50 protein-coding genes (2 of these 50 running past the window's edge) are annotated in these 56,950 nt (G+C 71.3%); 37 read left to right on the top strand and 13 right to left on the bottom strand.

All coding sequences use genetic code 11. The annotated features are described in order from the left end of the window. The 4 genes in view from ACFYZR_RS12570 to ACFYZR_RS12585 are tightly spaced (at most 56 nt apart) and all read left to right on the top strand, a layout consistent with a single transcriptional unit that may run on beyond the window. Positions 1 to 460, top strand: partial view of an SDR family oxidoreductase gene (locus ACFYZR_RS12570; protein ID WP_391908949.1) — the 3' portion only. The gene continues 302 nt to the left of window position 1, outside the view; the window shows 460 of its 762 coding nt (coding positions 303-762); the start codon falls outside the window, past its left edge; its stop codon occupies positions 458 to 460. 56 nt (positions 461 to 516) lie between these two features. Beyond that, positions 517 to 1,161, top strand: coding sequence for a TetR/AcrR family transcriptional regulator (locus ACFYZR_RS12575; RefSeq protein ID WP_391908952.1), 645 nt, complete (start codon positions 517 to 519; stop codon positions 1,159 to 1,161). 22 nt (positions 1,162 to 1,183) lie between these two features. Beyond that, a complete protein-coding gene (locus ACFYZR_RS12580) occupies positions 1,184 to 1,876 on the top strand; it encodes a VC0807 family protein (RefSeq protein ID WP_391908955.1) in 693 nt (230 codons plus the stop codon). A gap of 9 nt (positions 1,877 to 1,885) precedes the next feature. Next, positions 1,886 to 3,310 (top strand): FAD-dependent monooxygenase, encoded by a 1,425-nt coding sequence (locus ACFYZR_RS12585; RefSeq protein ID WP_391908958.1) that lies wholly within the window; start codon positions 1,886 to 1,888, stop codon positions 3,308 to 3,310. Positions 3,311 to 3,329: 19 nt separating this feature from the next. On the opposite strand, the gene ACFYZR_RS12590 is transcribed toward ACFYZR_RS12585, so the two are convergent. Further along, positions 3,330 to 4,454, bottom strand: a complete 1,125-nt coding sequence (locus ACFYZR_RS12590; protein WP_391908960.1) for an alpha/beta hydrolase family protein — start codon at positions 4,452 to 4,454, stop codon at positions 3,330 to 3,332. A gap of 100 nt (positions 4,455 to 4,554) precedes the next feature. Further along, positions 4,555 to 8,061, bottom strand: a complete 3,507-nt coding sequence (metH, locus tag ACFYZR_RS12595; protein WP_391908963.1) for a methionine synthase — start codon at positions 8,059 to 8,061, stop codon at positions 4,555 to 4,557. A gap of 302 nt (positions 8,062 to 8,363) precedes the next feature. Between metH and ACFYZR_RS12600 the strand changes: the two genes are divergently transcribed. The 9 genes from ACFYZR_RS12600 (at position 8,364) to ACFYZR_RS12640 (ending at position 20,499) form a co-directional block, all read left to right on the top strand. Next, the gene (locus ACFYZR_RS12600; protein WP_126913448.1) at positions 8,364 to 9,128 is read left to right on the top strand and encodes an IclR family transcriptional regulator; all 765 of its coding nucleotides are present in this window, start codon (positions 8,364 to 8,366) and stop codon (positions 9,126 to 9,128) included. Between the two features lie 358 nt (positions 9,129 to 9,486). Beyond that, positions 9,487 to 10,269 (top strand): MIP/aquaporin family protein, encoded by a 783-nt coding sequence (locus tag ACFYZR_RS12605; RefSeq protein WP_311612628.1) that lies wholly within the window; start codon positions 9,487 to 9,489, stop codon positions 10,267 to 10,269. A gap of 44 nt (positions 10,270 to 10,313) precedes the next feature. Then, a complete protein-coding gene (gene glpK, locus ACFYZR_RS12610; RefSeq protein WP_391908967.1) occupies positions 10,314 to 11,849 on the top strand; it encodes a glycerol kinase GlpK in 1,536 nt (511 codons plus the stop codon). Positions 11,850 to 11,851: 2 nt separating this feature from the next. Beyond that, positions 11,852 to 13,459, top strand: coding sequence for an FAD-dependent oxidoreductase (locus ACFYZR_RS12615; protein ID WP_391908970.1), 1,608 nt, complete (start codon positions 11,852 to 11,854; stop codon positions 13,457 to 13,459). Positions 13,460 to 13,595: 136 nt separating this feature from the next. Continuing rightward, positions 13,596 to 14,672: a glycosyl hydrolase family 18 protein gene (locus ACFYZR_RS12620; RefSeq protein WP_391908973.1), complete on the top strand. Its 1,077-nt coding sequence runs from the start codon at positions 13,596 to 13,598 to the stop codon at positions 14,670 to 14,672. A gap of 144 nt (positions 14,673 to 14,816) precedes the next feature. Continuing rightward, entirely contained in the window at positions 14,817 to 15,896 is a 1,080-nt protein-coding gene (locus ACFYZR_RS12625; RefSeq protein WP_391908976.1) for a PAC2 family protein, read from the top strand. A gap of 189 nt (positions 15,897 to 16,085) precedes the next feature. Next, positions 16,086 to 16,778, top strand: coding sequence for an HAD family hydrolase (locus ACFYZR_RS12630; RefSeq protein ID WP_391908979.1), 693 nt, complete (start codon positions 16,086 to 16,088; stop codon positions 16,776 to 16,778). A gap of 388 nt (positions 16,779 to 17,166) precedes the next feature. Further along, positions 17,167 to 18,759, top strand: a complete 1,593-nt coding sequence (locus tag ACFYZR_RS12635; RefSeq protein ID WP_391908981.1) for an ABC transporter substrate-binding protein — start codon at positions 17,167 to 17,169, stop codon at positions 18,757 to 18,759. Positions 18,760 to 18,906: 147 nt separating this feature from the next. Continuing rightward, positions 18,907 to 20,499 carry an ABC transporter substrate-binding protein gene (locus ACFYZR_RS12640; protein WP_391908984.1) on the top strand — a complete coding sequence of 531 codons (1,593 nt, stop codon included), beginning with the start codon at positions 18,907 to 18,909 and terminating at the stop codon, positions 20,497 to 20,499. 124 nt (positions 20,500 to 20,623) lie between these two features. Here the strand turns inward: ACFYZR_RS12640 and ACFYZR_RS12645 are convergent, their stop codons facing one another. Together ACFYZR_RS12645 and ACFYZR_RS12650 are read right to left on the bottom strand one after the other, a co-directional pair. Beyond that, positions 20,624 to 21,295, bottom strand: coding sequence for a response regulator transcription factor (locus ACFYZR_RS12645; protein WP_126913439.1), 672 nt, complete (start codon positions 21,293 to 21,295; stop codon positions 20,624 to 20,626). A 15-nt stretch (positions 21,296 to 21,310) separates the two neighbouring features. Then, on the bottom strand, positions 21,311 to 22,252 hold the full coding sequence (locus ACFYZR_RS12650; protein WP_391908987.1) for a RecB family exonuclease: 942 nt from the start codon (positions 22,250 to 22,252) through the stop codon (positions 21,311 to 21,313). 125 nt (positions 22,253 to 22,377) lie between these two features. On the opposite strand from ACFYZR_RS12650, the gene ACFYZR_RS12655 reads away from it, so the two are divergent. From ACFYZR_RS12655 to ACFYZR_RS12665, 3 genes are all read left to right on the top strand, one after another. Further along, positions 22,378 to 23,607, top strand: coding sequence for a site-2 protease family protein (locus tag ACFYZR_RS12655; protein ID WP_391908990.1), 1,230 nt, complete (start codon positions 22,378 to 22,380; stop codon positions 23,605 to 23,607). A gap of 66 nt (positions 23,608 to 23,673) precedes the next feature. Then, the gene (locus ACFYZR_RS12660) at positions 23,674 to 24,561 is read left to right on the top strand and encodes a tRNA (adenine-N1)-methyltransferase (RefSeq protein ID WP_189453755.1); all 888 of its coding nucleotides are present in this window, start codon (positions 23,674 to 23,676) and stop codon (positions 24,559 to 24,561) included. Between the two features lie 198 nt (positions 24,562 to 24,759). Continuing rightward, the gene (locus ACFYZR_RS12665) at positions 24,760 to 25,365 is read left to right on the top strand and encodes a hypothetical protein (RefSeq protein ID WP_391908993.1); all 606 of its coding nucleotides are present in this window, start codon (positions 24,760 to 24,762) and stop codon (positions 25,363 to 25,365) included. A 36-nt stretch (positions 25,366 to 25,401) separates the two neighbouring features. On the opposite strand, the gene ACFYZR_RS12670 is transcribed toward ACFYZR_RS12665, so the two are convergent. Then, entirely contained in the window at positions 25,402 to 25,689 is a 288-nt protein-coding gene (locus tag ACFYZR_RS12670) for a ferredoxin (RefSeq protein WP_391908996.1), read from the bottom strand. A 242-nt stretch (positions 25,690 to 25,931) separates the two neighbouring features. On the opposite strand from ACFYZR_RS12670, the gene arc reads away from it, so the two are divergent. The 5 genes from arc to prcA all read left to right on the top strand — a co-directional run bounded on the left by arc (position 25,932) and on the right by prcA (position 31,671). Beyond that, on the top strand, positions 25,932 to 27,698 hold the full coding sequence (gene arc / locus ACFYZR_RS12675) for a proteasome ATPase (protein WP_361708529.1): 1,767 nt from the start codon (positions 25,932 to 25,934) through the stop codon (positions 27,696 to 27,698). A gap of 319 nt (positions 27,699 to 28,017) precedes the next feature. Then, on the top strand, positions 28,018 to 29,529 hold the full coding sequence (gene dop / locus ACFYZR_RS12680; protein WP_391909000.1) for a depupylase/deamidase Dop: 1,512 nt from the start codon (positions 28,018 to 28,020) through the stop codon (positions 29,527 to 29,529). Positions 29,530 to 29,690: 161 nt separating this feature from the next. Then, positions 29,691 to 29,909, top strand: a complete 219-nt coding sequence (locus ACFYZR_RS12685; protein ID WP_126913432.1) for a ubiquitin-like protein Pup — start codon at positions 29,691 to 29,693, stop codon at positions 29,907 to 29,909. 104 nt (positions 29,910 to 30,013) lie between these two features. Beyond that, positions 30,014 to 30,856 carry a proteasome subunit beta gene (prcB, locus tag ACFYZR_RS12690; protein WP_391909004.1) on the top strand — a complete coding sequence of 281 codons (843 nt, stop codon included), beginning with the start codon at positions 30,014 to 30,016 and terminating at the stop codon, positions 30,854 to 30,856. Positions 30,857 to 30,918: 62 nt separating this feature from the next. Beyond that, complete coding sequence (gene prcA, locus ACFYZR_RS12695; protein ID WP_391909007.1) at positions 30,919 to 31,671, top strand: proteasome subunit alpha; 753 nt, start codon at positions 30,919 to 30,921, stop codon at positions 31,669 to 31,671. 65 nt (positions 31,672 to 31,736) lie between these two features. Here the strand turns inward: prcA and ACFYZR_RS12700 are convergent, their stop codons facing one another. Next, positions 31,737 to 32,726 carry a LacI family DNA-binding transcriptional regulator gene (locus ACFYZR_RS12700; RefSeq protein ID WP_391909786.1) on the bottom strand — a complete coding sequence of 330 codons (990 nt, stop codon included), beginning with the start codon at positions 32,724 to 32,726 and terminating at the stop codon, positions 31,737 to 31,739. A gap of 276 nt (positions 32,727 to 33,002) precedes the next feature. On the opposite strand from ACFYZR_RS12700, the gene ACFYZR_RS12705 reads away from it, so the two are divergent. The 12 genes from ACFYZR_RS12705 to ACFYZR_RS12760 all read left to right on the top strand — a co-directional run bounded on the left by ACFYZR_RS12705 (position 33,003) and on the right by ACFYZR_RS12760 (position 45,213). Beyond that, positions 33,003 to 34,241 (top strand): MFS transporter, encoded by a 1,239-nt coding sequence (locus ACFYZR_RS12705; protein WP_391909010.1) that lies wholly within the window; start codon positions 33,003 to 33,005, stop codon positions 34,239 to 34,241. A 9-nt stretch (positions 34,242 to 34,250) separates the two neighbouring features. Next, positions 34,251 to 35,612 (top strand): Pup--protein ligase, encoded by a 1,362-nt coding sequence (gene pafA, locus ACFYZR_RS12710; protein ID WP_391909012.1) that lies wholly within the window; start codon positions 34,251 to 34,253, stop codon positions 35,610 to 35,612. A 147-nt stretch (positions 35,613 to 35,759) separates the two neighbouring features. Beyond that, positions 35,760 to 36,740, top strand: coding sequence for an FKBP-type peptidyl-prolyl cis-trans isomerase (locus ACFYZR_RS12715; RefSeq protein WP_391909015.1), 981 nt, complete (start codon positions 35,760 to 35,762; stop codon positions 36,738 to 36,740). 63 nt (positions 36,741 to 36,803) lie between these two features. Then, positions 36,804 to 37,178 (top strand): FKBP-type peptidyl-prolyl cis-trans isomerase, encoded by a 375-nt coding sequence (locus ACFYZR_RS12720; protein ID WP_391909017.1) that lies wholly within the window; start codon positions 36,804 to 36,806, stop codon positions 37,176 to 37,178. Positions 37,179 to 37,294: 116 nt separating this feature from the next. After that, positions 37,295 to 38,296, top strand: a complete 1,002-nt coding sequence (locus ACFYZR_RS12725) for a helix-turn-helix transcriptional regulator (RefSeq protein WP_391909020.1) — start codon at positions 37,295 to 37,297, stop codon at positions 38,294 to 38,296. A 21-nt stretch (positions 38,297 to 38,317) separates the two neighbouring features. After that, positions 38,318 to 39,280 carry a helix-turn-helix transcriptional regulator gene (locus ACFYZR_RS12730; RefSeq protein ID WP_391909022.1) on the top strand — a complete coding sequence of 321 codons (963 nt, stop codon included), beginning with the start codon at positions 38,318 to 38,320 and terminating at the stop codon, positions 39,278 to 39,280. Between the two features lie 67 nt (positions 39,281 to 39,347). Beyond that, positions 39,348 to 39,590: a hypothetical protein gene (locus tag ACFYZR_RS12735; protein ID WP_391909026.1), complete on the top strand. Its 243-nt coding sequence runs from the start codon at positions 39,348 to 39,350 to the stop codon at positions 39,588 to 39,590. A gap of 81 nt (positions 39,591 to 39,671) precedes the next feature. Then, on the top strand, positions 39,672 to 39,878 hold the full coding sequence (locus tag ACFYZR_RS12740) for a hypothetical protein (protein WP_391909029.1): 207 nt from the start codon (positions 39,672 to 39,674) through the stop codon (positions 39,876 to 39,878). 214 nt (positions 39,879 to 40,092) lie between these two features. Then, positions 40,093 to 40,377, top strand: coding sequence for a Sec-independent protein translocase subunit TatA (gene tatA / locus ACFYZR_RS12745; RefSeq protein WP_391909032.1), 285 nt, complete (start codon positions 40,093 to 40,095; stop codon positions 40,375 to 40,377). A 107-nt stretch (positions 40,378 to 40,484) separates the two neighbouring features. Continuing rightward, a complete protein-coding gene (gene tatC, locus ACFYZR_RS12750) occupies positions 40,485 to 41,357 on the top strand; it encodes a twin-arginine translocase subunit TatC (protein ID WP_391909789.1) in 873 nt (290 codons plus the stop codon). 92 nt (positions 41,358 to 41,449) lie between these two features. After that, complete coding sequence (locus ACFYZR_RS12755; RefSeq protein WP_391909034.1) at positions 41,450 to 42,343, top strand: diacylglycerol kinase; 894 nt, start codon at positions 41,450 to 41,452, stop codon at positions 42,341 to 42,343. A gap of 44 nt (positions 42,344 to 42,387) precedes the next feature. After that, positions 42,388 to 45,213 (top strand): DEAD/DEAH box helicase, encoded by a 2,826-nt coding sequence (locus ACFYZR_RS12760; RefSeq protein WP_391909037.1) that lies wholly within the window; start codon positions 42,388 to 42,390, stop codon positions 45,211 to 45,213. A gap of 63 nt (positions 45,214 to 45,276) precedes the next feature. On the opposite strand, the gene ACFYZR_RS12765 is transcribed toward ACFYZR_RS12760, so the two are convergent. Next, entirely contained in the window at positions 45,277 to 46,248 is a 972-nt protein-coding gene (locus tag ACFYZR_RS12765; RefSeq protein ID WP_391909040.1) for a LysR family transcriptional regulator, read from the bottom strand. A gap of 70 nt (positions 46,249 to 46,318) precedes the next feature. On the opposite strand from ACFYZR_RS12765, the gene ACFYZR_RS12770 reads away from it, so the two are divergent. Next, positions 46,319 to 47,434 carry a TDT family transporter gene (locus ACFYZR_RS12770; protein ID WP_391909043.1) on the top strand — a complete coding sequence of 372 codons (1,116 nt, stop codon included), beginning with the start codon at positions 46,319 to 46,321 and terminating at the stop codon, positions 47,432 to 47,434. On the opposite strand, the gene ACFYZR_RS12775 is transcribed toward ACFYZR_RS12770, so the two are convergent. The 3 genes from ACFYZR_RS12775 to ACFYZR_RS12785 form a co-directional block, all read right to left on the bottom strand. Continuing rightward, positions 47,361 to 48,101 carry a helical backbone metal receptor gene (locus ACFYZR_RS12775; RefSeq protein ID WP_391909792.1) on the bottom strand — a complete coding sequence of 247 codons (741 nt, stop codon included), beginning with the start codon at positions 48,099 to 48,101 and terminating at the stop codon, positions 47,361 to 47,363. The two genes, ACFYZR_RS12770 and ACFYZR_RS12775, sit on opposite strands and share 74 nt — an antisense overlap. Positions 48,102 to 48,165: 64 nt before the next feature. Next, positions 48,166 to 49,977 carry an ABC transporter permease/substrate binding protein gene (locus ACFYZR_RS12780; RefSeq protein ID WP_391909045.1) on the bottom strand — a complete coding sequence of 604 codons (1,812 nt, stop codon included), beginning with the start codon at positions 49,975 to 49,977 and terminating at the stop codon, positions 48,166 to 48,168. Continuing rightward, positions 49,970 to 51,088, bottom strand: a complete 1,119-nt coding sequence (locus ACFYZR_RS12785) for a glycine betaine/L-proline ABC transporter ATP-binding protein (protein WP_391909048.1) — start codon at positions 51,086 to 51,088, stop codon at positions 49,970 to 49,972. Before ACFYZR_RS12785 ends, ACFYZR_RS12780 begins: the two co-directional genes overlap by 8 nt. A gap of 208 nt (positions 51,089 to 51,296) precedes the next feature. Here ACFYZR_RS12785 and ACFYZR_RS12790 point away from each other — a divergent pair, with 208 nt between their 5' ends. The 3 genes from ACFYZR_RS12790 (at position 51,297) to ACFYZR_RS12800 (ending at position 53,863) form a co-directional block, all read left to right on the top strand. After that, complete coding sequence (locus ACFYZR_RS12790; RefSeq protein WP_391909795.1) at positions 51,297 to 52,202, top strand: 5'-3' exonuclease H3TH domain-containing protein; 906 nt, start codon at positions 51,297 to 51,299, stop codon at positions 52,200 to 52,202. Between the two features lie 66 nt (positions 52,203 to 52,268). After that, the gene (locus ACFYZR_RS12795) at positions 52,269 to 53,129 is read left to right on the top strand and encodes a siderophore-interacting protein (protein WP_391909051.1); all 861 of its coding nucleotides are present in this window, start codon (positions 52,269 to 52,271) and stop codon (positions 53,127 to 53,129) included. A gap of 50 nt (positions 53,130 to 53,179) precedes the next feature. Continuing rightward, positions 53,180 to 53,863: a hypothetical protein gene (locus tag ACFYZR_RS12800; RefSeq protein WP_391909054.1), complete on the top strand. Its 684-nt coding sequence runs from the start codon at positions 53,180 to 53,182 to the stop codon at positions 53,861 to 53,863. Between the two features lie 122 nt (positions 53,864 to 53,985). Here the strand turns inward: ACFYZR_RS12800 and ACFYZR_RS12805 are convergent, their stop codons facing one another. The 3 genes from ACFYZR_RS12805 to ACFYZR_RS12815 all read right to left on the bottom strand — a co-directional run. Then, entirely contained in the window at positions 53,986 to 54,702 is a 717-nt protein-coding gene (locus tag ACFYZR_RS12805) for a gamma-glutamyl-gamma-aminobutyrate hydrolase family protein (protein ID WP_391909056.1), read from the bottom strand. 29 nt (positions 54,703 to 54,731) lie between these two features. Next, the gene (eat, locus tag ACFYZR_RS12810) at positions 54,732 to 56,192 is read right to left on the bottom strand and encodes an ethanolamine permease (protein ID WP_391909059.1); all 1,461 of its coding nucleotides are present in this window, start codon (positions 56,190 to 56,192) and stop codon (positions 54,732 to 54,734) included. 113 nt (positions 56,193 to 56,305) lie between these two features. Further along, positions 56,306 to 56,950 carry the 3' portion of a FadR/GntR family transcriptional regulator gene (locus ACFYZR_RS12815; RefSeq protein ID WP_391909062.1) on the bottom strand. 102 nt of this gene lie beyond the right edge of the window, so only the last 645 of its 747 coding nucleotides appear in the window; its start codon lies beyond the right edge, outside the window; it ends in the stop codon at positions 56,306 to 56,308.

Genomic DNA, 56,950 nt, shown 5'->3' on the forward strand with positions numbered 1-56,950 from the left:
GCCCATCGCGGAGTTCACCGAGGACGAGTGGGAGCGGATGTTCGCGATCAACGCGAAGATCCCGTTCTTCCTGATGAAGGAGGCGGCCACGAAGATGGCCGACCACGGCCGCGTCCTCAACCTCATCACGACGATCGTGGGCGTCACCGCCCCCACCTACGGCGGCTACGCCGGCAGCAAGAGCCCCGTGGAGCACTACACCAAGTCGCTCGCGAAGGAGATCGGCGGGCGCGGGATCACCGTCAACTGCGTGGCGCCCGGGCCGCTCAAGACCAGTTTCTTCTATCCGGCGGAGACCGACGAGAACATCGCCTGGCTCAAGAGCATGAGCGTCAACGGCGACATCGGCGACCCCGACGACGTCGTGCCCGTCGTCCGGTTCCTGGTCTCGCCCGAGGCCAAATGGGTGACGGCGCAGACCCTCTTCGTCAACGGAGGGCTGGTCGGGACGGCCAGTTGACCCGGATGTGCGAGCCGACTCTTGCTCGGCCGAGCAAACGCGCGCTCCTTTTGCTCATGCGAGCAAGAAACAGTGCGGCCAAGCAGGAGGCGGAGGGGACGTCGTCCCGTACGTTCACCGAGGCGGCCCGGCGGGCCCAGATCGTGGGGGCCGCCATCGAGGTCATCGCCGAAGTGGGCTACGCCAAGGCGACGTTCACCCGGATCGCCGAGCGGGCCGGGCTGAGCAGCACGGGGATGATCTCGTACCACTTCGCCGGCAAGGACGACCTCATGCGGGAGGTCGTCGCCGAGGTGTTCCGGGTGGCGGACGGGTACATGATCCCGAGGATCGAGGCACAGACGACGGCCTCCGGGCGGCTCCGCGCCTTCATCGAGTCGAACATCGAGCTCATCGGCGAGTTCCCGAAGCATCTCCCCGCCGTGGTCGAGGTGATGGGGAACGTCCGCGGTGAGGACTCCTCGATGCGGGAGTTCTGCGCCGCGATGGACTCGCTCGTGGACACGCACACGCACTTGTTCCGTGAGGCCCAGAAGGCCGGCGAATTCGGGGAGTTCGACCCGCGCGTGATGGCCGTCGCACTCCGGGGGGCCATCGACGGCGTGGTGAGCCGCGCCGCCAAGGACCCGGACTTCGACGCCGTCGCCTGCGGCCGCGAGCTCGCCGACCTCTTCGACCGCGCCACCAGGAAAGAACTGTAGGAAAGACAAACGGGGGGAATGCATGATGGGAACGCAGGAACAGACGAGCCGGTCCGTCGAGAGGGAGGCGGCGCCGGCGCGGACACAGGCGCAGAAGACCGCCGCCCTCCGCAAGCTCCTCGTCCTCCAGCTCGTCTTCGAGCTCGCCCTGCCGCTCGGCGGCTACTACGGGCTGCGCGCCGCCGGTGTGAGCCAGTGGGCGGCGCTGGCGGTCGGCAGTCTCCTGGCCGTGCCGTGGCTCGTGTACGGGATGGTCAAGCGCCGCCGCGTGGAGGTCATGGCGGTCTTCACGCTGACCCTGATGGTCCTCGGGGCGCTGATGTCGATGGTGACCGGCGATCCGCGCACGCTGCTCGTCCGGGACAGCTGGATCGCCGCCCTCGCCGGGTTCTGGGTGCTCGGAACGCTCCTGACCCGGCGGCCGTTCATGATGACGATGGCCCAGGCGATCGTGGTGGCGAAGGTCGGCGAGACCGGCTGGCGCGAGTGGGAGGCCCGCTGGGAGACGGAGGCCCCGTTCCGCCGGGCCATCCGGGTGCTCACCGCCGTCTGGGGCACCGTGCTCACCCTGGACGCGGGGGTCCGCGTCGTGCTGGCGCTCACCGCGCCGGTCGACCTGGTGCCGACGCTGAGCACCGTCCAGTGGCTGGTCGTCCTGGCCGGGCTGCTCGTCTTCCACAACCGGTACATCACCCGGCACGGGCTGAAGGCCTAGGGGGAACACATGGATACGGACGTCATCATTGTCGGCGCCGGGCCCACCGGCCTGACCGTCGCCAACGAACTGGGCCTCGCCGGCGTCCGCGCCGTCGTCCTGGAACGGCTGCCTGAGCGCACCGGACAGTCCAAGGCGCTCAACCTCCAGCCCCGCACCGCCGAGATGCTGGACATGCGCGGCTGGCTGGACCCCGTCCTCGACCGGGCCGTCACCACCCTGCCCGGCGGCCACTTCGCCGGGCTGCCCCTGGACTACACGGCCCTGGGCACCGCCTTCCCGTACCAGGTGGGCATCCCGCAGGCCCGGGTCGAGGAGTTCCTGGAGGAGCACCTCGTCACGTACGGCATCCCCGTACTGCGCGGCCACGAGCTCGCCGGGTTCAGCCAGGACGCCGACGGCGTCACCGCGACCGTCACCGCACCGGACGGGACCGAGCGGCGGCTGCGCGCCGCGCATCTCGTCGGCGCGGACGGCGGCCGCAGCCGGGTCCGCAAGGAGCTCGGCGTCGGCTTCCCCGGCCGGGACGGCCGTTACTCCCTCGTCGTTGCCGACGTGCTGCTCGCCGAGGACGACGCGCTGCCCACCGAATGGCGGGTGCCCAATCCCGACGAGCGCTTCGGCGACGACGTGTTCCTGATCCCGCTCGGCGACGGCGTCCACCGTTTCCTCTTCGCGGGCGAGGAGCAGCAGAAGCACGACCGGGACGACCCGGTCCCCGACGACGAGGTCCGGGCGGCGCTGGCGATGGCGAAGCGCTTCCGGCCCCGGCTCCTCGAGGTGCGCTGGGCGTCGCGGTTCACCGACGCCGCCCGGCAGGCCGAGCGCTACGTCACCGGCCGGGTGACGCTGGCCGGCGACGCCGCGCACGTCCACCTTCCGGCGGGCGGCCAGGGCATGAACCTGGGCGTGCAGGACGCCTTCAACCTCGGCTGGAAGCTCGCCGCGGTCGTCCGGGGGCGGATGCCCGAACGGCTCCTGGACACCTATCACTCCGAGCGGCACCCCGTGGGCGCGGGCGTCCTGGCGAACACCCGGGCCCAGGGCGCCCTGATGTGGCCGGACGACGACGTGCGCGCCCTGCGCGGCATCCTCGGCGACGTCCTCGCGATGCCCGAGGCCAACCGGCGGATCGCCGGCATGATCTCCGGCATCGACATCCGCTACGACATGCCGGACGCGCCCGGCCACTCCCTGCTGGGCGCGCGGCTGCCCGTCCGGCTGGCGACGGGGCGAGGCGCCCTGCTCGGCCCCGACGCCGGGGCGGCGCGGGCCTGGGCCGGGCGCGTCGACGCGGGGCCCGCGCCCGAGGGCGTCGACGGCGCGGACGTGGTGCTGGTCCGGCCCGACGGGTACGTGTGCTGGGCCGGACCGGCGGGGGACGACGCGTCGCTCCGGGCGGCGCTGGAGCGGTGGTTCGGGCCGGGGGACTGAACCCCTGCTCGCCGAGCCCCTACTTCAGGAACGCCACCTCGGGGTACGCCGCCGACGGCCGCTCCAGCAGCGGGCTCGGCACACCGCGCAGGTGCCGGTCGAAGAACGCGCTCACATACGCCCGCGTGAGGGCCGTCGCCCGGTCGGCCTTCAGGGTGCCGAAGGCCACGGGCACGTCCTTCGCCGGGAGGGCCGGCGGCATGCCGAACCGCTGCACCAGCCACGGGCCGTCGGTGAAGGTGAGGTGGCCGCCCTCGGCGACGTCGAGCCAGCGCTTCCAGCCGGTCAGGTGCCGCCAGGTCTTCTCCCAGTCGGGCCGGTTCTCCTTGTCGTCGGCCCGCTGCGCGCCCAGGAGCAGGACCGGGCGGTTCAGGTCCGTGGACGGCTCGTTGAAGAAGTTGCCGTCCATGTTCACGGCCGCCTTCACCCGCCGGTCGGTGCGCGCGGCCTCCACCGCGCTCGCCCCGCCGATCGAGTGCCCGGCCACGCCGATGCGGTCGCGGTCGACGCGCAGGCCGCTGCCGGGGGCCGTCAGCCGGTCGAGGACGAAGGAGATGTCCTCGGCCCGGTTGGATATCACGGGGAGCCCCGGCTTGTCGCAGATCAGGCAGTCCTCCATGCGGCCGCCGGGGAACTCCACCGGAGCCTCATAGGTGTGGTCGATCGCGGCCACGGCGTATCCGCGCGAGGCCAGGTCCTCGCCCAGCGCGGTCAGCGTGAGGCGGCTCATGCCGAAACCGGGCGACAGGACGACGAGGGGCCGCGCCTTCGGGGCGGCCGGCGCGTTGAGGGTCGCGTGGGTCCGTACCGTGGCGGCGACCTCGCTGCCCAGGATCTTCTTCGACAACTCCTTCGACACGTACGGGGCCTTGGGCCCGGTGGAGGGCAGCGCCGGGTACCACAGCGACACCATGAGCTCGCGGTGGCCCGCCTCCGGCTTCCACGGGTCGGGGCGCGAAGTGTCCACCAGATGCAGCGTCTTCGTACCGATCGGCGCCCGCGTCGCCGGCGCGGGCACCTCGGCCGTGGAGCCGGTGATGGCGGGCCGGGGTGCCGCGACGGCGGCGGACGGTATCTGCGGGGCGGCGAAGGCGGTCAGCAGCGCGGCCGCCAGGAGCGACCTGCGTGTAGTGATCATCGACATGATCGTCACGCTAGCCGTGTACGGTCGCTCCCGGCGTCCTCCTCAGGATCCAGACGGCTCCCCCATAAGGGGGTAACCCCCGGGAAAGCACAGCACCGCGCTACCGCGCGTTGAAGTACTTCGCCTCCGGGTGGTGGATCACGATCGCGTCCGTCGACTGCTCCGGGTGCAGCTGGAACTCCTCCGACAGGTGCACCCCGATCCGCTCCGGCTCCAGCAAGGCCGCGATCTTCGCTCGGTCCTCCAGGTCGGGGCACGCCCCGTAGCCCAGGGAGAAGCGGGCGCCCCGGTACTTCAGGGCGAACATGCCCTCCACGTCGTCCGGGTCCTCGCCCCCGAAGCCCAGCTCCGCCCGGACGCGTGCGTGCCAGTACTCGGCCAGGGCCTCCGCCAGCTGCACCGACAGGCCGTGCAGCTCCAGGTAGTCGCGGTAGGAGTCCGCCGCGAACAGCTCCGCCGTCGCCTCGCCGATCCGCGAGCCGACCGTGACGACCTGGAGGCCGACCACGTCCCGCTCGCCGCTCTCCTCCGGGCGGAAGTAGTCCGCCAGACACAGCCGCCGGCCGCGGCGCTGGCGCGGGAAGGTGAAGCGGGTGCGCTCGGTGCCGTCCTCGTGGAGGAGGACGAGGTCGTCGCCCTTGCTCACGCACGGGAAGTAGCCGTAGACGACGGCCGCCTCCAGCAGGTTCTCCGTGTGGAGCTTGTCCAGCCAGCCGCGCAGCCGGGGGCGGCCCTCGGTCTCCACCAGCTCCTCGTAGGTCGGGCCGCCCGTGCGGGCCTGCTTCAGGCCCCACTGGCCCTTGAACAGCGCGCCCTCGTCCAGCCAGGACGCGTAGTCCTTCAGCGGGATGCCCTTGACGACGCGCGTGCCCCAAAACGGCGGCTCCGGGATGCGATTGTCCACCGCCACGTCCGAGCGGACGGCGCCCTCGGGCTCGTCCACCTCCAGCACCGCCACGTTCCGCTTGGGTACGCGCCGCTGCTTGAGGTCCGGCAGCGTCGCGCCCGGCACTCCGCGCTTGACGGCGATGAGCGCGTCCATCAGGCGCAGGCCCTCGAAGGCGTCCCGGGCGTAGCGGACCTCGCCCTCGTAGATCTCGTGGAGGTCCTGCTCGACATAGGCGCGCGTCAGGGCCGCCCCGCCGAGGATCACCGGGTAGGTGGCCGCCAGCTTGCGCTGGTTGAGCTCCTCCAGGTTCTCCTTCATGATCACGGTGGATTTCACCAGCAGGCCGGACATCCCGATGACGTCGGCGCGGTGCTCCTCGGCGGCCTCGACGATGGCCGAGACCGGCTGCTTGATGCCCAGGTTGACGACGTTGTAGCCGTTGTTGGACAGGATGATGTCGACGAGGTTCTTGCCGATGTCGTGGACGTCGCCGCGCACCGTGGCCAGGACGATCGTGCCCTTGCCGTCGGCATCGGACTTCTCCATGTGCGGTTCGAGGTGGGCCACCGCCGACTTCATCACCTCGGCCGACTGGAGCACGAACGGCAGCTGCATCTGGCCGGAGCCGAAGAGCTCGCCGACGACCTTCATGCCGGCCAGCAGCGTCTCGTTGACGATGTCGAGGGCCTTGCGGGCCTGCAGGGCCTCGTCGAGGTCGGCCTCCAGGCCGTTCTTCTCGCCGTCGATGATGCGGCGCTGGAGCCGCTCCTCCAGCGGCAGGGCGGCCAGCTCCTCGGCCTTGCCCGCCTTGAGGGACTTGGCGGTGGCGCCCTCGAACAGCGCCATCAGCTTCTGCAGCGGGTCGTAGCCCTCGGCGCGGCGGTCGTAGATCAGGTCGAGGGCGGTGGTGACCTGCTCCTCGTCGAAGCGGGCGATGGGCAGGATCTTGCTCGCGTGGACGATCGCCGAGTCCAGGCCCGCCTTCACGCACTCGTCCAGGAAGACGGAGTTCAGCAGGATGCGGGCGGCCGGGTTGAGGCCGAAGGAGATGTTCGACAGGCCCAGCGTGGTCTGTACGTCCGGGTGACGGCGCTTGAGCTCGCGGATGGCCTCGATGGTGGCGATGCCGTCCTTGCGGGACTCCTCCTGGCCGGTGCAGATGGTGAAGGTCAGGCAGTCGATGAGGATGTCGTCCTCGAGGATGCCCCAGGTGCCGGTGAGGTCGGTGATGAGCCGTTCGGCGATCTCGACCTTCTTCTCCGGGGTGCGGGCCTGGCCCTCCTCGTCGATGGTGAGCGCGATGAGGGCGGCTCCGTGCTCCCGTGCGAGCCGGGTGACCTTGGCGAAGCGGGAATCGGGGCCGTCGCCGTCCTCGTAGTTGACGGAGTTGATCACAGCGCGGCCGCCGAGCTTCTCCAGGCCCGCCTCGATGACCTCGACCTCGGTGGAGTCCAGCACGATCGGCAGGGTGGAGGCGGTGGCGAAGCGGCCGGCCAGCTCCACCATGTCGGCGACGCCGTCGCGGCCGACGTAGTCCACGCACAGGTCGAGCATGTGCGCGCCCTCGCGGATCTGCTCGCGGGCCATCTCCACGCAGTCGTCCCAGCGGCCGTCCAGCATGGCCTCGCGGAACTTCTTCGAACCGTTGGCGTTGGTGCGCTCGCCGATGGCCAGGTACGAGGTGTCCTGGCGGAAGGGGACCGTCTGGTAGAGGGACGCGGCACCGGGCTCGGGCCGGGGGCTGCGCCCGGGCGGGGTGAGGCCGCGGACGCGTTCGACGACCTGGCGCAGGTGCTCGGGGGTGGTGCCGCAGCAGCCGCCCACGAGGGACAGGCCGTAGTCGCGGACGAAGTTCTCCTGGGCGTCGGCCAGGCCCTCCGGGCCGAGCGGGAAGTGGGCGCCGTCCTTGGTGAGGATGGGCAGGCCCGCGTTCGGCATGCACAGCAGCGGGATGCGGGAGTGGCGGGTGAGATAGCGCAGGTGTTCGCTCATCTCGGCGGGGCCGGTCGAGCAGTTCAGGCCGATCATGTCGATGCCGAGCGGCTCCAGCGCGGTCAGCGCGGCGCCGATCTCGGAACCGAGGAGCATGGTGCCGGTCGTCTCGAAGGCCATCGAGCACAGCAGCGGCACGTCGAGGCCGGTGGCCGCCATGGCGCGCCGGGCGCCCAGGATCGAGGCCTTCGTCTGCAGCAGGTCCTGGGTGGTCTCGACGATCAGGGCGTCGGCGCCGCCGGCGAGGAGGCCCTCCGCGTTGGCCTGGAAGCCGTCGCGGAGCGTGGTGTAGCCGATGTGGCCGAGGGTGGGCAGCTTGGTGCCGGGGCCGATCGAGCCCAGCACCCAGCGCTGCCGGCCGTCGTCGGCGGTGAATCCGTCCGCCACCTCGCGGGCGATGAGGGCGCCCGCCTCGGACAGCTCGTGGACGCGGTCGGCGACGTCGTACTCGGCCATGGCCGTGTGGTTGGCGCCGAAGGTGTTGGTCTCCACGCAGTCCACGCCGACGGCGAAATACGCCTCGTGCACCGAGCGCACGATGTCCGGCCGGGTGACGTTGAGGATCTCGTTGCAGCCTTCGAGCTGCTGGAAGTCCTCGAGGCTGGGGTCCTGCGCCTGGAGCATCGTGCCCATCGCCCCGTCGGCCACCACCACTCGGGTGGCGAGGGCCTCGCGCAGTTGCGCGATTCGGGCGGAACGGACGGTCGATGGCGTAAGCGAGGCCATGGATGTGCTCCCGGGTGTGCGACGGCTGTCGGCTTTGCGCCCTCGCTGAAGAGGGCGCACGCCGCCAGCCTAGCCTTCGGGGGGCCGGGAGGCCGAGGGGCGTCCACGGTCTGGACCACTCGGTGGACCGGGGCCCGATCCTTCTCCCTCGGCCGGATTCGGCCGTACGACCCCTGTCGGTGATCATGGTCTGGCCTGCTGTCGGGTATCCCCTGGTCGGCATCGGCCGATAGTGTTCAGCATTGCCGAACGGATACAAACGGATACAGCCGGGCGGCGCGGGTGTTCAAGGAGGGTGCTCGATGGCACGGACCATCCAGTCACTGGAACGGGCGGCGGCGATGCTGCGGCTGCTCGCGGGCGGTGAACGACGGCTCGGTCTGTCCGACGTGGCCTCCGCGCTGGGTCTGGCGAAGGGCACCGCCCACGGCATCCTGCGCACGCTGCAGCAGGAGGGGTTCGTCGAGCAGGACCCCGCCTCGGGGCGCTATCAGCTCGGCGCCGAACTGCTGCGGCTGGGCAACAGCTACCTGGACGTCCACGAGCTGCGGGCGCGCGCCCTGGTCTGGGCGGACGACCTGGCCCGCTCCAGCGGCGAGAGCGTCTATCTCGGCGTGCTCCACCAGCAGGGCGTCCTGATCATCCACCATGTCTTCCGGCCCGACGACAGCCGCCAGGTGCTGGAGGTCGGCGCGATGCAGCCGCTGCACAGCACGGCGCTGGGCAAGGTGCTGTGCGCCTACGACCCGGTGGCGCACGCCGAGGTCGCCGACGCCGAGCGCGAGGCGTTCACCCCTTCGACAGTGACGGCCATGCCCGATCTGGAGGGCGTGCTGGACCTGACCCGGGCCCGCGGCTGGGCGTCGGACGTCGAGGAGACCTGGGCGGGCGTGGCCTCGCTCGCGGCCCCCATCCACGACCGGCGCCGGATGCCGGTCGGCGCGGTGGGCATCACGGGCGCCGTCGAGCGCGTCTGTGAGGCGGGCGAGCTCCAGGCCCGGCTGGTCGCGGCGGTACGCGACTGCGCCCGCGCCGTCTCCCGCGACCTCGGTGCCGGGCGCTTCTGAAGATCGCTTTCCTAAAGGGGGTCGCACCCGTGTTCGCGGCCCCCGGAAAACGGTCCGTCCGGTTCGCAAAAGCGTTTAGGAGCGTCCCCTTCGGGGCCGCTGAGACCGGGCCGTTACCGGTCGGTATCCGAACGTAAATTTACGGCCAGTTGGCCGAGAGTTTCCGGTCACAGAACCCTTGACGTGCTCTTAACCGTGCAGAAAACTGCCGTGCATCGGTCGGCATTGTCGAACACCTACCGACAATATTCGCTATGGTGTGCAGTGCCACGGGACCGATCGCCGCCCTCACGGAGGGCTCGGACCGCCGGAAACCCGCGGTTCGTCTTCCCCTGGACGAAGGACAAAGGAGTCGCGGGTGTCCAGCTCCGACATCTTCACCGGTGAGTTCATCGGTACCGCAGTGTTGATTCTGCTCGGCGGCGGCGTGTGCGCCGCCGTCACCCTGAAGCGTTCAAAGGCGCAGAACGCGGGCTGGCTGGCCATCACGTTCGGCTGGGGCTTCGCCGTACTGGCGGGCGCGTACATCGGCGCCAAGTCCGGTGCGCACCTCAACCCGGCCGTCACCCTCGGCCTCGCCTTCGACGGCGCGGTCGACTGGAGCGACGTACCGCTGTACATCGGCTCCCAGCTGCTCGGCGCCATGACCGGCGCCACGCTGGTGTGGCTCGCCTACTACGGCCAGTTCCAGGCCCACCTGACCGACCCGGAGATCGTCAAGTCCCTCAACCCCCACGAGGGCATGGTCGACCAGACCGCCGAGCCGCAGGCCGGCCCGGTGCTGGGCATCTTCTCCACCGGTCCCGAGGTCCGCAACGCGGTGCAGAACCTGCTGACCGAGATCATCGCCACGATGGTGCTGGTGCTCTTCATCCTCACGATGGGCCTGACCAAGGGCCTGGCGGTCAGCGGCACGGGCACCCTGATGGTGGCCCTGGTCGTCGTCGGCATCGGCCTCTCGCTCGGCGGCCCGACCGGCTACGCCATCAACCCCGCCCGCGACCTCGGCCCGCGCATCGTGCACGCCCTGCTCCCGCTGCCCAACAAGGGCGGTTCGGACTGGAGCTACGCCTGGGTCCCGGTGGTCGGCCCGATCATCGGCGCCGCCCTCGCCGCCGGCATCCACAAGATCGCGTTCTGAGCAGCACCCGCCGAGACCCTTCCGACTTCAGGAGCACACCCCCAATGACCGAGACCACCGGCACCCACGCCCAGGGCCCGTTCATCGCCGCGATCGACCAGGGCACCACCTCGTCCCGCTGCATCGTCTTCGACCGCGACGGCCGCATCGTGTCCGTCGACCAGAAGGAGCACGAGCAGATCTTCCCCAAGCCGGGCTGGGTCGAGCACGACGCCAAGGAGATCTGGGCCAACGTCCAGGAGGTCGTCGCCGGCGCCGTCGAGAAGGCGGGCATCACCGCCGCCGACGTCAAGGCCATCGGCATCACCAACCAGCGTGAGACCACGCTGATGTGGGACAAGAACACCGGCGAGCCGGTCTACAACGCCATCGTCTGGCAGGACACCCGCACCGACGCCCTCTGCAAGGAGCTCGGCCGCAACGTCGGCCAGGACCGCTTCCGCCGTGAGACGGGCCTCCCGCTGGCCTCCTACTTCTCCGGCCCCAAGGTCCGCTGGCTGCTGGACAACGTCGAGGGCCTGCGCGAGCGCGCGGAAGCCGGCGACATCCTCTTCGGCACCATGGACTCCTGGGTCATCTGGAACCTCACCGGCGGTGCCGAGGGCGGCGTCCACGTCACGGACGTCACCAACGCCTCCCGCACCATGCTGATGAACCTCCGCTCCCTGGAGTGGGACGAGCGCATCCTCTCCTCCATGGAGATCCCGGCCGCCGTGCTGCCGGAGATCCGCTCCTCCGCCGAGGTCTACGGCATCGCCAAGGGCGGCGCCCTCGCCGGCGTCCCCGTCGCCTCCGCGCTCGGCGACCAGCAGGCGGCCCTCTTCGGCCAGACCTGCTTCGACCAGGGCGAGGCCAAGTCCACCTACGGCACCGGCACCTTCATGCTGATGAACACCGGTGACGAGCCCGTCCAGTCCTACAACGGCCTGCTGACCACCGTCGGCTACCGCATCGGCGAGCAGAAGCCCGTCTACGCCCTCGAGGGCTCCATCGCCGTCACCGGCTCCCTCGTGCAGTGGATGCGCGACCAGATGGGCCTCATCAAGAGCGCGGCCGAGATCGAGACGCTCGCCAGCTCCGTCGAGGACAACGGCGGCGCCTACTTCGTGCCGGCCTTCTCCGGCCTGTTCGCCCCCTACTGGCGCTCCGACGCGCGCGGTGTCATCGCGGGCCTGACCCGCTACGTCACCAAGGCGCACATCGCCCGCGCCGTGCTCGAGGCCACCGCCTGGCAGACCCGCGAGATCACCGACGCCATGACCAAGGACTCCGGCGTCGAGCTCACCGCGCTCAAGGTCGACGGCGGCATGACCTCCAACAACTTGCTGATGCAGACCCTCTCGGACTTCCTGGACGCCCCCGTGGTGCGCCCGATGGTCGCCGAGACCACCTGCCTCGGCGCGGCCTACGCCGCCGGCCTCGCCGTCGGCTTCTGGCCGGACACCGACGCACTCCGCGCCAACTGGCGCCGGGCCGCCGAGTGGACCCCCCGCATGGACGCGGACACGCGTGACCGCGAGTACAAGAGCTGGCTCAAGGCCGTCGAGCGGACCATGGGCTGGATCGAGGACGAGGAGTAATCATGACAACCCCGCAGAGCGTTCCGACCCTGGGAACGCACCCGGCTGCCGGTGCCAATCCGGGCCGAGCCGAGACCCGGGAGAGACTGTCCAAGGCGACGTACGACCTCCTGGTGATCGGTGGCGGCATCCTGGGCACCTCGGTGGCCTGGCACGCCGCGCAGTCCGGACTGCGGGTCGCGATGGTGGACGCCGGCGACTTCGCCGGCGCCACCTCCTCCGCGTCCTCCAAGCTCGTCCACGGCGGTCTGCGCTACCTCCAGACCGGCGCGGTCAAGCTCGTCGCGGAGAACCACCACGAGCGCCGGGTGCTGGCCAAGGACGTGGCCCCGCACCTGGTCAACCCGCTCACCTTCTACCTGCCCGTCTACAAGGGCGGCCCGGTGGGCGCGGCCAAGCTCGGCGCCGGTGTGTTCGCCTACTCGGCGCTGTCCGCCTTCGGCGACGGCGTCGGCAAGGTCATCACCCCGGCCAAGGCCAAGGCCGACAACCCCGGTCTGCGCACGGACAACCTCAAGGCCGTGGCGGTCTACTACGACCACCAGATGAACGACTCCCGCGTCGCCGTCATGACGGTCCGCGCGGCCGTCGAGTCCGGCGCGGTCGTCCTCAACCACGCCGAGGTCAAGGCCTTGCGCTTCACCCACGGCAAGGTGACCGGCGCTGAGCTCAAGGACCGTGTCGACGGCACGGAGTTCGGCATCGACGCGCGCGTCGTCCTCAACGCCACCGGCCCGTGGGTGGACCACCTGCGGAAGCTGGAAGACAAGGGCGCCGCGCCGTCGATCCGCCTCTCCAAGGGCGCGCACATCGTGATGAAGCGCAAGTCGCCGTGGAAGGCCGCCATGGCCACCCCGATCGACAAGTACCGCATCACCTTCGCCCTGCCGTGGGAGGACCAGCTGCTGCTGGGCACCACCGACACCCAGTACGAGGGCGACCCGGCGGACGTGCGCGCCACCGAGGAGGACATCCAGCAGATCCTCGACGAGGCCGCGTTCTCCATCCAGGACGCCGACCTCGACCGCGACCTGATGACCTACGCCTTCGCCGGCCTGCGCGTGCTGCCCGGCGGCCCGGGCGACGTGGCCCAGGCCAAGCGCGAGACGGTCGTCTCCGAGGGCAAGGGCGGCATGCTCTCCGTCGCCGGCGGCAAGTGGACCACCTACCGCCACATCGGCCGTACGGTCATGGCCAAGCTGGCCAAGGTCCCGGGCAGCCCGCTGACCGAGGACATGGAGCCCGTCTCCAGCCTGGTCCGCCGCACCCCGCTGCCGGGTGTCGCCAACCCCAACGCGGTCGCCCACCGCCTGCTCGTGGACCGCGAGCCCGGCAGCCGCATGGACCCGCTGACCGCCCGTCACCTCGCTACCCACTACGGCTCGCTGTCCTTCGACATCGCCCGCATGGTCAACGAGAACCCCGAGCTCGGCGAGCGGATCCACGAGGACGGCCCGGAGATCTGGGCCCAGGTCGCCTACGCCCGCGACCACGAGTGGGCCGAGACGGTCGACGACGTGCTGCGCCGCCGCACCACCCTGACCATCCGCGGCCTCGACAACGAGGACGTCCGCGCCAAGGTCAAGGACATGCTCAGCGACAAGCGCTGACGCGAACACGCCCCGGAACGGGGAGCGGTGCCCGGCACCGCTCCCCGTTCCCGCGTTTTCCGCACAAACGCGCGGAACCGGGCAACCGATGCCCGCCCCCGGCACGTCCCCCGGAGGGAAGAGGGGGACGAACGCCATGAACAGGGCAACGACGGAACAGGCCGCGCCGGCCACGAAGAAGACCACCGCGCGCCGCGGGCCGCGCTGGCGCCGCGTCGCCGTACGGGTGGCGCTGGGGCTGGCCCTGCTCGTCCTCGTACCGGTCGTCGCGGCCGGCAGCGCGCTGCGCGCCTCGTACGCCGGGGCGCCCGCCGACGACGCCGTCACCCGGGGCAAGGACGCCCTCTGGCTCGGCCACGCCTGGCTCGACGGCCGCAAGGGCGACGCCGACCTCGCCCGGCTCCGCCGGAAGGTCGCCGGCACCGGCATCCACGACCTGTACGTCCACGCCGGACCGCTGGAGCACGACGGCACCCTGCCCGCCTCGGCGTACCGCAACGCCGGCCGGCTGCTGAACGCCGTCCACCGGGAACTGCCCGGCGTCCGCGTCCAGGCGTGGCTGGGGAACAAGCTGGTCCGCAAGGGCGAGGGCGGCGGCCTGTGGCTGGGTTCGCCGGCCGCCCGCGACGCCGTCGTCGCCAGCGCCCGGCAGGTGATGCGGGCCGGATTCCAGGGCGTCCACCTGGACGTCGAACCCGTGCGCACCGGCGACCGCGACTTCCTCAAGCTGCTGGACTCCCTGCGCCCGGCGGTGCGTTCGGAGGGCGGACCGCTGTCCGTCGCCGCCCAGCAGATCGACCCGCTGCCCTCCATGCACTCCGCGTCGGGCGCGTTCGGCAGCCCCAAATGGTGGACACAGAGCTATTTCGGCGATGTCGCCCGCAGGGTGGACCAGATCGCCGTCATGTCCTACGACACCGCGCTGCCCTGGGAGAACCTCTACGGCGGCTATGTCGCCCAGCAGACCAGGCTCGCCCTCCAGGCCACTCCTACCGGCACGGACCTGCTGATGGGCGTGCCCTTCTACCACACGGACAACCTGGGCCATCAGAGCCGGGCCGAGACCGCCGCGGCCGCCGTGCGCGGCGTCCGGCTGGGGCTCGGCCGCGAGGACCTGCACCGGCGGAACTTCGGGCTGGCGCTGTACGTGGACTTCGCGGCCACCGACGCCGACTGGCACGCCTACCGGGCCGGATGGGGCGCACGTGGCTGAAAGTCCCTCCCCCTCGGGGGCTGCGAAGGGGGGCCACCGAAGTCGTAGGCTTGGGGCACACGCAAGACGAACGCAACTGCACGGAACGGCAACCGGTGGTGGCACGGGCGGTGCCCGTGGACCCCGGTCGGAAGGAGGCGCTGGGTGATCGAGCTTGAGGGGGTTCCCGAGCTGATCGACCCGGTCATGATCTGTGCCTTCGAGGGCTGGAACGACGCCGGTGACGCCGCATCCAGCGCGGTGGCGCACCTCGACCGGGAGTGGAAGGGCGAGGTCTTCGCCGCGCTCGACGCCGAGGACTACTACGACTTCCAGGTCAACCGGCCCACGATCTGGCTGGACGGGGGCATCCGCAAGATCACCTGGCCGACCACGCGGCTGTCCGTGGTGCGCGCCTCCGGTGGCGCCCCGCGCGACCTCGTGCTGGTGCGCGGCATCGAGCCCAGCATGCGCTGGCGGTCCTTCTGCAACGAGCTCCTGGGCTTCGCCCACGAACTGGGCGTGGAGATGGTGGTGATCCTGGGCTCGCTGCTCGGCGACACCCCGCACACCCGGCCGGTGCCGGTCAGCGGGGTCACCTCCGACCCGGACCTGGCCCGCACCATGGATCTGGAGGAGTCCCGCTACGAGGGCCCGACCGGGATCGTCGGCGTCCTGCAGGAGGCGTGCGCCCACGCGGGCGTCCCCGCGGTCAGCCTCTGGGCGGCCGTGCCGCACTACGTCTCCCAGCCGCCCAACCCCAAGGCCACCCTGGCGCTCCTCAACCGCCTGGAGGACCTGATCGACCTGCGGGTGCCGCAGGGCGAGCTGCCGGAGGACGCCCGCGCCTGGCAGCTGGGCGTCGACCAGCTGGCGGCCGAGGACAGCGAGGTCGCCGAGTACGTCCAGTCCCTGGAGGAGGCGCGGGACACCGCCGATCTGCCGGAGGCCTCCGGAGAGGCCATCGCCCGGGAGTTCGAGCGCTATCTGCGGCGCCGCGACGGCCAGCCGGGGCCCGGCCAGCCGGGCGGGGTCGCCGCCGAGCCGGGGCTCACCGAGGGCGGCCGGGACGCCTCGTACCTCCGTGACACCGCCAGCGGCCGGACCCGGCCGCCGCGCCCCTCGGCCAAGGACTCCGCCATGGATCCGGCCAAGGACTCCGCCAAGGACTCCGCCAAGGACGAGGAGGGCGGCGCCGCCGGGGCCCCCGAGGAGGGCACCGACGGCGTGGAGGGCGACGGCTGAGGCCCCGGGGCCCGGCGGGGCGCGCCACCCGCTCCCGGGCCCGTGAGGCCCGGCCGACGGAGGAATTCGCGGGTTATTGACGCGACGCGCCGTAATGATCCGCCGTACACTTGTCTGCCCGGTGAAGGCCGGTTCGCCACCCGAGGAGGGTGGGGGGCCGGCCTTCTCGTCCCCCCAGGAGGTGTGCGGATGACCAGCAGCGTTCCCGCGGTCGACACGCGTTCGGCGGCATCGGCCCTGCAGGCGGTCCTGCTCGACATGGACGGCACGCTGGTCGACACCGAGGGCTTCTGGTGGGAGGTGGAGACGGCGGTCTTCGCCGAGCTCGGCCACCAGCTGCTGGAGGAGTGGCGCGAGGTGGTGGTCGGCGGCCCGATGGCGCGCAGCGCCTCCTTCCTGATCAAGGCGACGGGTGCGAAGATCGCCCTCGCCGAGCTCACCGCGCTGCTGAACACCCGCTTCTCCCAGATGATCGGGCAGGGCGTGCCGCTGATGCCGGGCGCCCGGCGGCTGCTCGCCGAGCTGGCCGCCCACCGGGTGCCGACGGCCCTGGTCTCGGCCTCCCACCGGGAGATCATCGACCGGGTGCTCCACAGCCTGGGCCCGGAGCACTTCACCCTGACCGTCGCCGGCGACGAGCTGGCACGCACCAAGCCGCACCCGGACCCGTATCTGCTGGCCGCCGCGCGGCTGGGGGCCGACCCGGCGCGCTGCGCAGTGGTGGAGGACACCATGACGGGCGTGACCGCCGCCGAGGCGGCGGGCTGCCGGGTGGTGGCGGTGCCCTCGGTGGCGCCGATCCCGGCCGCCGCGGGCCGTACGGTCGTGGGCTCCCTGGAAGAAGTGGATCTCTCTTTTCTGCGCGGATTGATCAAGCTCTGAAACTCTGGGCGCTTGAACGATTGTTTTCCGTGACGAATGCGCTGGCCGAATTCCCCCGGCCGCCGAAGTCGATCCGGAAGTGACGTTGGTCACCGGACCGGGACCCTCCGAGGGGTTCCGTATGCCCCGGGAAGGGCTTCCGTGCGGGCTGAAGCGCACCCTTGTGTCCGGATAGATCATCCCGTGCCGGAATCGTTCCGGCGTCCGGATATCGGACATCCGTCTTTCGTTATCGCGGTGTGATATCGCCTCGAGTTCATCCTGTTCCGGCGGCACCGGCCATGCGCACTAATCTCTTCGCGAGAACTTCACGGCTGCCCGTATGACCGCCCATCCGGTATCGGTAGGGTCCGGGCAACCGAACGCACCACAGGGAGAACCCCAGACAATGAACCGCAAGACGTTGGTCCTGCCCACCGTGGCAGGCCTGCTGGCACCCGTACTCGTCGCCTGCGGCGGGAGCGCGGGATCCGGCGGGAACAAGGCCATCGTCATCGGCACCACCGACCGGTTCGAGCAGACCACCGACGCGCCCGCGCCCTTCGACCCGGCCGCCGCGTACGACGTCGGCGTGTGGAACGTCCTCCACAGCGGCTTCCAGACGCTGCTGCGCCTGCCGCGCTCCGGCGCCGGGCCGGTCGCCGACGCGGCCGAGAAGTGCTCCTTCGGGGACCGCAACAACGAGCAGTTCCGCTGCACGCTGCGCAAGGGCCTGAAGTTCACCAACGGGCACGCGCTCACCGCCGAGGACGTCAAGTTCTCCGTCGACCGCGCCCGGGCGATCAACTTCGAGAACGGCCCGGTCTCCCTGCTGAGCAACATCGACAAGGTCGAGACCCCCAGCGAGCTCGAGGTCGTCTTCCACCTCAAGACGCCGGACGCCACCTTCCCGCAGAAGATCGCCACCCCCGCCGCGGCCATCGTCGACAGCGAGTCCTACGCCAAGGACAAGCTGGACGACGGCTTCAAGGTGGTCGGCTCGGGCCCGTACGCCATCAAGACCGAGGTCAAGGACGACCGCGTCACCAAGGTCACCTTCACGCGGAACAACGACTACCAGGGTCCGCTGCAGCTGCAGAACGACAAGGTCGAGATGCGCTTCTTCGACGACTCCGCGTCGATGGAGAAGGCGCTCAAGAACGGCGACATCGATGTGATCAACCGGGCCCTGCTGCCCGAGCAGATCGACCGGCTGCGCGGCGCCACCGACAAGGGTGTCCGGCTGCACGAGTCCCCCGGCGCCGAGACCAGCTTCCTGGCCTTCAACACCGAGGACTCGACGGTCAAGAACAAGGCCGTCCGCCAGGCCGTGGCCCAGCTCGTCGACCGCCAGGCGCTGACCCGCGACGACTACCGCCGCACGAACGAGCCGCTGTACTCGATCGTGCCCACCGGCGTCGCCGGCCACCAGAACTCCTTCTCCAACAAGTACGGCGAGCCCAGCGTGGAGAAGGCCAAGGCCATCCTGCGCGGCGCCAACGTCACCTCGGCGGTGCCGCTCGTCCTGACCTACGCCACGGACCACTACGGCGAGGCCACCGAGAAGTCCTTCAAGTCGCTCCAGAAGCAGCTCAACAACAGCGGCCTGTTCGACGTCAAGCTCCAGGGCGTGAAGTGGGCGGACTTCCGCCCCGAGGCCGCCAAGGGCAAGTACGCCGTCTACGGCATCGGCTGGTTCCCCGACTTCCCGGACCCGGACAACTTCGTCGACCCGTTCGTGGGCAAGGACAACTTCCTCGGGTCTCCCTACAAGAACCCGAAGATCATCAACGAGCTGATCCCGCAGTCCCGGCTGTCCTCGCAGCGTGACGCGGCCGCGCGGTTCTTCCAGCAGGCCCAGGACATCGTCGCCGACGACGTCCCGGTGCTCCCGCTGTGGCAGGGCAAGCAGTACGTCGCGGCCGGGGACAAGATCACCGGCGCGGAGTGGGCCCTCAACGCGGCGGCCGAACTCCAGCCGTGGGAGCTCGGGCGCGTGTAACGCCGGGCACCGGACGGCCTCACCGGATCACCGACAGCTCCATCGCACCACCTGTTTCACCAGCTCCACCTGCTTCATCTGCTCCACAGAACGCGTTACAGCTCAAGACATCCCGTCAGCGAACCAAGAACTGTGAGGAATGCGCACGTGAGGAAACGTGACCAGTGGCTCGCCGCCCCGCTTGGCGCGGGGCTTGCCGCCGCCCTGCTCAGCGGGTGCGGTTCGGACGACGGCAAGGCGGCCGGCACCGGGGAGTCGGTGGTCATGGGGATGTCGGACGAGGTGACCACCACCGACCCGGCCTCCGGTTACGACCCCGGTACCTGGCTGCTCTTCAACAACGTCTTCCAGTCGCTGATGAGCTTCCCCAAGGGCGGCACCACGCCCGAGCCGGACGCCGCCAAGAGCTGCAAGTTCAAGGACGAGAACAGCACCGTCTACCAGTGCGATCTCCAGGACGGGCTGAAGTTCAGCAACGGTGACGACCTCACCTCCGAGGACGTCGCCTTCTCCTTCCGCCGCACGCTGAAGATCAACGACAAGGACGGTCCGGCGGCCTCGATGCTCTCCTCCATCAAGGAGATCAAGACGCCGGACAAATCGACCGTGGTCTTCCAGCTCAAGCGCCCCGACGCCACCTTCCCGCTGAAGATAGCCTCCGGCGCCGGCTCGATCGTCGACCACAAGGAGTACCCGGCGGACAAGCTCCGCACCGACGGCAAGGCCGTGGGCTCCGGTGTCTACAAGCTGGACTCCTACGACAAGTCCAAGGCCGTCTTCAAGGTCAACAGCTCCTACAAGGGCCCCGCCGTCGTCCAGAACAGCGGCATGACCCTCAAGTTCTTCCACGGTGAGCAGGACGAGCTGAAGACCGCCGTCCAGAAGGGCGACGTCGACCTCGCCTACCGAGGCCTCGCCATGAAGGACCTCGCCGACCTCGAGGCCACCTCCGGCGAGAAGGGCGCGGTCAAGGTCGTCGAGGGCAACAGCGCCGAGGTCCAGCACCTCGTCTTCAACACCAAGGACCCGGTGGTCGGCAAGGTCGGCGTGCGCAAGGCCATCGCCTACCTCATCGACCGCAGCGCCCTCGTCCGCGACGTCTACAAGCGCACCGCCGAGCCGCTGTACTCGGTCGTCCCCAGCGGCATCACCGGCCACAAGACGCCGTTCTTCGACGTCTACGGCGACCGCCCGCAGCCCGAGAAGGCCAAGGTGGCCCTGGCCTCCGCGGGCGTCAGCGGCAAGGTGAAGATCACCCTGTGGGCCACCCCGGTCCGTTACGGCCCGGGCACCGTGGCCGAGTTCAAGGAGATCGCCAACCAGCTGAACGCCAGCGGAATGTTCGAGGCGGACGTCCAGAGCGTGCCCTTCGAGCAGTACGAGAAGGACATCGCGGCCGGCAAGTACGGCGTCTACGTCAAGGGCTGGATCCCCGACTACCCGGACCCCGACAACTTCACCGCGCCGTTCTTCGGCGAGGACAACGTCCTCGCCAACAACTACCAGTCGAAGGACATCGCCGGCATCCTGCCGGCCACCGCCGCCCAGGGCAGCCGCGCGGCGACCGTCAGCGACTTCACCAAGCTCCAGAACGCCGTGGCCCAGGACGTCCCCGTCCTCCCGCTGTGGCAGGGCAAGCAGTACGCCGTCGCCAACGAGCGGATCTCCGGTCTCCAGTGGACCCTCGACTCCTCGACCGTCTTCCGTTTCTGGGAGATCAGCAAGGGCGGCAAGAGCTGACCCGGCCCCACGCCGAAACCCCGGCCCCGCGCCGAAACGAAGCGCCCCGGCGCACGATCCTCTCGTGCACCGGGGCGCTCCCGTATGTCCCACCGGCCGTACACCCACCGGCCGGGCGCCGCGCTCACTGGGCGCCGGGGCGCACCAGACCGCTCTCGTAGGCGTAGACCGCGGCCTGCACCCGGTCGCGCAGGCCCAGCTTCGTCAGTACATGACCCACATGCGTCTTGACCGTCGTCTCGCTGACGAACAGATCCGCGGCGATCTCCGCGTTGGACAGCCCCCGGGCCACCAGCTTCAGGACCTCCACCTCGCGGTCCGTCAGCGTGTGGAGGGTGTCCGGCAACGGCTCCTCGCCCGACGGCAGATGCCCGGCGTACTTGTCCAGCAGCCGGCGCGTGATGCTCGGCGCCAGCATGGCCTCACCGCCCGCCACCACCCGGATCGCCTGGACGAGCTCATGGGCGGGCGCGTCCTTCAGCAGGAAGCCACTGGCCCCCGCCCGCAGCGCCTCCACCACGTACTCGTCGAGATCGAACGTGGTCAGCACCAGCACCTTCGCCGGGCCGTTCCGCTCCGGGCCGGTGATCTGCCGGGTGGCCTCGACACCGTCCATACGGGGCATCCGGATGTCCATCAGCACCACGTCGGGCTGGAGCGCCCGCACCTGCTCCAGCGCCTGCAGGCCGTCCCCGGCCTCCCCGACGACCGCGAGGTCCTGCTCGGCCTCCAGGATCATGCGGAAGCCGGTGCGCAGCAGCGGCTGGTCGTCGACCAATAGGACGCGGATCGCCACAGGAACACTCCTTCGTTAGACCTCGTCCATTCTGCCCTGAGCGCCGTCCGCCGGGGCAGCGGGACCATCGCCCTCCGCCGCCCGCGGGGCCGGGACGACGGGCAGCGGATACGGCGGGGGAGTGCCGCCGAACTCCGGGCACACCGCCTGGTGGTCGCACCAGCCGCACAGCTTGGTGGGCCGCGGCCGCCAGTCGCCCGTCTCCGTGGCCAGCGAGATCGCCTCCCACAGGGCGCGCAGCTTGCGCTCCACCGCCAGCAGCTCCGCCTCAACCGGGTCGTACGTCAGCACATCGCCGCTGCCCAGGTAGACCAGCTGGAGCCGGCGCGGGATCCGCCCGCGCAGCCGCCAGATCACCAGGGCGTAGAACATCATCTGGAACAGCGGCGTCTCCCGGAACCGCGGGGCCGGGGCCTTGCCCGTCTTGTAGTCCACGATCCGCACATCACCGGACGGCGTCACGTCCACCCGGTCGACGATGCCGCGCAGCGTCAGGCCCGACGGCCCGGCGTCCGCCAGCACCGTCTCCACGAACAGCTCCCGCTCGGCCGGCTCCAGCCGCGTCGGGTCCTCCAGCGTGAACCAGCGCTCGACCAGCCGCTCCGCGTCCGCCAGCCACGTGCCCAGCCGGTCCGCGTCGTGCGAGCCGTCCTCCCGCAGGAACAGCTCCGCCAGCTCCGGCTTCGCCGCCAGCAGCCGTTCCCACTCGCCCGGCACCAGCCCCCGGGCCCGGGGCACCGTCCGCTCGTCCGCCGGGGCGTCGAACAGCCGCTCAAGCACCGCGTGCACCACCGTGCCCCGCGTGGCCGCCGCGCTGGGCTTCTCCGGCAGCCGGTCGATCACCCGGAAGCGGTAGAGCAGCGGGCACTGCATGAAATCGGCCGCACGGGACGGCGACAGCGAGGCCGGCCGGGCGGCGCCGGCCCGCCCGGCGGGGTTCTCGGAGGCGGTATCCATGACACAGACCCTACGGCCCGTCACCGACAGTCGGCCGCATACCATCGACGGTAGGCCCCATCACACTGCATGATCGGGAGAACACACCGGCTCCGGACCAGGGCCGGACGGGACGAGGGGACACCGTGGACGACAGCGGGCAGGGCCATTCCGGCCCGGGAGGCGCCGGCCACGAGGCCGGGCCCGGGGACCGCAAGCCGCAGCGCCCGCCGGAGACGGGCGGCGGGATCCTCATGGGCCGGCCCTTCGGCGTGCCCGTCTACGTCGCCCCCAGCTGGTTCCTCGTCGCCGCGCTGATCACCTGGGTCTTCGGCGGCCAGCTCGACCGCGTCCTGCCCGGGCTCGGCGGCCTCCGCTATCTGGTCGCCCTCTTCTTCGCCGTCGCCTTCTACGCCTCCGTACTCGTCCACGAGCTCGCCCACACCGTCGCGGCCCTGCGCTTCAAGCTCCCCGTGCGCCGCATCCAGCTCCAGTTCTTCGGCGGCGTCTCCGAGATCGAGAAGGAGAGCGAGACCCCCGGCCGCGAATTCGTCCTGGCCTTCGTCGGCCCGCTGCTCTCCCTGGTCCTCGCGGGCGTCTTCTACCTCGCCATGCTCGCCGTCGAGCCCGGCACCGTGCCCGGCGTGCTCCTCGCCGGACTGATGATCTCCAACCTCCTGGTCGCCGCCTTCAACCTGCTCCCCGGCCTGCCGCTCGACGGCGGCCGGATGCTCCGCGCCGTCGTCTGGAAGATCAGCGGCAAGCCCATGACCGGCACCGTGGCCGCCGCCTGGGTGGGCCGTGCCCTCGCCGTCGCCGTCCTCGTCGGCCTGCCCCTGCTCACCCACGGCGGCGACACCGAGGACCTCGGCGGCATGGACACCCTCACCGACGCCCTGCTGGCCGCGATCCTCGCCGCGATCATCTGGACCGGCGCCGGGAACAGCCTCCGCATGGCCCGGCTGCGCGAACACCTCCCCGAGCTGCGCGCCCGCACGCTCACCCGGCGCGCCGTGCCCGTCGAGGCCGCGACGCCCCTGTCCGAGGCCCTGCGCCGGGCCAACGAGGCGGGGGCCCGCGCCCTCGTCGTCGTCGACGGACAGGGCGCCCCCAGGGCGCTGGTCCGCGAGGCCGCCATCGGCGGCGTCCCCGAGCACCGCCGCCCCTGGGTCGCCACCGGCTCGCTCGCCCAGGACCTCACCGAGGGCACCCGGGTCTCCGCCGACCTCTCGGGCGAGGAGCTCCTGGAGGTGCTGCGGGCCACACCGGCGTCCGAGTACCTGGTGGTCGAGGAGACGGGGGAGGTCTACGGAGTGCTGTCGGCGGCGGACGTGGAGCGCGCCTTCGTCGCGGCGATGGCCAGGCCCACGGACTGAAGCTCCGCCGGGGGCGGACCCCGGACCGTGGTGCCGGGCCCCTTCCGGGCCCGGTACGCTGGTCACATGTCCGAACCGACCGGTGCCGCCCGCCGTCGCGGGCCCTTCCAGGTCGGGGACCAGGTCCAGCTCACCGACCCCAAGGGTCGCCACTACACGTTCACGCTCGAAGCCGGGAAGAATTTCCACACCCACAAGGGTTCCTTCCCGCACGACGAGCTGATCGGCGCTCCCGAGGGCAGTGTTGTCCGCACCACGGGGAACGTCGCGTACCTCGCGCTGCGTCCCCTGCTCCCCGACTACGTCCTGTCCATGCCCCGCGGCGCCGCCGTGGTCTACCCCAAGGACGCGGGGCAGATCCTGGCCTTCGCCGACATCTTCGCCGGCGCGCGCGTCGTCGAGGCGGGAGTGGGCTCCGGCTCGCTCAGCGCCTTCCTGCTGCGCGCCATCGGCGATCAGGGCATGCTGCACTCCTACGAGCGCCGCGAGGACTTCGCCGAGATCGCGAAGGCGAACGTCGAGCGCTACTTCGGCGGCCCGCACCCCGCCTGGCAGCTGACCGTCGGCGACCTCCAGGACAATCTGTCCGACACGGACGTCGACCGCGTGATCCTCGACATGCTCGCCCCTTGGGAGTGCCTGGAGGCCGTCTCCAAGGCGCTCGTCCCCGGCGGCATCCTCTGCTGCTACGTGGCGACCACCACCCAGCTGGCGCGGACCGTGGAGTCCATCCGCGAGATCGGCTGCTTCGCCGAGCCGCAGCCCTGGGAGTCGATGATCCGCAACTGGCACGTGGAGGGCCTCGCGGTCCGCCCCGACCACCGGATGATCGGCCACACCGGTTTCCTCGTCACCGCCCGTCGCCTCGCCGACGGCGTGGAGCCCCCGATGCGCCGCCGCCGCCCCGCCAAGGGCGCCTACGGCGAGGACTACGAGGGCCCCAACAAGGGCTGACCCGCCCCCGGCAAGGGCCGACCCGCCCGTACGAACCACCAGTGCGCCGCCGCCGTGCTCCGCTCCCGCGGAACTCGGCGGCGGCGCACGTGCGTTGGGTGACCCTCAGGGCCCCGCCCGCCGTTCACCGGCTCAACGGCCGTGTGGCACGATGCGGACGATCCCGGTCCCCGCAGCCCTCGGCAGGAGTCAGCGCGCGTGCAGTCCTCGGCAGGTCCCGACCGTCCCGACGCCTCCGGTTCCCTCCCGCTCCCGCACACCCGGTCCCGCCCCGCCCACTGGCTGGCCACCGCCGCCGCGCTCGCCGCGGTGATCCTGGGCGCCGCCCTGGCCGGCCCCGGCGACGCCACGGCCGGGGCCACGGCCCCCGCGAGGACACCGGCGCGCCCGCCTGCCGCCGCCCCCGACCCGGGCGCGGCGCGCTACCCGGTGGACTGCGGTCCCTTCCACCCGGAGGTGGTCCGGCGGGCCACCTCCGACCTGGACGGCGACGGGCGGCCCGAGACGGCCGTCGAGGTGCGCTGCGGCTCCGGGGCGGGCACCCGGCCCAGCGGGGTGTACGTCCTCGCGGCCCCGGCCGCCCCGGGCGGGGCGCCCCGGGTCGTGGCGACCCTGGTGGACCCCAAGGAGGGGATGAGCGTCACGGGCCTGGACGCGACCGGCCGGACGGTTTCGGCCACTCTGCTCGGCTACTCCCGTGCCGGCGTACCGCGCTGCTGCCCGGATCTGCGCAGGGCGGTCAAGTGGCACTGGAAGGACGGCGAGTTCGTCCTCACGGCCCTGCCGGTCACCGGGAGCGCCTGATTCGTCACCTGGTGTGACGAGGTGTTATTCCGCGTGTTATTCCGCGTCCGGGCCGAAGACCTCGACCTTGTCGGCGACGCGGCGCACATGGATGCAGTCGCCGGGGCACTCGTTCGCCGAGTCCCGGACGTCGTTCAGCAGCGTCAGTGGCACGGGGGTGGTGGCACCCTTGTCCTGGAGGAGCTCGTCGTCGGCGTTCTTCACATAGGCGAGACCGTCGATGTCGAGCTCGAAGACCTCGGGGGCGTACTGGGCACAGATGCCGTCGCCGGTGCAGAGGTCCTGGTCGATCCAGACTTCGAGCTCTTCTTCCTGCGTGGTCATCTCGCCTGCCGTTTCCTGCGTTCGTGAATCAATTGGAGCCAGCCCTGACGGGTGTTGACCGACTCGACGATACAACCGCCCGCTTTCCGATGTTGATGGGTGGGTATCCCCCTCACGTGAGGACGTGCGCAAGGGTGAAGATCGGACACACTCCGACCGGGTTTGTGATCTAGGGGTTTCAACCTGCACCGGCCCAGGTAGGGTCAGGAAGCGTCCAGCTCCCCTTGGAGGAGGTGAGGACCGTGGCAGCCCACGACGACGACATGAACCGCGGCATCCGGCCGGGACGAGGGTCTGACGACCCCGCGGGCCAGGTTGCCTATCTCGAGCAGGAGATCGCCGTCCTGCGACGCAAGCTCGCCGACTCTCCGCGTCACACGAGGATTCTCGAGGAGCGGATCGTCGAGCTCCAGACGAACCTGGCCGGCGTGTCCGCGCAGAACGAACGGCTCGCGAACACCCTCCGTGAGGCCCGCGACCAGATCGTGGCCCTCAAGGAGGAGGTCGACCGCCTGGCCCAGCCTCCGGCCGGCTTCGGGGTCTTCCTTCAGGGCAATGAGGACGGCACCGCCGACATCTTCACCGGGGGCCGCAAGCTCCGGGTGAACGCCTCCCCGAGCATTGACGTCGAGGACCTCCGGCCCGGCCAGGAGGTCATGCTCAACGAGGCGCTCAACATCGTCGACGCCATGGCCTTCGAGCGCCACGGCGACATCGTCACCCTCAAGGAGATCCTGGAGGACGGCGAACGCGCCCTGGTCATCGGGCACACCGACGAGGAGCGGGTGGTGCGGCTCGCCGAGCCCCTGCTGGACACCACCATCCGCCCCGGCGACGCCCTGCTCCTGGAGACCCGCTCCGGCTACGTCTACGAGGTCATCCCCAAGAGCGAGGTCGAGGAACTCGTCCTCGAAGAGGTCCCGGACATCGACTACACCAAGATCGGCGGCCTGGGCAACCAGATCGAGCTGATCCGTGACGCCGTCGAGCTCCCCTACCTCTACCCCGACCTCTTCAAGGAGCACGAACTGCGGCCGCCCAAGGGCGTCCTGCTCTACGGCCCGCCCGGCTGCGGCAAGACGCTCATCGCCAAGGCCGTCGCCAACTCCCTTGCCAAGAAGGTCGCCGAGGTCACCGGAAAGCCCGCGGGGAAGAGCTTCTTCCTCAACATCAAGGGCCCCGAGCTGCTCAACAAGTACGTCGGCGAGACCGAGCGGCACATCCGGCTGATCTTCCAGCGGGCCAGGGAGAAGGCCGGCGAGGGCACCCCCGTGATCGTCTTCTTCGACGAGATGGACTCCCTCTTCCGCACCCGCGGCTCCGGGGTCAGCTCGGACGTGGAGAACACCATCGTCCCTCAGCTGCTCTCCGAGATCGACGGCGTCGAGGGCCTGGAGAACGTCATCGTCATCGGCGCCTCCAACCGCGAGGACATGATCGACCCCGCGATCCTGCGCCCCGGCCGCCTCGATGTGAAGATCAAGATCGAGCGTCCGGACGCGGAGGCCGCCAAGGACATCTTCTCGAAGTACCTGACCGAGACCCTGCCGCTGCACGCCGACGACCTCGCCGAGCACGGCGGGGACGCCAGGGTCACCGTCGAGGGCATGATCCAGTCGGTCGTCGAGCAGATGTACGCCGAATCCGAGGAGAACCGCTTCCTGGAGGTCACCTACGCCAACGGTGACAAGGAAGTCCTCTACTTCAAGGACTTCAACTCCGGAGCGATGATCCAGAACATCGTGGACCGGGCCAAGAAGATGGCCATCAAGGCCTTCCTGGACCACAACCAGAAGGGTCTGCGCGTCTCCCACCTGCTCGCCGCCTGCGTGGACGAGTTCAAGGAGAACGAGGACCTGCCCAACACCACCAACCCGGACGACTGGGCCCGGATCTCCGGAAAGAAGGGCGAGCGGATCGTCTTCATCCGCACCCTCGTCACCGGAAAGCAGGGCGCGGACACCGGCCGCTCCATCGACACCGTGGCCAATACCGGCCAGTATCTGTAACACCGCCGTCCGGCTGCGGATGTCCCTGTTGCTGTGCCTTCCCCGCCCGCTTCGGCGGGGAAGGAGCAGGGCGTCCGCAGCCGGACGCGTTTTGCACCACGCGTTGCACCACTCGTGGGACGCGGACCATGACTCGTCCGCGCGGGGCACCAACCCGAGCAATGACTGTAATGATCTCCCCAGCGCCGCAAAGCCGTTCTAGGCTCTTCGGTACCACCGCGAAGCGCAGTGGGGGATCGGGGACCGTACACGGACCGGAAGCGCAGCGGTACTTGAGCGCCGACCCCACCCGGGGGCGCCGCCGGGCAAGGAGGGCCGCATGACCGTACGGCGAGTAATGGGCATCGAGACGGAGTACGGGATCTCCGTCCCCGGTCACCCGAACGCCAATGCCATGCTCACCTCGTCCCAGATCGTCAACGCCTACGCGGCCGCGATGCACCGGGCACGCCGTGCCCGCTGGGACTTCGAGGAGGAGAACCCGCTGCGGGACGCCCGTGGCTTCGACCTCGCCCGCGAGGCCGCGGACGCCAGCCAGCTCACCGACGAGGACATCGGCCTGGCCAATGTCATCCTCACCAATGGCGCCCGGCTCTACGTGGACCACGCCCACCCCGAATACAGCTCACCGGAGATCACCAACCCCCGGGACGCCGTCCTGTGGGACAAGGCCGGCGAGCGCATCATGGCGGAGGCCGCCGAGCGCGCCGCCCAGCTGCCCGGCGCCCAGCCCATCCACCTCTACAAGAACAACACCGACAACAAGGGCGCCTCCTACGGCACCCATGAGAACTACCTGATGAAGCGGGAGACCCCGTTTTCGGACATCGTCCGCCACCTGACCCCCTTCTTCGTCTCCCGCCAGGTCGTCACCGGCGCGGGCCGCGTGGGCATCGGCCAGGACGGCCACGAACACGGCTTCCAGATCAGCCAGCGCGCGGACTACTTCGAGGTCGAGGTGGGCCTGGAGACCACCCTCAAGCGGCCCATCATCAACACCCGCGACGAGCCCCACGCCGACGCCGAGAAATACCGCCGCCTCCATGTGATCATCGGCGACGCGAACCTCTCCGAGATCTCCACCTACCTCAAGCTCGGCACCACCGCCCTGGTGCTCTCCATGATCGAGGACGGCTTCATCGCCGCCGACCTCGCCGTCGACCAGCCCGTGCGCACCCTCCACCGGATCAGCCACGACCCCACGCTGCGTCGGCTGGTCACGCTGCGCAGCGGCCGGACGCTCACGGCCGTCCAGCTCCAGATGGAGTACTTCGAGCTGGCACGCAAATACGTCGAGGACCGCTTCGGCGTGGACGCCGACGAGCAGACCAAGGACGTCCTCTCCCGCTGGGAGGACGTCCTGGGCCGGCTGGAGCGGGACCCGATGAGCCTGGCCGGGGAGCTGGACTGGGTGGCCAAGCTGGAGCTGCTGGAGGGCTACCGCCGCCGCGACGGCCTCGACTGGTCCGCGGCCCGGCTGCACCTGGTGGACCTCCAGTACGCGGACGTCCGCCAGGACAAGGGCCTGTACAACCGCCTCGCGGCCCGGGGGAAGATGCGCAGGCTCCTGGACGAGGCCGAGGTCGCCCGCGCCCGCACCGCCCCGCCCGAGGACACCCGGGCCTACTTCCGGGGCCGCTGCCTGGAGCAGTACGCCGACGACGTGGCCGCCGCCTCCTGGGACTCGGTGATCTTCGACCTGCCGGGCCGCGACTCCCTCCAGCGCGTCCCCACCCTGGAGCCGCTGCGGGGCACCCGCAACCACGTCAAGGAGCTCCTGGACCGCTGTCGCACGGCCGAGGAACTGGTACGGGTGCTGTCGGGCGGCTGAGCGGGGCCCCGGCGGGGTCTTAAGGGCCGGGGGAAACGGGAATCATCCCGGTGGCTCCGGGACGTTGTAGCAAGTGCAGGGCCGATCCCCGACCCTGCTTGTAGGGTCGGATCTTGAACGTCTCGTGTACGTGTACGTCGAAACCGAGCGGGGTGAGGGGTATGGCGACCAAGGACACCGGCGGCGGACAGCAGAAGGCCACGCGTGCGACGGAGGAGGTCGAGGAGCAGGCGCAGGACGCGCAGGTCTCCGAGGACCTCAAGGAGCGCCAGGAGAAGCTGTCGGACGACGTGGACTCCGTGCTGGACGAAATCGATGATGTGCTCGAGGAGAACGCCGAGGACTTCGTACGTTCGTTCGTGCAAAAGGGCGGGCAGTAGGGCCGGTGATCCGTCCCGTGTCCCCGCCGGGGCACGGGACGGAGGGCTGGGAGGCCCGGGGGTATGGTCCGTGCAGTATTTCAAGATCTCTTCGAAGGATTCGTGTGGAAGCCAACTTTTCTGGCACAGGGCGTCTGCCGGCTGCCTTCCTGACGCCCGGCTCGTCGTCCTTCATGGACTTTCTCGGTCAGCACCGGCCCGAGCTGCTGCCGCGCAACCGCCAGCTGCCCCCGCAGGGGGTGATCGAGGCCCCGCACGGCACGACGATCGTCGCCGCCTCGTTCCCCGGGGGAGTGGTGCTGGCCGGTGACCGCCGGGCCACGATGGGCAATGTCATCGCGCAGCGGGACATCGAGAAGGTCTTCCCGGCCGACGAGTACTCGGCCGTGGGCATCGCCGGCACGGCCGGGCTGGCGGTGGAGATGGTCAAGCTGTTCCAGCTGGAGCTGGAGCACTTCGAGAAGGTCGAGGGGGTCTCGCTCTCCCTGGAGGGCAAGGCGAACCGCCTGTCGACGATGATCCGCAGCAACCTCGGCATGGCCATGCAGGGCCTGGCCGTGGTGCCGCTGTTCGCCGGCTGGGACGTGGACCGGCAGAAGGGCCGCATCTTCTCCTACGACGTCACCGGCGGGCGCTCCGAGGAGCACGGTTTCGCGGCCACGGGCTCCGGCTCGCTGTTCGCGCGCGGTGCGCTGAAGAAGCTGTTCCGTGAGGACCTCACGGAGGGGCAGGCCGCCACGCTCGTCGTCCAGGCGCTCTACGACGCCGCCGACGACGACTCCGCGACCGGCGGTCCCGACCTCGCGCGCCGTATCTACCCGATCGTCATCGTCATCACCGACGAGGGCCTCCGGAAGCTCACCGAGGCGGAGTGCTCGGAGATCGTCCGCGCCATCCACGAGCGCCGGCTCGAGGAGCCGGACGGCCCGCGGGCCGCCCTGCTCTGACCCGCTGAGCGATCCTCCGAGCTTCCGATGTCCTCGTCACCCACAGAAAGGGACGGATAGCGGTGTCGACGCCGTTCTATGTCTCACCCCAGCAGGCCATGGCCGACCGCGCCGAGTACGCCCGCAAGGGCATCGCGCGCGGCCGTAGCGTCGTGGTCCTCCAGTACAACGATGGCGTTGTCTTCGTCGCCGAGAACCCGTCCCGCGCGCTGCACAAGGTCAGCGAGATCTACGACCGGATCGCGTTCGCGGCGGTCGGCAAGTACAACGAGTTCGAGAACCTGCGCATCGGCGGCGTCCGCTACGCCGATCTGCGCGGCTATACGTACGACCGTGACGACGTCACGGCCCGCGGCCTGGCGAATCTGTACGCGCAGACGCTGGGCACGATCTTCTCGAGCGCGGGCGAGAAGCCTTACGAGGTGGAGCTGATCGTCGCCGAGGTGGGGGCCGCCCCCGAGGACGACCAGATCTACCGGCTGCCGCACGACGGCTCGATCGTCGACGAGCACGGCTCGGTGGCGGTCGGCGGCAACGCGGACCAGATCAGCAGCTATCTCGACCAGCGGCACCGGGACGGGATGACCCTGGGCGAGGCGCTCAAGCTGGCCGTCGAGTCGCTCGCCCGCGACACGAACGGGAGCGAGCGCACGCTGACGGCCGAGCAGCTGGAGGTCGCGGTCCTGGACCGCAAGCGGCCGCAGCAGCGGAAGTTCAAGCGGTTGCTGGGGCGGCAGCTCCAGCGGCTGCTGGAGGAGGGGCCGGGGACGGAGTCGTCCTCGGACACCGCCGAGGACGACGCCGCAGAGGACTGATCCGGGTCCACCACCGCCGGGCCGCGCCCCGGACCCCGCACCGGGGTCCGGGGCGCGGTTTTCGGTTACGGGGCGGACACCGTCGTGGACGACGCGCGTGCGACGAGCTCCACCGGCAGGGACGCCGACCCCGGTGCCCGGCCGTCCAGGACGGCCACCAGCGCCCGCATTCCGGCCTCGCCCACCGCTTCCGCCGGCAGCCGCACCGTCGTGAGCTCCGGTTCCAGCGCGCTCGCCAGCGGCAGGTCGTCGAAGCCGGTCACCGAGACGTCGTCCGGCACCCGCAGCCCCAGTCGTCGCGCCGCCTTGCAGGCGCCCGCCGCCAGGACGTCGCCGTCGCAGATCAGCGCGGTCGGCCGGGCCTCCGGCCGGTCCGGGGCCGTCAGGGCGCGTTCCGCCGCCAGGCGGCCGGACGCCACGTCGAGGGCGGCGGGCTCGGTGCGCAGCACCGTCCCGGCCGTGCCGCGCAGGGCCTCGGCGAGGGCCCGGGCCCGGACCCGGAAGGTCCAGGAGTCGATGTCGGCCGCGATGTGCGCGAAGCTGCGGTGGCCGAGGGCCAGCAGATGCTCCGTCACCTGCCGCATGCCGTCGGCGATGTCGAGGTTGACGGTGGCCGGGGAGTCCGACCGCCCGGGGTCGCTGTCGAGCATCACCAGCGGCAGGCCGCCCTCGCGGAGGTCGGCCAGGGCCTCGGCCGCCATCGAGGAGGCGATCACGCCGTCCAGCGTCGCGCGCGCGGAGGCGAAGGGGTCGCGGGCGGGCCCGGTGCCCTCCGGGGAGGGGTAGAGGACCACGCCCATGTCGTGCTCGGCGGCGGCGCGGGCCGCCCCCGTGTAGACGCGGGCGAAGAACTCGTTGGTCAGGGCCGGGACGACCAGCAGCGCCGTCCGGGCGCGGCCGAGCCGTAGGCTCCGGGCGGTGAGATTGGGCCGGTAGCCCAGCTCGCGGGCGGCCGTGCGCACCGCCTCGGCGGTCCGCTCGGAGACCCTCCCGCGCCATTTCTCGCCCATCACCAGGGAGACCGTCGCCTGCGACACCCCGGCCGCCCGGGCCACGTCCCGGCTGGTGGCGCGGGCCGCCGCCGCGTGCCGTCCCCGGACGTTCGGCCACCGTTCGCCCCCGCGCCCCCGGCGCTCCCCGCTCTCGACCTCCGTCACCGCTGCCGCGCCCCTCTCCGCTGCCGCTGTCACCACACAGGTTGGACCCACGAGCTCCGATCATGGTACGTATAACTCTTCTAGTTATACGTAAAACCGGGATCGCTCGGTCAAAAACGATCAGTCAAGGACGAGAGGCGGACAATGGCGGCGGCGGGCGGCGGTTATGTCGACATGCTCAGAACACGGCACGCGGCGCGACTGCTGACCGGCACCCTGGTGGGCCGGCTCCCCAACGCCACGGCCGCGCTGGCGATCGTCCTCTTCGTACGCGCCGAGGGCGGCAGCTACACCCTCGCCGGAGCGCTCTCCGCGGTCTACGGCGTGGCCAACGCCGTCGGCCAGCCGCTGCTCGGCCGGGCCGTCGACCTCTACGGCCAGCCCCGCGTCATCCTGCCCGCGGCCCTGATGACCGCGCTGGGCATGGCGGCCTTCACCGTCGTCGGCCTGGACCCGGTGCCCCTGTCCTACGCGGCCATGGTCGTGGCCGGCTTCTTCGCGCCGCCGCTCGAGGGCGGGCTGCGCGCCCTGTGGCCGTCGGTCCTGAAGAACGAGGACGACCTCCACGCCGCGTACTCCCTGGACGCGATAGCGCAGGAGCTGATCTACGTGGTCGGCCCGCTGATCGTCACCCGGATCGTCGCGATCTGGTCCGAGGCCGCCGCGCTGAACGCCCTGCACCTGATGGGCGTCATCGGCGCCCTCGCGGTCGTCACCTCGCCGCCCTCCCGCACCTGGCGCAGCGAGCCCCGTGAGGCGCACTGGCTGGGGGCGCTCCGCTCCCGGGGGCTGCTGGTGCTGCTGGGCACCTTCTTCTGCATAGGTTCCGCGCTGGGCTCCATAGCGGTCGCCGCGGTCGCCTACGGCGACGCGCACGGTGGCGGCAACGTGGCCGGCTGGCTGCTCTCGGCCCTGGGCATCGGCGCCCTGATCGGTGGTTCCGTCCACGGTGCCCGGCAGTGGCCCGGCACCCCGGAGCAGCGTCTGCGGGTGCTCGTCGGCGGGCTGGCGCTCCTCTATGTGCCGCTGCTGCTGGTGCCGGGTGCGGTGGCGATGACGGTCCTCGCCGGAGTGGCGGGTCTGTTCCTCGCGCCCTGTCTGGCCACCGCCTTCGTGGTCGTGGACCGGCACGCGCCGCGGGGCACGGTGACCGAGGCGTTCTCCTGGCTGGTGACGTCCTTCGGCGTCGGCGCGGCGATCGGTACGGCCTTCGTGGGACCGGCGGTCCAGTCCGGTGGCGCCCGCGCGGGTTTCCTCGTCGCGGTGGGCAGCGGTGTCGCGGCCCTGCTGGTGATCGTGGCCTTCCGGGCGTCCCTGCGGGCCCCCGAGAAGCCGTCCACCGTCGTGGCCCGGTCGGAAAATGATCGGAACGGTGCGGTCGAACCCGGTTTCAGCGCAGGGCATCAGGCGTAATGTTCAGGCATGGACCGCCGCATTTTCGGGCTGGAGAACGAGTACGGCGTCACGTGCACCTTCAGAGGACAGCGCCGGCTGTCCCCTGACGAAGTGGCGCGGTACCTCTTCCGCCGTGTCGTTTCCTGGGGCCGCAGCAGCAATGTCTTCCTGCGCAATGGCGCTCGTCTCTACCTGGATGTGGGATCGCACCCGGAGTACGCCACTCCGGAGTGCGACAGCGTGACCGAGCTGGTCACCCACGACAAGGCGGGGGAGCGCATCCTCGAGGGTCTGCTGGTCGACGCCGAGCGCCGCCTGCACGAGGAGGGAATCGCGGGCGACGTCTACCTCTTCAAGAACAACACCGACTCCGCCGGGAACTCCTACGGCTGCCACGAGAACTATCTCGTCGCGCGGCACGGGGAGTTCTCGCGTCTCGCGGACATCCTCATCCCCTTCCTGGTGACCCGGCAGCTGATCTGTGGCGCGGGGAAGGTCCTCCAGACCCCGCGCGGCGCGGTCTACTGCGTCAGCCAGCGGGCCGAGCACATCTGGGAGGGCGTCAGCTCCGCCACCACGCGCTCGCGCCCGATCATCAACACACGGGACGAGCCGCACGCCGACGCCGAGCGCTACCGCAGGCTCCATGTCATCGTCGGCGACTCCAATATGTCCGAGACGACCATGCTGCTGAAGGTCGGCGCCACCGACCTCGTCCTGCGCATGATCGAGGCCGGTACGGTCATGCGCGACCTCACCCTGGAGAACCCGATCCGGGCCATCCGCGAGGTCAGCCACGACATCACCGGCAGACGCAAGGTGCGCCTGGCCAGCGGCCGGGAGGCCTCCGCCCTGGAGGTCCAGCAGGAGTACTACGAGAAGGCCGTGGACTTCTGCGAGCGCCGCGGCATCCGGACGGGCACGGTCGAGCGGGTCCTGGAGCTGTGGGGCCGCTCGCTGGAGGCCATCCGGGACGAGGATCTGGACCGGATCTCCACGGAGATCGACTGGGTGATGAAGTACCAGCTCATCGAGCGGTACCGGGCCAAGAACAACATCACCATGTCCCATCCCAGGATCGCCCAGATAGATCTGGCCTATCACGACATCCACCGCCGCCGGGGGCTGTACTACCTGCTGGAGAAGCGCGGCCAGGCGGCCCGGGTCTGCAATGACATCAAGATCTTCGAGGGGAAGTCGGTGCCCCCGCAGACGACCCGGGCCCGGCTGCGCGGCGATTTCATCCGCCGCGCCCAGGAACAGCGCCGGGACTTCACCGTCGACTGGGTCCATCTGAAGCTCAACGACCAGGCGCAGCGGACGGTGTTGTGCAAGGACCCCTTCCGGTCGGTCGACGACCGGGTGGAGAAGCTGATCGCGGGAATGTGAGCGCGATTCGGGGGCATGAAGGGCACGGATGTGCGCCGGGTCCGCCGGACCCGGCGCACATCCGTGTCGGACGGGGTTGATCGGCGGGAGACAGGCCGTAGAGTGGCGCACACTGCCCAGCGACCCCTACAGCCCGAGTTGGACTTCATGAACCACACGAAGAACGCGCGTCGCCTCGCCGCGGCGTTGGCCGTGCCCGTCCTGCTGCTGACCGCCGCGGCGTGCGGGTCCGAGGACGGGAAGTCTTCCGACGCCAAGGTGACGGTGAAGGGGAAGTTCGGGGAGAAGCCCGAGATCTCCGTGCCGAAGGACGCCAAGCCGGCGGACAAGCTCGTCGTCAAGACCCTGACCCAGGGGTCGGGCGACAAGGCGGAGAAGGGTTCGTTCGTCCGCCTGGACTTCGCCGGGCAGACGATGAAGGACAACAAGCCGCTGGGCGGCACCTGGACCCCGCAGGAGGGGGCCTCGCCGGGTGCCCCGCGCCGGCAGCTGGTGCAGCAGCTGGGCCAGCCCAGCCAGGAGATGCCCGCGAAGGTCCTGGACGCCGTGATCGGTCAGAAGGCCGGTTCCCGGGTCGAGGTCGAGGGCACCGCGAAGGCGCTCATCGGCGACCAGCTGAACCCGCAGGCGGGCGTCAAGCCCGAGGACGGCCTGGTGTGGGTCATCGATGTCGTCGGTGCCCAGAAGGTCGACGCCAAGAGCGAGGCCAAGGGCGAGCAGGCCAAGCCCGAGGAGGGCATGCCGGAGGTCAAGTACGTCTCCCAGAAGGCCGCCGAGATCAGCATCCCCAAGGACACCAAGCCGCCGACGGACCTCAAGGAGCAGGTGCTCATCAAGGGCACCGGCCCGGAGATCAAGGCCGGTGACGGTCTCATCGCCCAGTACACGGGTGTGAAGTGGGAGGACGGCAAGAAGTTCGACTCCTCCTGGGACCACGCGGGTGCCACGGCCTTCCAGATCGGCACCGGCTCGGTCGTCCAGGGCTGGGACAAGGGCCTGGTCGGCAAGCACGTGGGGGACCGGGTCGAGCTGGTGATCCCGCCGAAGCTGGGCTACGAGGGCCAGGCGCAGAGCGGTCTGGACAAGAACACGCTGGTCTTCGTCGTCGACATCGTGGGCAAGGTCTGACCCCGGCGGGGGGTCTGCCAGAATTGCACGGTTGTCCACAGCATCTTTCGTAGGAGAACTTTCGTGAGCATCGAGAAGCCCGAGATCGACTTCCCCGAGGGTCAGCCGCCGGCCGACCTGGAGATCGTCGACATCTGGGAGGGCGACGGCGCCGTGGCCAAGGCCGGCGACTTCGTCAAGGTCCACTACGTGGGCGTGGCCTTCTCCACGGGCGAGGAGTTCGACGCCAGCTGGAACCGCGGCAGCGCGCTGGAGTTCAAGCTGGGCGCCGGCCAGGTCATCCAGGGCTGGGACAAGGGCATCCAGGGCATGAAGGTCGGCGGCCGCCGCCGGCTGACCATCCCGGCGCACCTCGCCTACGGCGAGCGCGGCGCCGGTGGTGGCGTGATCGCCCCGGGCGAGACGCTGATCTTCGTTTGCGACCTGATGGGTGTCTGAGACCTAAGCGAACGAAGGCCGAGGGCCCGTGCCGCCTGGCACGGGCCCTCGGCTTTTGTCGTTCGACCCGTGAGCGGTACGGTCAACGGTTGAGAGCACAAGTAGAGAGGGCGTCGATGGCGATTGCCAAGGCCGAGCGGCTGATGAGTCTGGCGCTGTGCCTGCTGGGGACACGCCGGCCGCTGACCAAGGGGGAGTTGCGGGGTTCGATCGAGGCGTACATCGAAGGCACTGCGGCCACTTCGGCTTCGTCCGGTGCCTCCGATGCCGGTGAATCCCCGAAGGACGACGCCTTCAACCGGATGTTCGAGCGGGACAAGGAAGACCTGCGCGAGCTCGGCCTGATCATCGAGACCGTCGAGGGCGTCGACGGCGAGACCGGCTATCTGGCCCGCCGCGACAGCAACCGTCTCCCCCCGATCACCCTCGACGTCGAGGAGGCCGCCGCCCTCGGGCTCGCCGCCAAGGTCTGGCAGCAGGCCCGGCTCGCCGGTGCCGCCAGCGGTGCGCTGCAGAAGCTGCGCGCCGCCGGGATGCCGCTGGCGGAGGACCTGTACGAGGGGCAGAGCGCGCTGGAGACGCGCATCCCCGTGCACGAGGCGGCCTTCGAGCCGCTGATGCTCGCCGCGCGGGACCGCCGTGTCGTGGTCTTCGACTACCGCAAGGCCAATGCCGCCCGTCCCGAGCAGCGCAAGGTCGAGCCCTGGGCGCTGGAGTGCTGGCGCGGCCACTGGTACCTGGTGGGCTGGGACCGCGACCGCGGTGCCGAGCGGGTCTTCCGGCTCTCCCGGATCACCGGGAAGGTCCGCTCCCGGGCGCTGCCGTACACCGCGCCCGTGCCCGACCAGGTCACGGTGCGCACGACCGTCGAGAGCTGGGCAGGCGAGACGGCCACCGGTACGGCCCGGATCAAGGTGCGCGCCGGCCATGGCTATCCGCTGCGCGCCCGGGCGGTCGCCACCCGTGATCTGGGCGACGGCTGGGACGAGCTGGAGATCCCCTACGGCCATGGTCTGGACGCCTGGCTGGTGGAGTTCGGGGCCGACGTCCTGGTGCTGGAGCCCGCCGAACTGCGGGCCGATGTGATCGACCGGCTGCGTGCCGTGGCCAAGGGCTGAGAGGAACGGGACCGACTTCTGATGGCCGGAAACGCCATTGACCAGACCCGGCGGATGCTGTCGCTGGTCACCTATCTGAAGGAGCGCCCGGGCGCCCGGGTCGCCGATGTGGCCCGTGCCTTCGGCATCACCGAGGACGAGCTGATCGGCGACCTGGACGTGCTGCCCATGTGCGGCACCAGCTTCCGGGGCGGTGACCTGCTGGACATCGACACCGACGGCGACCGCATCTGGTGGCACAACCCCGACGCCTCGGGCACCTCCGCCGGTGAGCCGCTGCGGCTGGCCGCCGACGAGGCCACCGCCCTGCTGGTCGCCGCGCGCGCCGTGGCGACCCTGCCGGGGCTGCGCGAGAGCGACCGGCAGGCGCTGGTCCGCGCCACCGCGAAGATCGAGGGCGCGGCCGGTGAGGCGGCGGGCGCCAGCTCCCGGCTCTCGGTGACCTTCGAGTCCGAGGGCGGGGTCTTCGCCGAGATCGACCGGGCCATCTCCGAGCGCCGCCGGGTCTGGCTGCGCTACTACTCGCCCGCGCGCGACGAGCTGACCGAGCGCGAGGTCGACCCCATCCGGCTGTTCGCCGTGGGCCACACCTATATGGAGGCGTGGTGCCGGCTCTCCGAGGCCCGGCGCACCTTCCGGCTCGACCGGGTGGCCGAGATCCGGCTGCTGGACGAGGCCTCGGACCCGCCGCCGGTGGAGCTGCGGGACCTGTCCGAGGGGCTGGTCCAGCCCGCCGCCGAGGACCCCGAGGTCGTCATCGAGGTGGGCCCGGGCGGCCGCTGGGTCGCCGAGTACTACCCCCACGACAGTGCCGAGGAGCTGCCCGAGGGCGGCCTGCGGATCACACTGCGCACTCCCGACCCCGCCTCGCTGCGGCGGCTGGCGCTGCGGCTCGGCCGGGACGGGCGGATCGTCTCGCCGGAGGGGCTGGCCGGCAGCGCCCGGGAGGCCGCCCGCGAGACGCTCGCGGCGTACGGAGAGTGAGGACGTACGGAAGGTGAGGGAGAGGCCGACGGTGGCAGGAGAACCACGACCGGGAGGGGCCGGGCCGGTGGCCGAAGCGGGGATCGCGGTCGCCGCGGTCTTCAAGGCCGCGTGCCCCGACTGCCGGGCCAGCTTCGAGCTGGCCGCCGGGGCGCTGCGGCTGGCGATCGGCGCCAGCGACCGCACCACCTTCTACTCCTTCACCTGCCCCGACTGCGGCTCCGCGGTCCGCAAGCCGGCGGGGGAGCGGATCGTCGAGCTCCTCACCGGCGGCGGGGTCCGCACCCTGCGGCTCCACACCACCGCGTAGAACATCCTTCCGCGTCGGACGTCAAGCGGTCTTTTCCGGCCATTCCCGTTGTTCCGTACTTCCCTCGTTAGGCTTCGCCCCATGTTCTGGCCCATGCTCGCCATCGCCCTCGGTTTCTGCGGTCTCGCCGTGCTCACGGTGCTCGCCGCACGGGTGTTCGTGGAGACCAGGCGGCTCGCCCGGCAGGTGGCGGAGGCGTCGCGGCGCGTCACCCGGGCGGCCGAGGACCTGGAGCGGGCCGCCGCCCCGCTCGCCGCGCAGAGCGCGCAGGCGCTGCGGAAGGACTGAACCGTGGCCTCCTCCCGGTAACGGGGCGGGCGGTAGTCTGGTCCGGGTGGCCCTGTGGACGAGGCGGAGGGTCGCGAGGGACCGGACGTATGCCCGGGGATTGCCGAGCGTTTACCCCTGCGCGTTACGATCGCTGCCGTACGGCTGATGGACATATGTCCGATCGGTCGGCCGGTCCCACCAATATCCCGCTTCGGTGAGAAGGTAAACGCATATGTTCGGACGGCTCGGAGCGCCTGAGCTCATTCTTCTGCTTGTCGTCATCGTGCTCCTGTTCGGTGCGAAGAAGCTTCCCGACATGGCGCGTTCGCTCGGCAAGTCCGCCCGCATCCTCAAGAGCGAGGCCAAGGCGATGAAGGCGGAGAGCACGGACACCGCCGCCGCCCCCGCCGACCCGCCCGCCGGCGAGCAGCCCCCCCGTACGATCAAGGCCGCCCCCGGCGATGTGACCTCCCGCCCGGTCGCCGAGCCGACCGACCGCACGACCCAGCAGCGCTGATCCAGGACAGACTGAGACGGCCGCCGTCGGCGACCGTCTGCCGCACGAGATAGGGACGTGGGTTGCTCAAGTCTGCCCGCAAGAAGGAGAAGGACCCCGAGGGGCGGATGCCGCTCGCGGACCACCTGCGCGAGCTGCGCAACCGGCTGGCGAAGGCCGTGCTGGCCATCGTCGTGGTCGCGGTCGTCGCCGCGTTCTACAACAAGCAGATCATGGACTTCCTGTCCAGTCCTGTGCCCACGTGCCCCGACCGCGATCTGGCCAAGAGCCACGGCGGCAACTGCGCCGTCCTGGTGTTCAGCAATCTGACGTCGCCGTTCACCACCATCGTCAAGGTCTGCCTCCTGGTCGGCGTCACCTTCTCCTCGCCGATCTGGCTCTACCAGCTGTGGGCGTTCCTCGCCCCGGGGCTGCACAAGAACGAGAAGAAGTACACGATCGCCTTCGTGGCGACGGCCGCGCCGCTCTTCCTCGCGGGCGCCTACCTGGCCTACCTGATCATGCCCACCAGCATGCAGGTCCTGCTGAGCATCACGCCGGACTCGGCGGCCAACACCCTCGCACTGGACGACATCCTGGACTTCAGCGTCCGGATGATCCTCGTCTTCGGCCTCGCCTTCGAGCTGCCGCTGATCCTGGTCATGATGAACCTGGTCGGCCTGGTCTCCGGCAGGACCATGGCCAAGTGGTGGCGCGGCGTCGTCATGGGCACGTTCATCTTCGGCGCGGTGGCCACCCCGAGCACCGACCCGTTCGGCATGTGCGTCCTGGCCGTGCCGATCAGCATCCTGTACTTCGGCGCCGTCGGATTCTCGATCCTCAACGACAAGCGCCGGGAGCGCCGCAACCCCGACCGGCTCCTCGACGACGACGAGGCGTCCCCGCTGGACCTCACCCCGCAGTCGGTAGGCGACTCCGAGCCCATGCCGAGCCTGCCCGAGCAGGACCGGCACCAGCGAGGCTACGACGACGTGACGTGATCCCTCACAGGTGATCCGGGTCCGGGGCGGCCGCTCACCGAGCGGCCGCCCCGCCGTGTTCATGACCGCCGGTCACCCGGTAGTGTCCCCTGGTGACCAGCGACATCACGCTATTCGTCAACCCCGCCGCGGGCCGCGGCCGTGGCGCCCGCGCCGCACAGCCCGCGGCCGCGGTCCTGCGCGCCGCCGGTTTCACCGTCCGCACCGTCCTCGGCCACGACGCCCCCGACGCGCTGCGCCGCGCCCGTGAGGCCGTCGCCGGCGGCACCGGAGCGCTGATCGCCGTCGGCGGCGACGGCATGGTCTCGCTCGCCCTGCGCGCCGTCGCCGGCACCCCCACCCCCCTCGGCGTGATCGCCGCCGGCACCGGCGACGACTTCGCCCGCACCGCCGGCCTGCCCGTCCACGACCCCGCCGCGGCCGCCGCGGTCGCGGCCCGCTCGCTCAAGGGCGACGGCGGCCGCCCCGTCGACCTCGGCCGGGTCGGCGACACCTGGTTCGCCACCGTCCTCGCCTCCGGCTTCGACTCCCGCGTCAACGACCGCGGCAACCGGATGCGCTTCCCCACCGGCCGGCTCCGCTACGACGCCGCCCTCCTCGCCGAGCTCGCCGCGCTGCGCCCCATCCCGTACCGGCTGCGCCTCGACGACGGCCCCGAGCAGCACATCGAGGCCACGCTCGTCGCCGTCGGCAACGGCCGCTCCTACGGCGGCGGCATGCGCATGTGCGCCGACGCCCGGCTCGACGACGGCCTCTTCGACATCACCGTCGTCGGCCCCTGCCGCCGCACGACCCTGCTGCGCGTCTTCCCCCGGGTCTACCGGGGCACCCACCTCACCCACCCCGCCGTGACCACCCACCGGGCCGCCACCGTGACCCTCGAAGCGGACGGGATCACCGGCTACGCCGACGGGGAACCCCTCGGAGCGCTGCCGCTGACGGCCGAGACCGTCCCGGCGGCGGTACGGCTCCTGGGAGCTCGATAAAGATCAGGTGACTGTCGGAGGTCCCCGGTAGGCTCGTAGACAAGATGACCGAGGACCTTTCCCCTGCTGAGCGCTACGCCCTGGCACGGCAGCGCGCCGCCGAGCAGGCCACCGCGCTCGCCCCTTTCCGCGAGATGTACGACTTCGAGCTGGACCCCTTCCAGATAGAGGCCTGCAAGGCCCTGGAGGCGGGCAAGGGGGTGCTGGTCGCGGCGCCGACCGGCTCCGGCAAGACCATCGTGGGCGAATTCGCCGTCCACCTGGCCCTCACCCAGGGCCGCAAGTGCTTCTACACCACGCCCATCAAGGCGCTCTCCAACCAGAAGTACAGCGATCTCGTCAAACGCTACGGCGCGGACAAGGTGGGCCTGCTCACCGGCGACAACAGCGTCAACGCCGAGGCCCCCGTGGTCGTGATGACCACCGAGGTCCTGCGCAACATGCTCTACGCCGGCTCGCAGGAGCTGATCGGCCTCGGCCACGTCGTCATGGACGAGGTCCACTACCTCTCCGACCGCTTCCGCGGCGCCGTCTGGGAAGAGGTGATCATCCACCTCCCCGAGTCCGTGACCCTGGTCTCCCTGTCGGCCACCGTCTCCAACGCCGAGGAGTTCGGCGACTGGCTCGACACCGTCCGCGGCGACACCCAGGTGATCGTCTCCGAGGAGCGCCCCGTCCCGCTCTGGCAGAACGTGCTCGCCGGCCGCCGGATGTACGACCTCTTCGAGGAGGAGACCGACCACGGCGGCCGCGGCGCCGCCCGCCGCGAGGTCAACCCCGACCTGCTGCGCATGGCCCGCATGGAGAACAGCCGCGTCTACAACCCGCGCGAGCGCCGCCGCGGCAAGATGATCCGCGAGGCCGACCGCGAGCGCGAGCGCCGCCAGCGCAGCCGCATCTGGACCCCCGGCCGCCCCGAGGTCATCGAACGCCTCGACGCCGAGGGCCTGCTGCCCGCCATCACCTTCATCTTCAGCCGCGCCGGCTGCGAGGCCGCCGTCCAGCAGTGCCTCTACGCCGGCCTGCGGCTCAACGACGACGAGGCACGCGCCAAGGTCCGCGCCATCGTCGAGGAGCGCACCGCCGCCATCCCCGACGAGGACCTCCACGTCCTGGGCTACTTCGACTGGCTCGAGGGCCTGGAGCGCGGCATCGCCGCCCACCACGCGGGCATGCTGCCGACCTTCAAGGAGGTCGTCGAGGAACTCTTCGTCAAGGGCCTCGTCAAGGCCGTCTTCGCCACCGAGACCCTCGCGCTCGGCATCAACATGCCCGCCCGCACGGTCGTGCTGGAGAAGCTGGTCAAGTGGAACGGCGAGCAGCACGCCGACATCACCCCCGGCGAGTACACCCAGCTCACCGGCCGCGCCGGCCGCCGCGGCATCGACGTCGAGGGCCATGCCGTCGTCCTGTGGCAGCGCGGCATGGACCCCGCCGCCCTCGCCGGCCTGGCCGGCACCCGCACGTACCCGCTGCGCTCCAGCTTCAAGCCGTCGTACAACATGGCCGTCAACCTGGTCTCGCAGTTCGGCCGGCACCGCTCCCGCGAGCTGCTGGAGACCTCCTTCGCCCAGTTCCAGGCGGACAAGTCCGTCGTCGGCATCTCCCGCCAGGTCCAGAAGAACGAGGAGGGCCTCGCCGGCTACCGCGAGGCCGTCGAGTGCCACCTCGGCGACTTCGAGGAGTACGCGCGGCTGCGCCGCGAGCTGAAGGACCGTGAGACCGAGCTGGCCAAGCAGGGCGCCACCCAGCGCCGCGCCGCGGCCGCGGCCGCCCTGGAGCGGCTCAAGCCCGGCGACGTCATCCACGTCCCCACCGGCAAGTTCGCCGGCCTGGCCCTGGTCCTCGACCCGGGCCTGCCGCCCGGCCGCTCCGACCGCCACCGCGGCTTCGACCACCAGGACGGCCCGCGCCCGCTCGTCCTCACCGCCGAACGGCAGGTCAAGCGGCTCGCCGCGATCGACTTCCCGGTGCCGGTCGAGCCGCTGGAGCGGATGCGCATCCCCCGCTCCTTCAACCCGCGCAGCCCTCAGTCCCGCCGCGACCTCGCCTCCGCGCTGCGCACCAAGGCCGGGCACATAGTCCCCGACCGCCACCGCAAGGGCCGGGCCCCCGCCGCCGACGACCGCGAGATCGCCCAGCTGCGCGCCGCCATCCGCTCCCACCCCTGCCACGGCTGCACCGACCGCGAGGACCACGCCCGCTGGGCCGAGCGCTACCACCGTCTGCTGCGCGACACCCGCCAGCTGGAGCGGCGCATCGAGGGCCGGACGAACACCATCGCCCGCACCTTCGACCGCATCTGCGCCCTCCTGACCGACCTCGACTACCTCCACGGCGACGAGGTCACCGAGGACGGCCGCCGCCTGGCCCGCCTCTACGGCGAGCTCGACCTGCTGGCCTCCGAGTGCCTCCGCGAAGGCGTCTGGAACGGCCTCCAGCCCGCCGAACTGGCCGCCTGCGCCTCCGCCCTGGTCTACGAGGCCCGTGTCGCGGACGACGCCGCCCCGCCGAAGCTGCCCACCGGCCCCGCGAAGAACGCCCTCGGCGAGATGGTCCGCATCTGGGGCCGCCTCGACGCCCTGGAGGAACAGCACAAGATCAACCAGGCCGAGGGCGTCGGCCAGCGCGAGCCGGACCTCGGCTTCGCCTGGCCCGCCTACCGCTGGGCCTCCGGCCACGGCCTGGACGAGGTGCTGCGGGAGATCGACATGCCCGCGGGCGACTTCGTCCGCTGGACGAAGCAGCTCATCGACGTCCTGGGCCAGATCGCGGCAGCGGCCCCGGCGGGCAGCCCGGTCACCCGCAACGCCCGCAAGGCGGTCGAGGGGCTGCTGCGGGGGGTCGTGGCGTACTCGTCTGTGGGGTAGCGAGGCGTGCCGAGTCCCCGGACCTTGTGTCCGGGGGCTCGGCGAGACAGCGCATCCCTTTGGCTATGTGGCGTCGCCGTTGCGACTTGCGCTGGGCACTGGTCGGTGAGTCCGCGTCAGCCCCAGCAGATCCCGCGCCGGTCCCGTGGGCCGGTGGCCCGTGGGCCAGACCGCGCGGAGGTCGCGGACCAGCGAGAGGCCGCGTACCGGGATCTCGACCAGCCGGCGGGCCGCCAGTTCCTCGCCGATCGCGAGCTCGCTCAGGACGGAGGGGCCCGCGCCGCTGACCGCGGCCGCCTTCGCGGCGGTCGTGGAGGCGAGTTCGAGCAGGGGGTCGGCCAGGCCGCCGTGGGCGGCCAGGGCCGCGTCGAGGACCTGGCGGGTGCCCGAGCCGCGTTCGCGGAGGATCAGTGGGGTGGCCGCCAGTTCGGGCGGCTCCAAGGGGGTGCGGCGGCGGGCCCAGGGGTGGCCGGGGGCGGTGACGACGACGAGGCGGTCGTGGCCGACGACGGCGCCGGTGAGGCCGGCCGCCGGTACGTCCAGGCCCTCGACGAAGCCGAGGTCCGCCTCCCCCGCGAGCAGGCGTTCCGCCACGGCCGCCGAGTTCCCCGTGCTCAGCGAGACCGCCGTGCCCGGCCGCTCCGTGCGCAGCGCGATCAGCCAGCCCGGCAGCAGATACTCGGCGATGGTCATGCTGGCGGCGACCCGCAGCCGGGAGTCGCGCCGCCCCCGTAGCGCCTGGGCACCCGCGTCGAGGGCCTCGGCGGCCTCGACGACCCGGCGTGCCCAGTCGGTGACGAGCACCCCGGCGTCCGTGAGGCGCGAGCCGCGTGGGGAGCGCTCGACCAGGGCGACGCCGAGGAGGCGTTCCATGGCCCGTACGCGTCCGCTGGCGGCGGGCTGGGTGATGCCCAGCTCCCGGGCCGCCCGGCCGAGGCTGCCCAGCCGGGCCACGGCGAGCAGCAGCTCCAGGGCGCCGAGGTCGGGCACCCGGTGGGCCAGGGGGACGGGGAGGGGGCCGGAATCACCGCTCATAACCCCAGCTTATGTCCTCATAGTCATAAAGCCCCTGGTAGGCGGGGTGGATCCACGCGACCGTGGACTCATGAACACCCGTGATCCCCTCCGCCACCTCGGCCCCAACTGGTACGCCACCGTCATGGGCACCGCGATCGTCGCCTCCGCCGGAGCGGCCCTGCCGGTGAGCGTGCCGGGGCTGCGCGGGGCGTGCGAGGCGGTGTGGGCGCTGGCGGCGCTGATGCTGCTCACCCTGATCATCGCCCGCGCCCTCCACTGGGCCCACCACCCCGACCAGGCCCGGCGGCATCTCGGCGACCCCGCGGTCGCCCCCTTCTACGGCTGTCTGGCGATGGCCCTCCTGGCCGTCGGCGGCAGCACGCTCTCCGTGGGCACGGGCGTCATCGGCGAGAGCGCGGCCGTCGCGGTCGACGCCGTGCTGTGGACCGTCGGCACCGTCGTCGGACTGGGCGCCGCGGCCGCCATCCCGTACCTGATGGTGACCCGGCACCGGATCGCGCCGGGCGACGCCTCGCCCGTGTGGCTGCTGCCGATCGTGGCGCCCATGGTCTCCGCCGCGCTCGGCCCCGCGCTCGTGCCGCACCTGCCCGCAGGCCAGTGGCGGCAGGCGCTGCTGCTGGGCTGCTACGGACTGTTCGGGATGAGCCTGATGGCCACGCTGCTGATCCTGCCGGTGGTCTTCTCCCGGCTCGTCCACCACGGACCGCTGCCGCTCGCGCTGACACCGACCCTGTTCCTCGTCCTCGGCCCGCTGGGCCAGTCCACGACCGCCGTCAACGCCGTCGCGGGCGCCGCGCCGGGCGTCGTCGCGGAGCCGTACGCCCGGGCCATGGCCGGCTTCGCCGTCCTCTACGGCATGCCCGTCATCGGCTTCGCCCTGCTCTGGCTGGTGCTCGCCACCGCCATGGTGATCCGCGCCGCCCGCCGGGGCATGGGCTTCGCGATGACGTGGTGGGCCTTCACCTTCCCCATCGGCACCTGCGTCACCGGCACCGCCGCCCTGGCCCACCGCACCGGGCTGACCGCCCTGACCTGGCTGGCCGTGGGGCTGTACGCGCTGCTCGTGACCGCCTGGGCGGTCGCCGGGGCCCGTACCGCCGCCGGGCTGGTCAGCGGCCGGCTGCTCGCAGCGCCGCGCCCAGCACCCGTGGCGCCGCTGCGAGAGATGGCCCGTACCACGTGAGGTGACGGCCGCTGACGAGCGCCGACGGCAGCCCGGGGAAGCACTCCGGGCCGTCGTCGGCGCCGAAGCGGTACGGCTCGTCGGGCAGGACGACCAGCTCGGCGCCGCAGGCGTTGAGCTCGTCGAGGGGGACGCGCGGATAGCGCTCGGGGTGGCGGACGTGGACGTTGGCCACGCCGAGGCGGGTCAGGACGTCACCGGCGAAGGTGTCCCGGCCCAGCACCATCCAGGGGCGGCGCCAGACGGGGACGACGGCCGGGACCGGCGGCCCGGTGGGCCGTACGTCCCGCCAGGCGTCGCGGGCGTCGTCCAGCCAGCCGGGCCGGGGCAGCCCGCAGCCGCGCACCAGGACCCGTTCCAGTTCTGTGAAGGCCTGTTCCAGCGTGCGCACTTCCGTGACGAGCACGTCCAGCCCGGCGGCGCGCAGCGCGCCCAGGTCCGGGGCGCGGTTCTCCTCCTCGTTGGCGAGGACGAGGTCGGGCGCGAGGGCGGCGATCCGCGCCACGTCGGGGTTCTTGGTACCGCCGATCCGGACGACGTCGAGCCCGGCCGGGTGGTCGCACCAGTCGGTGGCGGCCACCAGCAGGCCGGGCTCGGTCCCGGCCACGGCCTCGGTGAGCGAGGGGACCAGGGAGACGACTCGGCGTACGGCGGGGCGGCCGCTCATCGGGCTCACCGCCCCACCGTACGCCCGCCGTGCGCCGGTTCGTCAGGCGCCGGCGGAACCTTCCTCAGGCGCCGACGGGCGCCAGCTTGTCGACGAGGCCCGGGTGGGCGTCGAGCCAGCGACGGGCCGACTCCTTCTCCTTGCCCTTGCCACCGTTCTGGATCTCCGCCTCCAGGGAGGAGAGGTCCTTCTCGGACATCTTGAAGTTCTTCACCCACTCCGCGATCTTCGGGAAGTCCTTGGCGAAGTCCTTCTTGCCGACGGCGTGGATCTGCTCGCCCTCGCCCCAGGCGCCCTTGGGGTCCTTGAGCTTCTTCAGCTCGTACTTCCCGTACGCCCAGTGCGGCGACCAGAGCGTGGTGACGATGGGCTCCTTCTTCTTCAGGGCCCGGTCGAGCTCGGCGAGCATCGTGGAGGTGGAGGACGAGACGACCTTGTACTCGCCGTCCAGGCCGTACTCCTTGAGCACCTTGTCGTTGAGCTTGCCCATCATGCCGGCGCTGGACTCGATGCCGACGATCTTCCCGCCGAACATCGAGGACTTGCCCTTGAGGTCGGCGAGCGAGTCGATGCCCTTGACGTAGGAGGGCACGGTCAGCTCCAGGGACGTCGGCCCGTACCAGGAGCCGAGGTCGGTGAGCTTGTCGCGGTAGCGGTCCATGTACTGCTGGTGGGTGGTGGGCAGCCAGGAGTCGAACTGGACGTCCATCTGCCCCTGGGCCAGCGCCGTGTACAGCGGTCCGGGGTCGAGCTGCTTGACCTCGGGCTTGTAGCCGCGCTCCTCCAGGATGTTCTGCCAGAGGTAGGTGGAGGCGACGGCCTCGTCCCAGGGGAAGTAGCCGAGCTTCACCGCACGGCCCTGGCCGACGCTCCCGCCCGCGGCGGCGGTCTGCCGTCCGTCGCCGTCGGCCAGGCGCATGCCGCCCGCGACGAGCGCGAGGACGACGACGCCGACGGCGGCGACGGCCGTGCCCGGCCGGTACCGCAGCACCTTGGTGGCGACGGCGGAACCCGCCGCGGCGTCGGCCTTGGCGGCGGCGCGGCGGCCCAGCGGGGAGACCCGCTTGCCGAGCGCGCCGGTCATCCGGTCCAGGTACATGGCGAGGACGACGACCGCGAGGCCGCTCTCCACACCGCCGCCGATGTCGACCTGGGTGACGGCCGCGTAGACCGACTCGCCCAGACCGCCCGCGCCCGCCATGCCGGCGATGACGACCATGGACAGCGCCAGCATGATCACCTGGTTGACGCCCGCCATGATGGTGGGCAGCGCCAGCGGAAGCTGGACGCGGACGAGGGTGTCGCGCGGGGTCGTACCGAAGGCCCGGGCGGCCTCGACCAGTTCCCCGTCGACCTGACGGATGCCGAGCTCGGTCATCCGCACACCGGGCGGCATCGAGAAGACGATGGTGGCGATCAGGCCGGGGATGGGCCCGATCGAGAAGAACATCACGCCGGGGATCAGATAGACGAAGGCGGGCATCGTCTGCATCAGGTCGAGGACCGGCCGCAGCGCCCCGCTCACCCGGCGGTCCCGGGCCGCCCAGATGCCCAGCGGCACGGCGAACAGCAGCGTGATGAGGCTGGCGACCAGGACGAGCGAGAGCGTCGCCATCGCCCGGTCCCACAGCCCGAAGGAGTCGATCACCGCGAGCCCGACGAAGGCGAGGACCGCGGCGGGCAGACCGCGCAGCCACCAGGCGACGACGGCGAGGATGCCGGCCATCAGCAGCGCCCCGGGCGCGCCGAGGGCGGCGTGGACGCCGTCGTACATGCCGTTCAGGACGGTGCTGATGACGTCGAAGAGCCAGGAGAGGTGGGACTGGAGCCAGCCGACGGCGGATTCCGCCCAGCCACCGAGATTGATCTCAGGCATGGGTGATCACCTCCGGCTCGGACGCCGGGGCAAGGGGAACGGAATCCTTTGGAGGCTGGTCGGCGTCCGGCTGGTCGGGGTTCGGCTGGTCGGCCAGGGCCGCCAGCAGGCCGTCGCGGGTGACGACGCCGGTCACCTCACCGCTGTCGTCGGTGACGGCGACGGGGGAACCGCTGCGGGAGAACGAGGAGAACAGCTCGGCCACGGGCGTCTCCGCGCTGACGGTCGTGGTGCCGTCCGGCACGGCGACCGTCGCCGCGCCCGCCACCGGCTCGGCCATGATCGAGCCGGCCGTGAGCACCCGGGAGCGGTCCACGTCCTGGATGAAGGAGGCCACGTAGTCGTTGGCGGGCCGGACGAGGATGTCCTCGGCGGTGCCGTTCTGCACGATGCGTCCGTCGCGCATGACCGCGATGCGGTCGCCCAGGCGCATGGCCTCGTTGAGGTCGTGGGTGATGAAGACGATCGTCTTCTTGAGCCGCTTCTGGAGGTCCAGCAGCTGGTCCTGCATGTCGCGGCGGATCAGCGGGTCCAGCGCGCTGAAGGACTCGTCCATCAGCAGCAGGTCGGCGTCGGTGGCCAGCGCGCGGGCGAGGCCGACGCGCTGCTGCATACCGCCGGACAGCTCGTCGGGCCAGGACGACTCCCAGCCCTTGAGCCCGGCCAGCTCCAGCGCCTCGGCGGCGCGCTCCAGCCGCTCGGCGCGCGGCACGCCGCGCACCTCCAGGCCGTAGGCGGCGTTCTCCAGCACGCTGCGGTGCGGGAAGAGGGCGAAGTGCTGGAAGACCATGCTGATGTTGTGCGAGCGCACCTCGCGCAGCCCGGCCGGGGACAGCCCGGTCAGGTCCCGGCCGTCGTAGAGGACGCGCCCGGACGTCGGCTCCAGGAGCCCGTTGAGCATGCGCAGCAAGGTGGACTTGCCGGAGCCCGAGAGGCCCATCACCACGAAGATCTGGCCGGCCTCGACCTCGAACGACGCGTCGATCACCGCCGCGGTGGTGCCGTCCGCGCGCAGCTCGTCGCGGCTCGCGCCGTCTTCGAGTCGCCGGACGGCGGCTTCGGGTCGTCTGCCGAACACCTTGTACAGGTGCTCGGCCTTCAGCCTGGACACATAAACCTCTCGGGTCGTACCTCGGCCACGCCCGTCCCCCTCGCAGGGCGCAGCCACTCCGGCCTCGCGCCTGCCCGGGGCCATTCGGCGCAAACGGAACAGTGATCCGGTTCACACACGGGCGGGGTGCGGTCACCGCGTGGACGCGGTGCGTGAGGGGGTGGCTGTCAGTGGGGTGCGGCATGATCGAGCCGTGACGCGACGCCTGATGCTCCTCGACACCGCTTCCCTCTATTTCCGCGCCTATTTCGGGGTGCCGGAGTCGGTGAAGGCCCCGGACGGCACGCCCGTGAACGCGGTGCGCGGCCTGCTGGACTTCATCGCCCGCCTGGTCCAGGACCACGAGCCCGACGATCTGGTCGCCTGCATGGACTTCGACTGGCGCCCGCAGTGGCGCGTCGAGCTGATTCCCAGCTATAAGGCGCACCGGGTGGCGGAGGAGGTCGAGGGCGGCCCCGACGAGGAGGAGACGCCCGACACGCTCTCCCCGCAGGTGCCCGTGATCGAGGACGTGCTGGACGCGATCGGCATCGCCCGCGTCGGCGCCGTCGGCTACGAGGCGGACGACGTGATCGGCACGCTGGCCGGCCGGGCGGCGGGCCCGGTGGACATCGTCACCGGCGACCGCGACCTCTTCCAGCTCGTCGACGACGCGCGCGGCGTGCGCGTGCTGTATCCGGTCAAGGGCATGGGCTCGCTCCAGGCCTTCGACGAGGCCGCGCTCCGTGAGAAGTACGGGGTGGACGGTCCCGGCTACGCGGATCTGGCCCTGCTGCGCGGCGACCCCAGCGACGGGCTGCCGGGCGTGCCGGGCATCGGTGAGAAGACGGCGGCGAAGCTGCTGGCCTCCTTCGGCGACCTGGCCGGGATCCTGGCGGCGGTCGAGGACCCGGCGGCGAAGATCAGCCCGGCGCAGCGCAAGCGGCTGGCCGAGGCGGGGCCGTATCTGGCGGTGGCGCCGAAGGTGGTCCGGGTGGCCGGGGACGTGCCGCTGGCTCCCTTCGACGCGGCGCTGCCGAGGGAGCCCCGGGACCCGGAGGTGCTGGAGGCGCTGGCGGAGCGCTGGGGGCTGGGCGGCTCGTTGCAGCGGCTGCTGAGCGCTCTGGGCGGATGAACTGTTAGGTTAGGCAGACCTAACTTTACGATCCGGGGATCAGGCCGGGAATCAGGGGAGACAGCCATGGCAGAGCGTCCCGTCCGCAAAGCGCCTCAGCTCACCCGCGCGCATGTGCTGCGCACGGAGCGGCTGACGCCGCACATGGTGCGTGTGGTCCTGGGCGGCGAGGAGCTCGCGGGGTTCGGCGCCGGGGAGTGCACGGACCACTATGTGAAGCTGCTCTTCCCCGTCGAGGGCGTGGCCTACCCCGAGCCCTTCGACATGGAGGTCATCCGCCGGGACCTGCCGCGCGAGGCGTGGCCCCGGACCCGTACGTACACCGTGCGCTCCTTCGACCGGGCCGCCCGGGAGCTGGTGATCGACTTCGTGGTGCACGGGGACGAGGGCCTGGCCGGCCCCTGGGCCGCGACGGCGGAGCCGGGCGCGGAGATCCGTATGCTCGGCCCCGGCGGCGCCTACGCCCCGGACCCCGCCGCCGACTGGCATCTGCTGGCCGGTGACGAGAGCGCGCTGCCCGCCATCGCCGCTTCCCTGGAGCGGATGCCGGAGGGCGCCGTCGTCCACGCGTTCGTCGAGGTCCCGGGCGAGGACGACAAGCAGAAGCTGGAGCTGCCGGACGGCGTCGAGGTCACCTGGCTGACGCGCGACGGCGCCCCGGTCGGCGCGGCCCTGGTCGAGGCCGTGCGGTCGCTCGCGTTCCCGGCGGGGGACGCCCATGTCTTCGTCCACGGCGAGGCGGGCTTCGTGAAGGAGCTGCGCCGCCATCTGCGCGTGGAGCGCGAGGTGCCGCGCGAGCGGCTGTCGATCTCCGGCTACTGGCGCCGGGGCCACGACGAGGACGGCTGGCAGGCCTCGAAGCGCGAGTGGAACCAGCAGGTCGAGGCCGAGCAGGAGAGCGGCGGGGCGGCCGGGGCCGCTGCCTGAGCCCTCCTCCGGCCGTACGCCTGACCGTACGTCACGGATATCCTCCCCGCATGAAACGTGCCCGGACAGCCCTGGCGTCGCTCACGCCCCTCGCCGCGGCGGCCCTCGTCCTGACGGCCGCCGCGCCGGGTTCCGCGCTTCCCCCGGATTCCCCCGATTCCTCGGACTCCGAGTCGTCCATAGCCGCCGCCGGGCCCACCCAGCGCGGCCGCGAGGTGGTCTTCACGGTCACCACCGGCCGGACCACGCTGGAGGCCCACGACGGCTATCTCACGGTCGAGTCGCCCGCCTTCGTCAAGAAGCTGACCCTCAAGGAGAAGCGCTTCCGGGAGGGCAAGAACGGCCAGTTGTACACCAGGGTCGCGGGCATGGTCCCCTGCGACCTCGCCCCCGGCACCTACCCCGTCGACCTCAAGGACGGCGGCGAGGAGGAGTCGGCCGAGTCCGTCGAACTGACCGTCGTCCCCGAGATGGACCCGGGCAACCGCGAGTTCTGCGACGGGCCGAGGGGCTACGACGAGATCGTCGACCGGACGAGCGAGACGGCACCGGACGAGGACGACGACGGCACCGAGGGCGTCTCCCTCGGCGAACTCGCCGCCGTCATCGCCGGCACGGCGACCCTGGCCGCGGTCCTGGCCTCGACGGCCACCTACCTGCTGACCCGGAAGCGGAACCGCCGGCGCGACGACGAGGGCGGGCCGAAGCCGGAGCCGGAGGACACGGCGCGTTAGGGGGCGCGTTCAGGCTGTCCATCGCGCGGCGCCCGTAATCCAAGGCAGCCCACTCCGCGCCGGAGGCGTCACGTCCCTCAAGGGACGCGCTGTCGCGGCGAACCGGGGGCCCACCCCCCAGGTTACGGATCACTCCTCTCCGCAGCCGCCCGCACCAGTCCCTCCATCACCCGCAAGTCGTCCCGTGCCTCCGGGTGCCACTGCACCCCCAGGGCGAAGCCCGAACGGTGGTCCGGGTACTCCAGGGCCTCCACCGTGCCGTCCTCCGCGAAGGCCGAGGCGACGAGGCCGGTGCCCAGACGGGCCACGGACTGGTGGTGGTGGGTGGCCACGTCCGTTGGGTCCCCGGCCAGGAGGGTGGCCGTGAGCGTGCCCGGGACCGGTTTGACCGGGTGGTCGGCGAAGGTGCCCGGTGCCGGGTTGTGGCCGTCGTGGCCCACCTCGTCCGGGAGGTGCTGGCAGAGGGTGCCGCCCGCGTGGACGTTCATCAGCTGCATGCCGCGGCAGATGCCGAGGACCGGGGTGCCGCTCGTCAGCGCGGCGTCCAGGAGGGCCAGCTCCCACGCGTCGCGCTCCGGGACGGGGGTTCCCGAGCGGGGGTGGGGGCGGGCGGCGTAGAGGGCGGGGTCGAGGTCGTCGCCGCCCGCGAGGACGAGGGCGTCCAGGCGGGACAGGACGGCGGGGGCCGCCGACGGGTCGTCCGGGGGGAGCATGACCGTCAGGCCACCCGCGCGTTGGACGTGTGCCGGGTACGCGGCGGGGAGGAGGGCGGCCGGCAGGTCCCAGGCCACGCCCCAGCGGGCCCGGGTGAGGTATGTGGTGACGCCGATGAGCGGCATTTTTTGGATCCCCTACCTTGCTCGTGCGGTCATTCTCGGGTCAGCTCCGCCTCCGCCGCCGCCAGGGCCGCGAACTCCTCCTCGGGCGCGCTCGCCACCAGCCGGTGCCGGCTGTAGAGGGCGAAGTAGCCGGCGGCGACCGCGTAGACGGCCAGGGCGATGAGCGCGGCCGTGACGTCGACCAGGAAGGTCGCCACCAGCGCCGCGCAGGCCAGGACGAAGGCCGTGGCCGAGGTGGCCACGCCGCCCGGGGTGCGGTAGGGGCGGGGCAGTTCCGGTTCGCGGCGGCGCAGGACGATGTGGGAGAGGGACATCAGCGCGTAGGAGATGGTGGCGCCGAAGACGGCCACGTTCAGCATCCGCGCCCCGTCGCCCGTGGCCGCGGCCAGGGTGAAGCCGATCGTGCCCGGGACGAGCAGCCCGAGCCAGGGGGCCTTGCGGCGGCTGGTGAGGGAGAGGACCCGGGGGAGGTAGCCGGCGCGGGAGAGGGCGAAGAGCTGACGGGATCCGGCGTAGATGAGGGAGAAGAAGGACGCGATCAGGCCCGCCAGGCCCGCGTAGTTGACGACCCTGGCCAGGGTGCGGCCCCCGCCGTCGGCGTCCAGGGCGGTGACGAGCGGATTGCCGGCCTCCCGGAGGGCGTTCGCGCCGCCCGCGCCGGTGGCGGCCAGGAAGGTGAGCAGGGCCAGGAGCAGCAGGATGCCCATGGACGTGGCCATGGCCCTCGGCAGCGTACGGGCCGGGTCGCGGGTCTCCTCGGCGGCCAGTGGCACGCCCTCGACGCCGAGGAAGAACCACATCCCGAACGGGAACGCCGCCCAGATGCCCAGCAGGCCGAACGGCAGCCAGGAGGACGAGCCGAAGGCGTGCGGGTCGGCCGGGATGTCGTCGAGGCGGGCGGTGTCGAAGTCCGTGAGGGCACCCACCGCGAAGACGAGCAGCGCCGCCACCGCCACGCCCGTCACCAGGAAGCTGAAGCGCAGGGCCTCGCCCACGCCCCACAGGTGGATGCCTATGAAGACGACGAAGCAGCACAAGTACACCGGCCAGCTCGACGTGAGGCCGAACAGGCGCAGGGATTCCACGTAGTCGCCGATGAAGATGGAGATGGCGGCCGGGGCCAGGACGTACTCGATGAGGATGGCCGTCCCCGTGAGGAACCCGCCCCAGGGGCCCAGGGCGCGGCGCGCGAAGCCGTAGCCGCCGCCCGCCGTGGGGAGGATCGCGGCGAGCTCGGCGAGGGCGAAGACCATGCACGTGTACATCAGGCCCATCAGCGCGGCGGCGACGGCGAGTCCGCCGAAACCGCCGTGCGCGAGGCCGAAGTTCCAGCCGGAGTAGTCGCCGGAGACGACATAGGCCACGCCCAGGCCGGTGAGGAGCAGCGGGCCCGCGCTGCCCCGGCGCAGGGAGCGCTTCTCCAGATAACCGGAGGAGGAGCCGGGGGAGGAGCCGGAGGAAGAGCCGGGGGAAACCGTGCGTTCGGCCATGGGCGCTCCTGACGGCGAGGTGTCCGGCAAAGGTTTCGCGCCATACCTTTGTGGTGCCGATGGGCGCCGCGCAACCCCTCTGCGTTAAACCGGGGTTACGAACCCGGTCCCCCTCACGCCAGGAAGCCCCGCAGCAGCGCCGCCGTGCCGTGGCAGTGCTCCCGCATGACCTCGCGCGCCCCGTCCGCGTCCCCCTCCAGCATCGCCTCCACCAGTGCGGTGTGCTGCCGCTGGGAGTGCTCCAGATTGCGCACCAGCAGCGGGATGCAGTCCAGCAGGTCGTTGACCGTGGCCCGCACGGCAGCGTACTGGGCGGCGAGCGTGGGGGACCCGGACAGTTCGGCCACGGTCAGATGGAACAGGGTGTCCCGGCGGCGGTAGTCGGCCAGTGGCGCGTCGTGCGTCGCGGCCAGCGCGGCGCGCAGCCGGGCGGCCCCCTCGCCGGTCGTCCCGTGCGCGGCGCACAGCCCCGCCGCCCCCACCTCCAGCACCTCGCGGAAGCGCAGCGCGTCCTCCACGTCCACCCCCGCCAGCCTGCGGCGCAGCTCGTCCTCGCCGGCCGTCGCCGGGCGGGGCAGCACGAACGTACCGCCGTAGCGGCCGCGCCGGCTCTCCACCAGACCCTGGTCCGCCAGGACCTTCAGCACCTCGCGCAGCGTCACCCGGCTGACCCGCAGCCGCTCGGACAACTCGCGTTCGGCCGGAAGCCGTTCGCCTTCCGCGACCAGGCCCAGCCGGATGACCTGGAGTATCTGCTC

The sequence above is a fragment of the Streptomyces sp. NPDC001678 genome (genome assembly GCF_042892945.1).
GTDB lineage: Bacteria > Actinomycetota > Actinomycetes > Streptomycetales > Streptomycetaceae > Streptomyces.

What these genes read in the sequence shown, in the direction of transcription:
- ACFYZR_RS12575 (WP_391908952.1), top strand. Translation starts at nt 517, where the DNA reads ATGCGAGCAAGAAACAGTGCGGCCAAGCAGGAGGCGGAGGGGACGTCG.
- ACFYZR_RS12580 (WP_391908955.1), top strand. Translation starts at nt 1,184, where the DNA reads ATGATGGGAACGCAGGAACAGACGAGCCGGTCCGTCGAGAGGGAGGCG.
- ACFYZR_RS12585 (WP_391908958.1), top strand. Translation starts at nt 1,886, where the DNA reads ATGGATACGGACGTCATCATTGTCGGCGCCGGGCCCACCGGCCTGACC.
- ACFYZR_RS12590 (WP_391908960.1), bottom strand. Translation starts at nt 4,454, where the DNA reads ATGTCGATGATCACTACACGCAGGTCGCTCCTGGCGGCCGCGCTGCTG.
- metH (WP_391908963.1), bottom strand. Translation starts at nt 8,061, where the DNA reads ATGGCCTCGCTTACGCCATCGACCGTCCGTTCCGCCCGAATCGCGCAA.
- ACFYZR_RS12600 (WP_126913448.1), top strand. Translation starts at nt 8,364, where the DNA reads ATGGCACGGACCATCCAGTCACTGGAACGGGCGGCGGCGATGCTGCGG.
- glpK (WP_391908967.1), top strand. Translation starts at nt 10,314, where the DNA reads ATGACCGAGACCACCGGCACCCACGCCCAGGGCCCGTTCATCGCCGCG.
- ACFYZR_RS12615 (WP_391908970.1), top strand. Translation starts at nt 11,852, where the DNA reads ATGACAACCCCGCAGAGCGTTCCGACCCTGGGAACGCACCCGGCTGCC.
- ACFYZR_RS12620 (WP_391908973.1), top strand. Translation starts at nt 13,596, where the DNA reads ATGAACAGGGCAACGACGGAACAGGCCGCGCCGGCCACGAAGAAGACC.
- ACFYZR_RS12630 (WP_391908979.1), top strand. Translation starts at nt 16,086, where the DNA reads ATGACCAGCAGCGTTCCCGCGGTCGACACGCGTTCGGCGGCATCGGCC.
- ACFYZR_RS12635 (WP_391908981.1), top strand. Translation starts at nt 17,167, where the DNA reads ATGAACCGCAAGACGTTGGTCCTGCCCACCGTGGCAGGCCTGCTGGCA.
- ACFYZR_RS12650 (WP_391908987.1), bottom strand. Translation starts at nt 22,252, where the DNA reads ATGGATACCGCCTCCGAGAACCCCGCCGGGCGGGCCGGCGCCGCCCGG.
- ACFYZR_RS12660 (WP_189453755.1), top strand. Translation starts at nt 23,674, where the DNA reads ATGTCCGAACCGACCGGTGCCGCCCGCCGTCGCGGGCCCTTCCAGGTC.
- ACFYZR_RS12670 (WP_391908996.1), bottom strand. Translation starts at nt 25,689, where the DNA reads ATGACCACGCAGGAAGAAGAGCTCGAAGTCTGGATCGACCAGGACCTC.
- dop (WP_391909000.1), top strand. Translation starts at nt 28,018, where the DNA reads ATGACCGTACGGCGAGTAATGGGCATCGAGACGGAGTACGGGATCTCC.
- ACFYZR_RS12685 (WP_126913432.1), top strand. Translation starts at nt 29,691, where the DNA reads ATGGCGACCAAGGACACCGGCGGCGGACAGCAGAAGGCCACGCGTGCG.
- ACFYZR_RS12705 (WP_391909010.1), top strand. Translation starts at nt 33,003, where the DNA reads ATGCTCAGAACACGGCACGCGGCGCGACTGCTGACCGGCACCCTGGTG.
- pafA (WP_391909012.1), top strand. Translation starts at nt 34,251, where the DNA reads ATGGACCGCCGCATTTTCGGGCTGGAGAACGAGTACGGCGTCACGTGC.
- ACFYZR_RS12715 (WP_391909015.1), top strand. Translation starts at nt 35,760, where the DNA reads ATGAACCACACGAAGAACGCGCGTCGCCTCGCCGCGGCGTTGGCCGTG.
- ACFYZR_RS12725 (WP_391909020.1), top strand. Translation starts at nt 37,295, where the DNA reads ATGGCGATTGCCAAGGCCGAGCGGCTGATGAGTCTGGCGCTGTGCCTG.
- ACFYZR_RS12730 (WP_391909022.1), top strand. Translation starts at nt 38,318, where the DNA reads ATGGCCGGAAACGCCATTGACCAGACCCGGCGGATGCTGTCGCTGGTC.
- ACFYZR_RS12740 (WP_391909029.1), top strand. Translation starts at nt 39,672, where the DNA reads ATGTTCTGGCCCATGCTCGCCATCGCCCTCGGTTTCTGCGGTCTCGCC.
- tatA (WP_391909032.1), top strand. Translation starts at nt 40,093, where the DNA reads ATGTTCGGACGGCTCGGAGCGCCTGAGCTCATTCTTCTGCTTGTCGTC.
- tatC (WP_391909789.1), top strand. Translation starts at nt 40,485, where the DNA reads ATGCCGCTCGCGGACCACCTGCGCGAGCTGCGCAACCGGCTGGCGAAG.
- ACFYZR_RS12760 (WP_391909037.1), top strand. Translation starts at nt 42,388, where the DNA reads ATGACCGAGGACCTTTCCCCTGCTGAGCGCTACGCCCTGGCACGGCAG.
- ACFYZR_RS12765 (WP_391909040.1), bottom strand. Translation starts at nt 46,248, where the DNA reads ATGAGCGGTGATTCCGGCCCCCTCCCCGTCCCCCTGGCCCACCGGGTG.
- ACFYZR_RS12770 (WP_391909043.1), top strand. Translation starts at nt 46,319, where the DNA reads ATGAACACCCGTGATCCCCTCCGCCACCTCGGCCCCAACTGGTACGCC.
- ACFYZR_RS12775 (WP_391909792.1), bottom strand. Translation starts at nt 48,101, where the DNA reads ATGAGCGGCCGCCCCGCCGTACGCCGAGTCGTCTCCCTGGTCCCCTCG.
- ACFYZR_RS12780 (WP_391909045.1), bottom strand. Translation starts at nt 49,977, where the DNA reads ATGCCTGAGATCAATCTCGGTGGCTGGGCGGAATCCGCCGTCGGCTGG.
- ACFYZR_RS12790 (WP_391909795.1), top strand. Translation starts at nt 51,297, where the DNA reads ATGCTCCTCGACACCGCTTCCCTCTATTTCCGCGCCTATTTCGGGGTG.
- ACFYZR_RS12795 (WP_391909051.1), top strand. Translation starts at nt 52,269, where the DNA reads ATGGCAGAGCGTCCCGTCCGCAAAGCGCCTCAGCTCACCCGCGCGCAT.
- ACFYZR_RS12800 (WP_391909054.1), top strand. Translation starts at nt 53,180, where the DNA reads ATGAAACGTGCCCGGACAGCCCTGGCGTCGCTCACGCCCCTCGCCGCG.
- ACFYZR_RS12805 (WP_391909056.1), bottom strand. Translation starts at nt 54,702, where the DNA reads ATGCCGCTCATCGGCGTCACCACATACCTCACCCGGGCCCGCTGGGGC.
- eat (WP_391909059.1), bottom strand. Translation starts at nt 56,192, where the DNA reads ATGGCCGAACGCACGGTTTCCCCCGGCTCTTCCTCCGGCTCCTCCCCC.